Annotated in this window: 47 protein-coding genes; 26 read left to right on the top strand and 21 right to left on the bottom strand. The window is 62.9% G+C overall.

The window, feature by feature from the left end; all coding sequences use genetic code 11:
- Positions 1-1,094 precede the first annotated feature (1,094 nt).
- Genes bioA through bioB form a run of 4 tightly spaced genes read left to right on the top strand, consistent with a single transcriptional unit; the run spans position 1,095 to position 5,470 of the window.
- Positions 1,095-2,444 (top strand): adenosylmethionine--8-amino-7-oxononanoate transaminase, encoded by a 1,350-nt coding sequence (gene bioA / locus GNZ12_RS06335; RefSeq protein WP_172309538.1) that lies wholly within the window; start codon positions 1,095-1,097, stop codon positions 2,442-2,444.
- Positions 2,444-3,628, top strand: coding sequence for an 8-amino-7-oxononanoate synthase (bioF, locus tag GNZ12_RS06340; protein ID WP_172309539.1), 1,185 nt, complete (start codon positions 2,444-2,446; stop codon positions 3,626-3,628). The genes bioA and bioF overlap by 1 nt, the downstream gene beginning before the upstream one ends.
- The gene (gene bioD, locus GNZ12_RS06345) at positions 3,625-4,356 is read left to right on the top strand and encodes a dethiobiotin synthase (RefSeq protein ID WP_172309540.1); all 732 of its coding nucleotides are present in this window, start codon (positions 3,625-3,627) and stop codon (positions 4,354-4,356) included. Before bioF ends, bioD begins: the two co-directional genes overlap by 4 nt.
- Positions 4,357-4,390: 34 nt before the next feature.
- Positions 4,391-5,470 carry a biotin synthase BioB gene (bioB, locus tag GNZ12_RS06350; protein WP_172309541.1) on the top strand — a complete coding sequence of 360 codons (1,080 nt, stop codon included), beginning with the start codon at positions 4,391-4,393 and terminating at the stop codon, positions 5,468-5,470.
- Positions 5,471-5,617: 147 nt separating this feature from the next.
- Here the strand turns inward: bioB and GNZ12_RS06355 are convergent, their stop codons facing one another.
- Both GNZ12_RS06355 and GNZ12_RS06360 read right to left on the bottom strand, forming a co-directional pair.
- Positions 5,618-6,643: a sulfate ABC transporter substrate-binding protein gene (locus tag GNZ12_RS06355; protein ID WP_172309542.1), complete on the bottom strand. Its 1,026-nt coding sequence runs from the start codon at positions 6,641-6,643 to the stop codon at positions 5,618-5,620.
- Positions 6,644-6,815: 172 nt separating this feature from the next.
- On the bottom strand, positions 6,816-7,418 hold the full coding sequence (locus GNZ12_RS06360; RefSeq protein ID WP_172309543.1) for an RBBP9/YdeN family alpha/beta hydrolase: 603 nt from the start codon (positions 7,416-7,418) through the stop codon (positions 6,816-6,818).
- A gap of 316 nt (positions 7,419-7,734) precedes the next feature.
- Between GNZ12_RS06360 and GNZ12_RS06365 the strand changes: the two genes are divergently transcribed.
- From GNZ12_RS06365 to GNZ12_RS06390, 6 genes are all read left to right on the top strand, one after another.
- Positions 7,735-8,676, top strand: a complete 942-nt coding sequence (locus tag GNZ12_RS06365) for a 2-hydroxyacid dehydrogenase (RefSeq protein ID WP_172309544.1) — start codon at positions 7,735-7,737, stop codon at positions 8,674-8,676.
- Between the two features lie 204 nt (positions 8,677-8,880).
- Entirely contained in the window at positions 8,881-9,807 is a 927-nt protein-coding gene (locus GNZ12_RS06370) for a hydroxymethylglutaryl-CoA lyase (RefSeq protein WP_172309545.1), read from the top strand.
- A gap of 41 nt (positions 9,808-9,848) precedes the next feature.
- Complete coding sequence (locus GNZ12_RS06375; protein ID WP_172309546.1) at positions 9,849-10,370, top strand: YbaK/EbsC family protein; 522 nt, start codon at positions 9,849-9,851, stop codon at positions 10,368-10,370.
- Positions 10,371-10,374: 4 nt separating this feature from the next.
- Positions 10,375-10,611, top strand: a complete 237-nt coding sequence (locus tag GNZ12_RS06380) for a DUF1289 domain-containing protein (protein ID WP_172309547.1) — start codon at positions 10,375-10,377, stop codon at positions 10,609-10,611.
- The gene (locus GNZ12_RS06385) at positions 10,608-11,093 is read left to right on the top strand and encodes a MaoC family dehydratase (RefSeq protein WP_172309548.1); all 486 of its coding nucleotides are present in this window, start codon (positions 10,608-10,610) and stop codon (positions 11,091-11,093) included. The genes GNZ12_RS06380 and GNZ12_RS06385 overlap by 4 nt, the downstream gene beginning before the upstream one ends.
- Positions 11,090-12,010: an MBL fold metallo-hydrolase gene (locus GNZ12_RS06390; RefSeq protein ID WP_172309549.1), complete on the top strand. Its 921-nt coding sequence runs from the start codon at positions 11,090-11,092 to the stop codon at positions 12,008-12,010. The genes GNZ12_RS06385 and GNZ12_RS06390 overlap by 4 nt, the downstream gene beginning before the upstream one ends.
- Positions 12,011-12,351: 341 nt before the next feature.
- On the opposite strand, the gene GNZ12_RS06395 is transcribed toward GNZ12_RS06390, so the two are convergent.
- Positions 12,352-13,251 carry a DMT family transporter gene (locus GNZ12_RS06395; RefSeq protein WP_172309550.1) on the bottom strand — a complete coding sequence of 300 codons (900 nt, stop codon included), beginning with the start codon at positions 13,249-13,251 and terminating at the stop codon, positions 12,352-12,354.
- A 114-nt stretch (positions 13,252-13,365) separates the two neighbouring features.
- On the opposite strand from GNZ12_RS06395, the gene GNZ12_RS06400 reads away from it, so the two are divergent.
- Positions 13,366-13,836, top strand: coding sequence for an Lrp/AsnC family transcriptional regulator (locus GNZ12_RS06400; protein WP_074285646.1), 471 nt, complete (start codon positions 13,366-13,368; stop codon positions 13,834-13,836).
- A gap of 72 nt (positions 13,837-13,908) precedes the next feature.
- Here GNZ12_RS06400 and GNZ12_RS06405 read toward each other — a convergent pair whose 3' ends face one another.
- Positions 13,909-14,799, bottom strand: coding sequence for an alpha/beta fold hydrolase (locus tag GNZ12_RS06405; RefSeq protein WP_172309551.1), 891 nt, complete (start codon positions 14,797-14,799; stop codon positions 13,909-13,911).
- Between the two features lie 330 nt (positions 14,800-15,129).
- Between GNZ12_RS06405 and GNZ12_RS06410 the strand changes: the two genes are divergently transcribed.
- Complete coding sequence (locus GNZ12_RS06410; RefSeq protein ID WP_172309552.1) at positions 15,130-16,089, top strand: NAD(P)H-dependent flavin oxidoreductase; 960 nt, start codon at positions 15,130-15,132, stop codon at positions 16,087-16,089.
- Between the two features lie 135 nt (positions 16,090-16,224).
- On the opposite strand, the gene GNZ12_RS06415 is transcribed toward GNZ12_RS06410, so the two are convergent.
- The 4 genes from GNZ12_RS06415 to GNZ12_RS06430 form a co-directional block, all read right to left on the bottom strand.
- On the bottom strand, positions 16,225-19,863 hold the full coding sequence (locus GNZ12_RS06415; protein ID WP_172309553.1) for a methylmalonyl-CoA mutase family protein: 3,639 nt from the start codon (positions 19,861-19,863) through the stop codon (positions 16,225-16,227).
- A 64-nt stretch (positions 19,864-19,927) separates the two neighbouring features.
- Positions 19,928-20,866, bottom strand: a complete 939-nt coding sequence (locus tag GNZ12_RS06420) for a LysR family transcriptional regulator (RefSeq protein WP_172309554.1) — start codon at positions 20,864-20,866, stop codon at positions 19,928-19,930.
- A gap of 203 nt (positions 20,867-21,069) precedes the next feature.
- Positions 21,070-22,158, bottom strand: coding sequence for a porin (locus GNZ12_RS06425; protein ID WP_172309555.1), 1,089 nt, complete (start codon positions 22,156-22,158; stop codon positions 21,070-21,072).
- Between the two features lie 525 nt (positions 22,159-22,683).
- Positions 22,684-23,223 (bottom strand): hypothetical protein, encoded by a 540-nt coding sequence (locus tag GNZ12_RS06430; RefSeq protein WP_328805960.1) that lies wholly within the window; start codon positions 23,221-23,223, stop codon positions 22,684-22,686.
- Between the two features lie 558 nt (positions 23,224-23,781).
- On the opposite strand from GNZ12_RS06430, the gene GNZ12_RS06435 reads away from it, so the two are divergent.
- The 8 genes from GNZ12_RS06435 to GNZ12_RS06470 all read left to right on the top strand — a co-directional run bounded on the left by GNZ12_RS06435 (position 23,782) and on the right by GNZ12_RS06470 (position 32,233).
- Positions 23,782-24,810 carry a bile acid:sodium symporter family protein gene (locus GNZ12_RS06435; protein ID WP_172309557.1) on the top strand — a complete coding sequence of 343 codons (1,029 nt, stop codon included), beginning with the start codon at positions 23,782-23,784 and terminating at the stop codon, positions 24,808-24,810.
- Positions 24,811-25,088: 278 nt separating this feature from the next.
- Positions 25,089-26,942: an EAL domain-containing protein gene (locus GNZ12_RS06440; protein ID WP_172309558.1), complete on the top strand. Its 1,854-nt coding sequence runs from the start codon at positions 25,089-25,091 to the stop codon at positions 26,940-26,942.
- A 198-nt stretch (positions 26,943-27,140) separates the two neighbouring features.
- Positions 27,141-28,127 (top strand): LacI family DNA-binding transcriptional regulator, encoded by a 987-nt coding sequence (locus tag GNZ12_RS06445; protein ID WP_172309559.1) that lies wholly within the window; start codon positions 27,141-27,143, stop codon positions 28,125-28,127.
- A complete protein-coding gene (locus tag GNZ12_RS06450) occupies positions 28,124-29,398 on the top strand; it encodes an AGE family epimerase/isomerase (RefSeq protein WP_172309560.1) in 1,275 nt (424 codons plus the stop codon). The genes GNZ12_RS06445 and GNZ12_RS06450 overlap by 4 nt, the downstream gene beginning before the upstream one ends.
- Positions 29,399-29,403: 5 nt before the next feature.
- Positions 29,404-30,312: a carbohydrate kinase family protein gene (locus GNZ12_RS06455; protein WP_172309561.1), complete on the top strand. Its 909-nt coding sequence runs from the start codon at positions 29,404-29,406 to the stop codon at positions 30,310-30,312.
- Positions 30,313-30,458: 146 nt separating this feature from the next.
- Positions 30,459-30,689: a hypothetical protein gene (locus tag GNZ12_RS06460; RefSeq protein ID WP_172309562.1), complete on the top strand. Its 231-nt coding sequence runs from the start codon at positions 30,459-30,461 to the stop codon at positions 30,687-30,689.
- A gap of 61 nt (positions 30,690-30,750) precedes the next feature.
- A complete protein-coding gene (locus GNZ12_RS06465) occupies positions 30,751-30,996 on the top strand; it encodes a hypothetical protein (RefSeq protein ID WP_074285658.1) in 246 nt (81 codons plus the stop codon).
- A gap of 265 nt (positions 30,997-31,261) precedes the next feature.
- Entirely contained in the window at positions 31,262-32,233 is a 972-nt protein-coding gene (locus GNZ12_RS06470) for an ion channel (protein ID WP_172309563.1), read from the top strand.
- Between the two features lie 20 nt (positions 32,234-32,253).
- On the opposite strand, the gene GNZ12_RS06475 is transcribed toward GNZ12_RS06470, so the two are convergent.
- Positions 32,254-33,369 carry a porin gene (locus GNZ12_RS06475; protein ID WP_172309564.1) on the bottom strand — a complete coding sequence of 372 codons (1,116 nt, stop codon included), beginning with the start codon at positions 33,367-33,369 and terminating at the stop codon, positions 32,254-32,256.
- A 400-nt stretch (positions 33,370-33,769) separates the two neighbouring features.
- Here GNZ12_RS06475 and GNZ12_RS06480 point away from each other — a divergent pair, with 400 nt between their 5' ends.
- The 3 genes from GNZ12_RS06480 to GNZ12_RS06490 are packed head-to-tail and all read left to right on the top strand — an operon-like array spanning position 33,770 to position 36,954.
- Complete coding sequence (locus GNZ12_RS06480) at positions 33,770-34,663, top strand: N-formylglutamate amidohydrolase (RefSeq protein ID WP_172309565.1); 894 nt, start codon at positions 33,770-33,772, stop codon at positions 34,661-34,663.
- Positions 34,664-34,688: 25 nt separating this feature from the next.
- Positions 34,689-35,459, top strand: a complete 771-nt coding sequence (locus GNZ12_RS06485) for an IclR family transcriptional regulator (protein WP_172309566.1) — start codon at positions 34,689-34,691, stop codon at positions 35,457-35,459.
- Positions 35,460-35,472: 13 nt separating this feature from the next.
- Positions 35,473-36,954 (top strand): YfcC family protein, encoded by a 1,482-nt coding sequence (locus GNZ12_RS06490; protein ID WP_172309567.1) that lies wholly within the window; start codon positions 35,473-35,475, stop codon positions 36,952-36,954.
- Here the strand turns inward: GNZ12_RS06490 and GNZ12_RS06495 are convergent.
- The gene (locus tag GNZ12_RS06495; protein WP_172309568.1) at positions 36,951-37,193 is read right to left on the bottom strand and encodes a hypothetical protein; all 243 of its coding nucleotides are present in this window, start codon (positions 37,191-37,193) and stop codon (positions 36,951-36,953) included. The two genes, GNZ12_RS06490 and GNZ12_RS06495, sit on opposite strands and share 4 nt — an antisense overlap.
- On the opposite strand from GNZ12_RS06495, the gene GNZ12_RS06500 reads away from it, so the two are divergent.
- Positions 37,192-40,779 carry an indolepyruvate ferredoxin oxidoreductase family protein gene (locus GNZ12_RS06500; RefSeq protein ID WP_172309569.1) on the top strand — a complete coding sequence of 1,196 codons (3,588 nt, stop codon included), beginning with the start codon at positions 37,192-37,194 and terminating at the stop codon, positions 40,777-40,779. The two genes, GNZ12_RS06495 and GNZ12_RS06500, sit on opposite strands and share 2 nt — an antisense overlap.
- Before the next feature lie 162 nt (positions 40,780-40,941).
- On the opposite strand, the gene GNZ12_RS06505 is transcribed toward GNZ12_RS06500, so the two are convergent.
- On the bottom strand, positions 40,942-41,643 hold the full coding sequence (locus tag GNZ12_RS06505) for a copper homeostasis protein CutC (RefSeq protein WP_172309570.1): 702 nt from the start codon (positions 41,641-41,643) through the stop codon (positions 40,942-40,944).
- 145 nt (positions 41,644-41,788) lie between these two features.
- On the bottom strand, positions 41,789-43,057 hold the full coding sequence (locus GNZ12_RS06510) for a sensor domain-containing phosphodiesterase (protein ID WP_172309571.1): 1,269 nt from the start codon (positions 43,055-43,057) through the stop codon (positions 41,789-41,791).
- Between the two features lie 384 nt (positions 43,058-43,441).
- Here GNZ12_RS06510 and GNZ12_RS06515 point away from each other — a divergent pair, with 384 nt between their 5' ends.
- Positions 43,442-45,097 carry a Na+/H+ antiporter gene (locus GNZ12_RS06515; RefSeq protein ID WP_172309572.1) on the top strand — a complete coding sequence of 552 codons (1,656 nt, stop codon included), beginning with the start codon at positions 43,442-43,444 and terminating at the stop codon, positions 45,095-45,097.
- Between the two features lie 1,004 nt (positions 45,098-46,101).
- Here the strand turns inward: GNZ12_RS06515 and GNZ12_RS06520 are convergent.
- From GNZ12_RS06520 to GNZ12_RS06535, 4 genes are all read right to left on the bottom strand, one after another.
- Positions 46,102-47,055, bottom strand: coding sequence for a patatin-like phospholipase family protein (locus tag GNZ12_RS06520; protein WP_172309573.1), 954 nt, complete (start codon positions 47,053-47,055; stop codon positions 46,102-46,104).
- Between the two features lie 22 nt (positions 47,056-47,077).
- Positions 47,078-47,629, bottom strand: coding sequence for a hypothetical protein (locus GNZ12_RS06525; RefSeq protein ID WP_172309574.1), 552 nt, complete (start codon positions 47,627-47,629; stop codon positions 47,078-47,080).
- Positions 47,630-48,415: 786 nt separating this feature from the next.
- Complete coding sequence (locus tag GNZ12_RS06530; protein WP_172309575.1) at positions 48,416-49,603, bottom strand: acyl-CoA dehydrogenase family protein; 1,188 nt, start codon at positions 49,601-49,603, stop codon at positions 48,416-48,418.
- 22 nt (positions 49,604-49,625) lie between these two features.
- Positions 49,626-50,537: an ABC transporter substrate-binding protein gene (locus tag GNZ12_RS06535; protein WP_235993623.1), complete on the bottom strand. Its 912-nt coding sequence runs from the start codon at positions 50,535-50,537 to the stop codon at positions 49,626-49,628.
- 272 nt (positions 50,538-50,809) lie between these two features.
- On the opposite strand from GNZ12_RS06535, the gene GNZ12_RS06540 reads away from it, so the two are divergent.
- On the top strand, positions 50,810-51,721 hold the full coding sequence (locus GNZ12_RS06540; protein WP_172309602.1) for a LysR family transcriptional regulator: 912 nt from the start codon (positions 50,810-50,812) through the stop codon (positions 51,719-51,721).
- Positions 51,722-51,788: 67 nt separating this feature from the next.
- On the opposite strand, the gene GNZ12_RS06545 is transcribed toward GNZ12_RS06540, so the two are convergent.
- From GNZ12_RS06545 to GNZ12_RS06565, 5 genes are read right to left on the bottom strand one after another with little or no spacing between them, the layout of a single operon-like run.
- Positions 51,789-53,390 (bottom strand): rhodanese-related sulfurtransferase, encoded by a 1,602-nt coding sequence (locus GNZ12_RS06545; protein WP_172309577.1) that lies wholly within the window; start codon positions 53,388-53,390, stop codon positions 51,789-51,791.
- Positions 53,387-53,995 carry a cysteine dioxygenase family protein gene (locus tag GNZ12_RS06550; protein ID WP_172309578.1) on the bottom strand — a complete coding sequence of 203 codons (609 nt, stop codon included), beginning with the start codon at positions 53,993-53,995 and terminating at the stop codon, positions 53,387-53,389. The genes GNZ12_RS06545 and GNZ12_RS06550 overlap by 4 nt, the downstream gene beginning before the upstream one ends.
- A 33-nt stretch (positions 53,996-54,028) precedes the next feature.
- Positions 54,029-55,078: an ABC transporter substrate-binding protein gene (locus GNZ12_RS06555; protein ID WP_172309579.1), complete on the bottom strand. Its 1,050-nt coding sequence runs from the start codon at positions 55,076-55,078 to the stop codon at positions 54,029-54,031.
- 12 nt (positions 55,079-55,090) lie between these two features.
- Positions 55,091-56,098: a class II aldolase/adducin family protein gene (locus GNZ12_RS06560; RefSeq protein WP_235993620.1), complete on the bottom strand. Its 1,008-nt coding sequence runs from the start codon at positions 56,096-56,098 to the stop codon at positions 55,091-55,093.
- A gap of 11 nt (positions 56,099-56,109) precedes the next feature.
- The gene (locus GNZ12_RS06565; RefSeq protein WP_172309580.1) at positions 56,110-57,189 is read right to left on the bottom strand and encodes an LLM class flavin-dependent oxidoreductase; all 1,080 of its coding nucleotides are present in this window, start codon (positions 57,187-57,189) and stop codon (positions 56,110-56,112) included.
- Positions 57,190-57,671: the final 482 nt, after the last annotated feature.

Raw genomic sequence — 57,671 nt, forward strand, 5'->3', positions numbered from 1 at the left:
CGTGCACTCGCACATTCAGCCCTGGTGACAAAGCCATCATTCTTCCGGCGGCGCTGCGCGCGCCGAAAGGTACTTCACAGAACCGTCTGCTCGTTTCGCGCGTGTGCCTCACTCGGCGCCGCGGCTCGCCGTTGCCTCACCAACGATTCTGCAAAGCGCCTGCGCTTCATTCGAAGTGCGAAGTCACTCCTGTACACGCTGTCGCGACTTGTCGGTCGCTAGAAGCGCCAAGTGGCACTTCCCGAAGCAGATAACTTTTGGCACTTCGCCGCGGCACAGCCGACGGCTTCCAACGCCCTCAAACGAAGCCCTTGGCTTCTCAGGCAGACTCGTCCGAGGCGAAGCCGATGGCTCCCACCGCGCACGAACGAGGCCCCTGGTTTCGCATGCATACCCGTCCGCGACGCACGCGGTGCGGAGTGGGAGCTGATGAGCCCTTTGTCACTGACGCTGAAGGTGCGAGGGCACGGATTCCAGATGCACCACTACCGCAACTGTGCGGGGGACCCACTTAAGAATTAGCGGTTTGAGCCGCTTTCTCTTGCTTACTTCTCTTTGCGGCCGGTGTATAGACCGGAGACATAGCTGCCGGCAAAGAGAAGTAAGTGCCCGCCCCGCACAGGGGCGACGCTAATAAACCAATAACAAATCAAGGAAAGGCCAACACCGTAAGGGCACAACCAAAAAGCGCCGCGAAGGCAGACAAACCAGACAAAGCCCAACGCCGCAGGCATACAGAAGAACAACCGCCGAGCAGGCAAAAAAACAAGCACCCCCACCGCCGGAGGCAAATCCGCACCTTAAACCCCAAATTCCCGCCCATAAGGTCCAACTACTTTGTCGTCGTCAACTCCGTCGATCAGCGACCTTCCGAACAAAACTGAAACGACCTGCATCGAACAGCTGCAAACCCCAGCGCCGCAGGCAAAAACCACCACCCCAACCCCTAGTGCACAGCGCGAAATAAACCGCTAATCTCGATCCCTCACGCCTCCCCAAGGCCGCGCGCAGCGCAAAGAAAAACCCGCAGCGCGAATGAAATGGCCCTAAAAAAGCCAGCCGTGCAACGGCAAAAAGCACCTCGGAGTACCCCTTTGGAAAAGTCAGCATCTCCTGAAGACTGGATCACCCGCAGCCTGCGTGCCGTCTGGCACCCCTGCACCCAGATGAAACACCACGAGCGCCTGCCGCTGATCCCGGTCGCACGAGGCCAGGGCGCGTGGCTCTACGATCGCGCGAACAACCGGTATCTGGACGCGATCAGCTCCTGGTGGGTCAACCTGTTTGGTCATGCCAATCCTCGTATCAATGCAGCGTTGAAAGACCAGCTCGACACGCTCGAACACGCCATGCTCGCCGGCTGCACACACGAGCCAGCCATCGAACTCGCGGAGCGTCTTGGCGCACTCACGAACAACACGCTCGGCCACGCGTTCTTCGCGTCCGATGGCGCATCCGCCGTCGAAATCGCGTTGAAGATGAGCTTCCACTCGTGGCGCAATCGCGGCTTCGCCGACAAGCAGGAATTCGTCTGCGTCGCCAACAGCTATCACGGCGAAACCATCGGCGCGCTCGGCGTCACCGATGTCGCGCTCTTCAAAGACGCCTACGATCCGCTGATCCGCAACGCACATGTCGTTGCATCGCCCGATGCGCGCCTCGCGCAACCAGGTGAAAGCGCAGTCGATGTGTCGCGCCGCGCACTCGATCAAGTTCGCTCGTTGTTCGAAGCACGCGCCTCGAAAATCTCCGCGCTGATCGTCGAGCCGCTCGTGCAATGCGCGGCCGGCATGGCGATGCACGATCCGTCGTATATCGCCGGATTGCGCGCGCTCTGCGATCAGTACGGCGTGCATCTGATCGCCGATGAAATCGCCGTAGGTTGCGGTCGCACGGGTACGTTCTTCGCGTGCGAACAAGCCGGCATCTGGCCGGACTTCCTGTGTCTGTCGAAAGGCATCAGCGGCGGCTATCTGCCGCTCTCGATCGTGCTGTCGCGCGATGAAATTTTCGAAGCCTTCTATCACGACGATACCGCGCGTGGCTTCCTGCACTCGCATTCGTACACGGGCAATCCGCTCGCGTGCCGCGCAGCGCTCGCCACGCTCGATCTCTTCGCAAGCGACAACGTGCTCGCCGTCAACATGCAGAAATCCGCGAAGCTGAAGGCCGCGCTCGCGCCGCTCGCCGAACATAAGCAGGTGCGCAATCTGCGTCAGTGCGGCACGATCTTCGCGTTCGATGCAGTGATCGACGACGCTCAGCAAGCCAAAACATTCTCGCGCCGCTTCTTCGAAAACGCGTTGCAGCGCGAACTGCTGCTGCGTCCGATTTCGACGACGGTCTATCTGATGCCCCCCTACATCCTGGACGACGAAGAAATCGCGCTGCTCGCCTCGCGCACTCGCGACACCTTCGAAGCAACGCTCGCGGAGACCCGCTAATGCACCTGCTCGACACACTCACAGAAGGCCTCAAGGAAATCGACGCGCGCGGTCTGCGCCGCCGTCGCCGTATCGCCGACACGCCGTGCGCCGCGCACATGACGGTCGACGGCCGCGCGATCATCGGCTTCGCAAGTAACGACTATCTGGGCCTTGCCGCGCATCCGCAACTGATCGCCGCCATCGCCGAAGGTGCGCAGCGCTACGGCGCCGGCAGCGGCGGTTCGCATCTGCTAGGCGGCCACTCGCGCGCGCATGCGCAGCTCGAGGACGATCTGGCTGAATTCGCTGGCGGCTTCGTCGACAATGCGCGCGCGCTCTACTTCAGCACCGGCTACATGGCGAATCTCGCGACGCTCACCGCGCTCGCAGGCCGCGGCACGACGCTCTTCTCCGATGCGCTGAATCACGCGTCGCTGATCGACGGCGCGCGTTTGTCTCGCGCTGAAGTGCAGATCTATCCGCACTGCGATACGGAAGCGTTGAGCGCGATGCTCGAGGCCTCGGACGCCGAAGTCAAAGTGATCGTCTCCGATACGGTATTCAGTATGGACGGCGATATCGCGCCCCTGCCGCGTCTGCTCGAACTCGCGGAACAGCATGGCGCATGGCTGATCGTCGACGACGCGCACGGTTTCGGCGTGCTCGGCCCGCAAGGCCGCGGCGCAATCGCCCAGGCCGCATTGCGCTCGCCGAATCTGATTTCGATCGGCACGCTCGGTAAAGCGGCAGGCGTATCGGGCGCATTCGTCGTCGCGCATGAGACCGTGATCGAATGGCTCGTGCAGCGCGCGCGACCGTACATTTTCACGACCGCGTCGGTGCCGGCGGCGGCGCATGCGGTGTCGGCGAGTCTGCGCATCATCGGCGGCGACGAAGGTGACGCGCGGCGCGCCCATCTCCAGCAACTGATCGAACGCACGCGCGCAATGCTAAAAGCGACGCCATGGCTGCCGGTCGATTCGCACACCGCCGTGCAACCGCTGATCATCGGCGCGAACGAAGCCACACTCGACATCGCCGCCACGCTCGACCGTGCGGGTCTCTGGGTACCGGCGATCCGTCCGCCGACCGTCCCCACTGGTACGTCGCGGCTGCGCATTTCGCTTTCTGCCGCGCATTCGCAAGCGGATCTGGACCGGCTCGAAGCGGGCTTGCAACAACTCGGGGCGAAGGCGGCATGAGTAGCTCGAGTCAAAGCGCGCTGTCTCTATTCGTCACCGGCACCGATACGGAAATCGGCAAGACCTTTGTATCCTCGGCGCTTTTGCGCGGTTTCGTCCGCGAAGGCCTGCAAGCCGCCGCGATGAAGCCGATCGCCGCGGGCGCGTTCGAGATGAACGGCGTGTTGCATAACGAAGACGCCGATCAACTCGATGCCGCGTCGAGCGTGTTGCTGCCGCCGGCAATTCGCACGCCGTATCTGCTGAAAGAACCAGCCGCGCCGCACATCGCCGCCGCGCTGGAAAACGTCACGTTCGATCTCGACCATATCGTCGATTGCCACACGCAAGCTCTGAAGCAAGCCGACATCGTTGTGGTTGAAGGCGTCGGCGGCTTTCGCGTGCCGCTGACCGCCACGCAGGACACCGCCGATCTCGCCGTCGCGCTGAAGCTGCCAGTCGTGCTGGTGGTCGGCATGCGCCTCGGTTGCATCAGCCACGCGCTGCTCACCGCCGAAGCCATCGCCGCGCGTGGGCTGACGCTTGCGGGTTGGGTGGCCAACCGCGTCGATCCGGACATGACGTTCCCCGACGAAAACATCGCCTCGATTCGCGAGCATCTTGCGCGCGAACACGACGCCCCCTTGCTCGGCATCGTGCCGCATTTGAAACCGGCTTCGCCCGAACTCGCGGCGGATCAACTCGACATCAACCGACTCCTGCAGACGCTGCGTCACACGCAGCGCTGAACACCCATTACATCCATCCATGAGGATTGACGACATGACGCAACTGAACATCGCTCCGACGCCAGCCGACACGGCCGCCGCCAACAACAACGCAGCAGCAGGTACCAAGCCGATGGCCAAGTGGCGCGTCGCAGACATCGTCGCGTTGTACGAACTGCCGTTCAACGACCTGATGTTCCGCGCGCAGCAAACTCATCGCGAACATTTCGACGCCAACACCGTGCAACTGTCGACGCTTCTGTCGATCAAGACCGGCGGTTGTGAAGAAGATTGCGCGTACTGTCCGCAGTCGGTGCATCACGACACCGGCCTGCAAGCCGACAAGCTGATGCCGGTCGATGAAGTATTGGCTGCCGCTAAGGTCGCCAAGGAAAACGGCGCGACGCGTTTCTGCATGGGCGCGGCGTGGCGCAATCCGAAGGACCGTCACCTCGAACCGATCAAGGACATGATCCGCGGCGTGAAGGCGATGGGCCTCGAGACCTGCGTGACGCTCGGCATGCTGGAAACACATCAGGCACAAGGTCTGCGCGAAGCGGGCCTCGACTACTACAACCACAACCTCGATACGTCGCCGGAGTTCTACGGCCAGATCATTTCGACGCGCACGTATCAGGACCGTCTCGACACGCTGGAACGCGTGCGCGATGCGGGCATCAACGTGTGCTGCGGCGGTATTGTCGGTCTGGGCGAATCGCGCCGTGAGCGCGCCGGCCTGATCGCGCAACTGGCGAACATGGAGCCGTATCCGGAATCAGTGCCCATCAACAACCTGGTCCAAGTGGAAGGCACGCCGCTAACCGGCACCGAAGCGATCGATCCGTTCGAATTCGTCCGTACGATTGCAGTTGCACGCATCACCATGCCGCGCGCGATGGTGCGTCTGTCGGCAGGTCGCGAACAGATGGACGAAGCGTTGCAGGCCTTGTGCTTCCTCGCCGGCGCGAACTCGATTTTCTACGGCGATCAGTTGCTGACTACCAGCAACCCGCAAGCGGAAGCAGACCGCAAGCTGCTCGAACGCCTCGGTATTCGCGCGGAAGCGGCGCAGCAGATGCCGCTGGATCAAAGCGGTTGCGAGCATAGCTGCGATAAGCACGCTGCGCCGAACTAAAGAACCGGACGTTCAGCAGCGTAGCAAGTACGCGCAATAAAAAAGGCCGCCTCGGAAATGCGCTGCACCCGAATCGTTGGACGAATGTCCAACTTTTTAGAGTGCCGTTCAGAAACGAGGCGGCCTTTCTACTTCTAAGGCAGCGCTTTACTTCTTATCCACGATGATCTGATCGAACGTCCCACCGTCGGAGAAATGCGTTTGCTGCGCTTTCTGCCAGTTGCCGAACATCTCTTCGACGGTGAAGGTCTTGATCGGCTTGAACTCAGCCGCGTGCTTCGCGAGCACGTTCTTATCGCGCGGACGCAGATGATGCTGCGCAATGATTTCCTGCGCGGCCGGCGACCATAGATAGTCGAGATACGCCTGCGCTTCCTTGCGCGTGCCGCGCTTGTCGACCACCTTGTCGACGAGCGACACCGGCGGTGCGGCCAGCAAGCTCACCGACGGATATACCGCTTCGAAATTGCCCGCGCCCACACCCGTGTCGATCAACGACACTTCGTTTTCGAACGTCACCAGCACGTCACCGATACCGCGTTGCGTGAAAGTCGTCGTCGCACCGCGGCCGCCCGTATCGAGCACCGGCACGTTCTTAAAGATCGCCTTTTCGAAGTCGAGCGCCTGGGCATCGGTGCCGCCGTGTTGCTTGCGATAACCCCATGCAGCCAGATACGTGTAGCGGCCGTTACCCGAGGTCTTCGGATTGGCGATCACCACTTGCACGCCGGGTTTGGCGAGGTCGTCCCAGTCCTTGATGTGCTTCGGATTGCCCTTGCGCACGAGGAACACCATCGTCGTGGTGTACGGAGCGCTGTCGTCCGGCAGACGCGCGCGCCAGTTGGCGGGTACCAGTTGGCCCTTTTCGGCGAGCAGGTCGATGTCGTTCGGCTGGTTCATCGTCACGACGTCAGCCTGCAGCCCTTGCAACACCGACAGCGCCTGCGCGCTCGACGCGCCATGCGACTGGCGAATCGACACGGTCTCGCCGCTCTTCTGCTTGTATGCCGTGGCGAAGCCGGCGTTGATGTCCTTGTACAGTTCGCGCGTCACGTCGTACGACACATTGAGCAGCGACGTGTCTGCGTGTGCCGTCGAGATGCCGCCGAGCGCGAGCGTCATTGCCGTCATGCCGGCTGCCAGCCAGCGCGATGTCCCCGCCTTGCCTGCCATCCTGTCCCCGCCTATCGATGATGAAAATCTGTGGCCGCACAAACGAGCGGCGTGAAGCGGGATTCTAACGGATTGCTTACTTGTTCACTCACATTCGATTACGCGCTCAGCTATGTGTCTGGTTACTTGATCGCCCGCACTGCGATTGATGCCCAAACGCCGGGTGAAACACTCAAACGAACGCGTGCTGCGCGACCTCGAACGCCTCCTCGCGAAAGCGCAGCGGCGCCGCGCAATGCACCAGCGTGTCGACGAAATATTTGGCACGCGGCCACGGGCCGAATCCCGCCGCGGTGTTGATGTGTCCCGCGTCGCCGAGATTCACGAACGCGCTGCCGAAACGCTGCGCGAGATCGCGTGAACCGGCGAGCGGCATCCACGGGTCGGTTTCACTGCCGATCAGAATCGACGGCACGCCGAGACGCCGCGCGTCGAACGGTCCGGCGAAAGCGAATTTCTCCGGGCTCGCGGGCGCGACGAACAGCACGCCGACGACATCGTTCGCATACGACGCCTGCTGCAGTGCATGCGCGGTCGCAAGGCAACCGAAGCTATGGGCGGCCAGCACGAACGGCCCACGTTCGCGCGCGAGCAGATCGCGCAGCGACCTCGCCCAGACAGCGACGTCCGGGGCATCCCAGTCGGCCTGTTCGACGCGCAACGAGCGTGCGAATTGCCGTTCGAGCCATGTTTGCCAGTGCGCGCCCTCGCTGCCGTGCAGGCCGGGAACGGTAACGAGCCGCGGCGGCCATGTCGATTTGGTGCATGAAAGCATGTCAGTCCCTCGCTGCCGGAATCCGGACAGTGATTGTCCCGCCGGGCGCCGCAAGGGCGAACCAAGTTTTTGTGCTTTGTTTATGGGGCAAATGCACGGCCGATCGCTTCGCCCGGCCGAGCCAGAGGCTCAGGCCTAAACCGCACGCCCGTGCGCAAACGCGCGCGATTCGCGTCGAAAAAGTAGAATGAAGCCTATCCATAAAAGGAGGAGGCCCCATGCCGCAAACGTCGTCTGAAGCGCCACGGGCGTTGCAGCCGTTCTATCGGGCCTCTCCCGTCATCCGACTCGACAACGCGCGCGCCTTCCGGACCGTATGAAAATCCTCTTCTACATGCCGCATGCCGACGCCACCGCGTGGCTTCACGACTTCGCCCGCGTGCTGCCGGAAGCCGAACTGCGCGAATGGCAGACGGGCGACACCGAACCAGCCGATTTCGCGGTCGTGTGGCGCCCGCCGCGCGAGATGCTGGCCAGCCGCGACGGCCTGCGTGCGATCTTCAATCTCGGCGCGGGCGTCGATGCAATCCTCGCGCTCGAACACGAGCAACCCGGCACGTTGCCGCGCAGCGCCCAGTTGATCCGGCTCGAAGACACCGGCATGGCCCTGCAAATGGCCGAGTACGTGACGCATGCCGTGCTGCGCTACCTGCGCCGTTTCGACGAATACCAGACGCTGCAAAGCGAACGCCGCTGGGAAGTGCTCGATCCGCACCCACGCGAGACCTTCACCGTCGGCGTGCTCGGGCTTGGTGTGCTCGGCGCGCATGTCGCGCAAGCGGTCGCGGCGTTTGGAATGCCGGTGCGCGGATATAGCCGCAGTGCGCGGCAAATCGATGGCATCACGACATTTGCTGGCGTTGCACAGTTCGACGCGTTTCTCGACGGCGTGAAAGTGCTGGTGAATCTGCTGCCGCATACGCCGGATACGGGCGACGTGCTGAACCAGCACACCTTCTCGAAGCTCGCGAAGGGTGCGTATCTGATCAACGTCGCACGCGGCGGCCATCTGGTCGAACAGGATCTGCTCGAAGCGCTCGCTAGCGGCCAGCTCGCCGCCGCGACGCTCGACGTATTCCGTGAAGAACCGCTGCCGCCCGATCATCTGTTCTGGCAGGAGCCGCGCATCACGATCACGCCGCACATGTCCGCGCTCACGTTGCGCGAAGAGAGCGTCGCGCAGGTCGCACAGAAAATGTCGGCGCTGATGCGCGGCGAAGCGGTAAGCGGCGTGGTCGATATTGAACGTGGATACTGAGCGCGGATACTGAACACAGACATCGAGCACGGGTTTTGAACACCGCCACCGAATCAAACTGAGCAACTGAAGGAGCGCCGCCACGCGCGGGCTCATTGCGTGGGACCGGAGTAACGCGCTAAAGCGCAAACTCCGATGGACAGCTTTGCATGGGACCGGAGTAAGCGCTAAAGCGCAAACTCCGGTCGACACAGGAGAGACATCATGGCCTTGCCCCAAAGCGTCAAAATCGTCGAAGTCGGTCCGCGTGACGGACTGCAGAACGAGAAGGAATTCGTCCCCACCGCCGTCAAGATCGACTTGATCAACCGCTTGTCGGCAGCGGGGTTCCGTAACGTCGAAGCGGCGTCGTTTGTGTCGCCGAAATGGGTGCCGCAGATGGCCGACGGCGCCGACGTCATGGCCGGCATCGAGCGCCGCGCCGGCACGATCTACTCGGTGCTGACGCCGAATCTGCGCGGTTTCGAGGGCGCGCTCGCGGCGCGCGCGGACGAGATCGTGATCTTCGGCGCGGCCAGCGAAGCGTTCTCGCAGAAGAACATCAATTGCAGCATCGCGGAAAGCATCGATCGATTCGCGCCCGTCGCGCAGGCTGCGAAGGAACATGGCTTGCGAATTCGCGGCAGCGTGTCGTGTGCGCTTGGTTGTCCGTATCAAGGCGAGGTGCCGGTGGCCTCGGTGGTCGATGTGGTGGAGCGTTTCGCGGCCCTGGGCTGCGATGAGATCGATATTGCGGACACGATCGGCGTCGGCACGCCGAAGCGCACGCGCGAAGTCTTCGAGGCGGTCACCCGGGTGTTTCCGCGCGAACGTCTGTCGGGGCACTTTCACGACACCTACGGTCAGGCGCTCGCGAATATCTACGCCGCGTTGCAGGAAGGCATCGAGATTTACCACGCCTCCGTGTCAGGGCTCGGCGGCTGTCCGTATGCGAAGGGCGCGACCGGCAACGTAGCGACCGAGGATGTGCTGTATCTGATGAATGGCCTCGGCATCGAGACCGGCATCGATCTCGCGCAAGTCGTGGCGATCGGCGATTTCATTTCGACATCGATCGGCAAGCCTAACGTCTCGCGCGCCGGCAAGGCACTGCTCGCCAAAGCACGCAGCGAACAAGGCGACTGCGTCTGACGGTCGCCGCTCATCCTGCCAATATTTGAGGACCTGAAACGATGACGGACCACGCTTCTCTCGATTCCGACGATCTCGCCGCCTTGCCTGACTCCGCGCGCCGCGTCGCCCAGTTGTTGCGTGAACGCGGCCACGCGGGACGAATCGTAATGCTGCCGGAAACCGGCAAGACTTCCGCGGAAGCGGCAGCTGGTCTCGGCTGCTCGGTTGCGCAGATCGCCAAATCGATCCTGTTTCGCCGCCGCAAAGACGATGTCCCGGTACTGGTGGTCGCGAGCGGCGCGAATCGCGTCGACGAAAAGAAGGTCGCGGCGCAAGTCGGCGAGATCGGCCGCGCGGATGCGAAGTTCGTGCGCGAGAAAACCGGTTATGCGATCGGCGGCGTGTGCCCGATCGGTCACGCCACGAAACCGATCACGCTGATCGATGCCGATCTGCTGGAACTCGACAGCCTGTGGGCCGCCGCGGGCCATCCGCATGCGGTGTTCAATCTGACGGCGCAGGAACTGATTGCGTTGACGGGTGCACCGGTGGTCGACGTGGCGCTGCGCGAGACGGCGTGAAGCTATGACAGCGGGCATCGATAACGAAGACGACGAGGCTGCCGTGCCGTCACCCTGCATCAGCGTGTGCAAGATGGACGCCTCGACCGGCTGGTGCGAAGGCTGCTTGCGCACGATCGACGAGATCGCCGGCTGGTCGTCGTTCGACGACGACGCGAAGCGCGCCGTCTGGGATGCAATCGAGGAACGCCACGCTGAGTTCATGGCAAAACAGGCGAACCCGGCGAAGGCGCAGCGATGAACGCCGCGCCGCGCATCGTGACGATCGGCGAGACGTTCAGCTCGACATTGGCGCTATCGGCGGAATCGGTGAAATCGTTCGCCACGCTCGTCAACGACTTCAACCCGCTGCATCACGACGACACCTATGCCGCGCAAAGCCGCTTCGGGGGTTTGATCGCATCCGGCACGCAACCGACCGCGTATTTCATGTCGCTCCTGGCGACGCATTTTTCGACCTACGCGCAGCCGCTCGGACTCGAGTTCGATATCAAGCTGAAGAAAGCGGTCCATGCGAACGATACGCTGACGATCACCTGGCGTGTGCGCAACGCGTACTGGAAGCCAAGTCTGAACGGCGATCTGACGCATCTGGAGGGAAGCGTGGTAAATCAGCGCGGCGAGACGATGTTGACCGGCACCTCGACAATCCTGGTGATGCCGAAACCCGAAGCATCGGCGAATTCAAACGCGGACACTAACGCGGACACAAGCGCACCATGATCACGCTACCAGAATCGATCCGAGTCTTCGAACGCGGCTGGCTGTCGTCGAACAACGTGCTGCTGGTCGACGACACGTGTGCCGCCCTCGTCGATACCGGTTACGCGACGCATGCGCCACAAACCGTCGCGCTGGTGCTGCAATCGCTCGGCGCGCGACCGCTAGATCTGATCGTCAACACACATCTGCATTCGGATCACTGCGGCGGCAACGCGCTATTGCAGTCGGCGTGGCCGTGCCGTACCGCGATTCCCGCATCCGAGGCCGACGCGGTACGCCATTGGGACGAAACGCGTCTGACGTTTCGCGCCACCGGCCAGCGCTGCGAGCGTTTCACCTTCACTGAGACGATCTCGCCCGGCGCGCAGCTGCGGCTCGGCGCGCTCGATTGGCAAGTGCTCGGCGCTCCGGGTCACGATCCGCATTCGTTGATGCTGTATTGCGAGGACGAACGCATCCTGATCAGCGCGGACGCGCTGTGGGAAAACGGTTTCGGTGTGATCTTTCCCGAGTTGGAAGGTGAAAGCGGTTTCGCCGAGGAGCAGGCGGTGCTCGAAGCCATTGCGAAGCTCGACGTCCGGCTCGTGATTCCCGGCCATGGCTCGCCCTTCACGAATGTCGAGCAGGCGCTTGAGCGGGCGTTTTCACGCGTCGCGTGGCTACGCGCCGATCCGGCGCGTAATGCGAAGAATGCGCTGAAGGTGTTGATTGTATTCAAGCTGCTCGAAGTCCGCGCGATGAGCTTCAACACGTTGCTTCAGATGCTCGACGATGCCGCCGCGATGCACGCCGCCGCCGCGATGCTCAAGCCGCGAGGCGAATGGTCCACCTTGGTGCACACGATCGTGGAGGAGTTGGCGGCCAAAACCGGGCCATTGGAGATCGATGGCGAGCGCGTCGTCGCACGCCAGGCTTGACGCGCGCCGCGCAGGCGGTCGGGTGGCAAGCGGCGTACGACACGCACAACACCTAAAGCGTCGCCACAAAAAGAAAACCGCTCGACCATCAAGGCGAGCGGCGGAAATTCTGTCGGACGTGATCAGCGTCGGGGTGAATGATACGCGCACCGGTTTTTTGACCGCATCAGTGGTTTCCCTACAAAAGCTTGACGCTGCCTTTTAAACCTGTATACAGGCCACGCTACGAAGCCTCGTAGTCGTGCGGGCTGACCATCATTGCTCATTGACACAAACAAGGCAGCGCGCCGGTTGCTCCGGAATCCATACTATTGCCGGCCGGTTGACCGGCACTTCAATCACTAGGTCGAGGACAGACGTTTCTGCGGCACGATCCGCCAGCCGAGATTCACGCCTGCGGCCGCGAGCAGGATCAGCACCGCACCGAGCACCTGAATCCACGCAAGCTTCTGCCCGAACGCGGCCCGGTCAACGATGATCGCCACCACCGGATAGATGAACGACAACGCACCGGTCATCGAGGTCGGCAGTTTCTGGATCGCGCCGTAGAGCAGCACATACATGAGCCCCGTGTTGACAATACCGAGCACGATCAACTCAAGCCAGTGCACGCCGCTAGTCGGTAGCGCATCGAAGCGCACGAACGGCGCCAGCATCACGACACCGAGCAATACCTGGATCAGCGCAATCAGATGCGGCGGCGTGCCCTTCAGGCGCTTCGTGATGATCGACGAGACCGCGTACATCGCCGCCGCGCCCACGGCATAGGCGACACCGGTCAGATATTGACCCGGCACGGCCAGCACCGCGGGCTCGACCTTCACCACGAACACGAGGCCAATAAACGCGATCACCAGCCAGGCCACCGTCGACGCGCTGATGCGCTCACGAAACACCAGCGCGCCGAGCGCGACCAGCATGAACGGCTGCGTGTTGTAGACGGCGGTTGCCATCGAGATCGAGGCGCGCGAATAAGCCGCGAACAGCAACACCCAGTTGATGACGATCGCCGCGCCGCCGAGCAGCGCGAGGCCGAGCATCTTCCACGAAAAGAGCTTGCGCCTGAACAGGCCGAGCACGGCGCACACAAGCGCCAGCGTCGCGCCGCCGAAGATGCACCGAAAGAACACCACATTGAACGGGCTCTGCTGCGACGACACCACCAGCCAGCCGATGGTGCCGGACATTAGCATGGCCATGGTCATTTCCGCCGCGCCGCGGCGAATCTCATTTGACGCCATGATTCGATCCTCGAATTGATTGCTGCATGAGGAGCAGTGTAATTAATTCGACCGATCGAATACATGGCTAAACTTAAGTCTTCCCACGAGGAAACCTAATAATCGAAGGCCACCATGACCAAACGCCTTGCTCCCGTCACGCCCGCCACACTCGACGAAACCGACCGCGCACTGCTCGCCGCGCTGGCGGCGGACGCCCGCCAGCCGGTCAGTGAACTGGCGCGCCTGGTTGGCCTGTCGGCGCCGAGTACCGCCGAACGCGTCCGAAGGCTCGAAGCCCAAGGCGTGATCGAGCGCTTCACCGTGCAGATCGATCCGCGCGCGCTCGGCTTCACGCTACAGGCAATCGTGCGCGTGAAGCCCTTGCCAGGGCAGTTGCATCTGGTGGAAGACGTGATCCGGCGGATTCCGGAGTTTGTTGAATGCGACAAGGTAACGGGCGACGACTGCTTCATCTGCCGCCTGTATCTGCATTCGATCGACCAGCTCGACGAGATTCTGGCGAAGATCACCGAGCGCGCGGAGACCAGCACGGCAATCGTCAAGTCGACGCCGATTGCGCGCCGCTTGCCACCGCTAGGCTAAGCAAAAAAACGCGCGGCCGCACCGCCTCGCGCCGGAACGAGCGGCGGCCGCATTGCGGATGAACGAAACCCCTTACTGCTCTACCGCTTCGAAGAACGACAGCATTTCCGCGACCAGTTCGTCTGGCGCCTCTTCAGGAATGTAATGCCCGCACGACAATGAACGCCCGCTCACGTCCCGCGCGACGTGGCGCCATTCCTCCAGCGCGTCGAAGCACTTCTCGATCACCCCCTTGTCTCCCCACAGCACACGCAGCGGACAGCCGACCTTGTGGCCGCGCTCGATGTCGACACGGTCGTGCTCGAGGTCGATGCTCGCCGACGCCCGGTAGTCCTCGCACATCGCATGCACGGCGCCGGGTTGCGCCAGCGCGCTGCGATACGCGTCAAGCGCTTCGGGCGCGAACGGCGCCAGGCCCGCGTGACGGCTGCCCATCACCGCATCGACATACGCAGCCGGGTTCGCGCCAACCAGCGTCTCCGGCAGCGGCTCCGGCTGGATCAGGAAAAACCAGTGGAAGTAATACGTCGCGAAGGCGCGGTCGGTGGCTTCGTACATCGCGAGCGTCGGTGCGATGTCGAGCAGCATCAACCGCTCGACGGCATCGGCATGATCGAGCGCCATCCGGTGCGCGACCCGGGCGCCGCGATCATGCGCGCACACCAGGAATCGTTCGAAGCCGAAGTGGCGCATCACGGCGACCTGATCGGCCGCCATCGCGCGTTTGGAATAAGGAGTGTGATCGGCGTCGCTTGGTGGTTTGCCCGAGGCGCCATAGCCGCGCAAGTCGGTGGCGATGACCGTGAAATGTTCGGCCAGTTGCGCGGCACACCGCTCCCAGATCAGATGCGACTGCGGGTGACCGTGCAGCAACAGGAGGGGCGGCCCTGCCCCACCCTTCACTCCGAAAATATCGACGTCGCCCACGGCGACGCGAAAGGGCGTGAAATCCTCGAAGGCCATAGCGGGTCTCTTGTCGTTTGGGAGTCAAAGCATTGTAGGAGCCCGATGTGTCGATGCGGGGTGGGATAGCCCACGCAAGCATAGAAACTGAACACTCCTTCCAACTGTTCTAAACGGGCCTAACGAACGCGACCGTCGCGATTCGCCTATAATCGAACGACCGTTCTTAAATTTCGCGTGGTCATGGCAAATGTATGACGAATGCGGGGTGAGATCGTGGCGGCAGCATGACGCTAGTCTGTCTCGACGCACCACCGGCCATGTGCCGCTAAACTCATTATTGCCGGGCGCTCAAGGCCGCACCGGTCCGCTCATCAGGAGACTCGCACCATGGCATTGCCCGCCGTCCTGCAAAAACTCGCGCTGCCCGTCGTCGCTTCGCCGATGTTCATCGTCAGCTATCCCGATCTCGTGTTGGCTCAATGTAAGGCTGGCATCGTCGGCTCGTTCCCCGCGCTGAATGCTCGCCCGGCCGAACTGCTCGACGAATGGCTCACGCAGATTCAGGCAAAGCTCGCCGAACATAAGGCGGCTAACCCCGATGCGATCATCGGACCGATCGCCGTCAACCAGATCGTCCATCAGTCGAATACGCGGCTCGAGCACGACGTGCGTGTGTGCGTCGAACACAAGGTGCCGATTTTCATCACCAGCCTGCGCGCACCGGCGCGTGAGATCGTCGACGCGGTGCATAGCTACGGCGGTATCGTGCTGCACGACGTGATCAACCTGCGGCATGCGCAGAAGGCGCTGGAAGCGGGCGTCGACGGGCTGATCCTGGTGGCGTCGGGTGCCGGCGGCCATGCGGGCACGACCTCGCCGTTCGCGCTGGTCGGCGAAGTGCGGCGCATCTTCGACGGCCCGATCGTGCTGTCCGGCTCGATCGCCAACGGCGGCTCGATTCTCGCCGCGCAGGCCATGGGCGCGGACCTCGCCTACATGGGCACGCGCTTCATCGCGACCCAGGAAGCGCACGCGGTCGACAGCTATAAGCAGGCAATCGTCAATTCCACGGCGTCGGACATCATCTACACGAACCTGTTCACCGGCGTGCACGGCAACTACATCCGCGAAAGTATCCTGAACGCGGGGCTGGACCCGGACGCGCTGCCGGAATCAGACAAGACCGCGATGAACTTCGGCAGCGACAAGGCGAAGGCGTGGAAGGACATCTGGGGCGCAGGTCAGGGCGTCGGCCTGATGGACGACGTGCCGAGCGTCGGCGAGCTGGTTCGGCGTTTGACGAATGAATATAACGACGCGAAAGCGCGGCTCGGCATCGCGCGGTAAATGCCTGGTTAAGACGTTTTGCTGCGGCTCGATTCTGACGCCGCAGCATGTCCAGTACTCACACTCGGGCGTTGTACGCGGCCTCTTAAGCCTGCCTCGCATGCAGGTCTCGCATACGGGCAACACGCCTGAACTTCACATATTGCGGCGGTACTGCCCGCCCACTTCAAACAACGCGTGCGTGATTTGCCCGAGTGAGCAGACACGCACGACGTCCATCAGCACCGCGAACACGTTGTCATCGTCGATCACCGCGCGCTTCAAGCGCTCAAGCGCCGCGGGCGCTGCGTCACGGTGCTGCGCCTGAACATCGCGTAGACGCTTCAACTGACTCTGCTTCTCTTCGTCGGTGGAGCGGGCCAGCGCGATCGGCTGCGGCGCTTCATGCGGATGCGTGCTCAAAAACGTGTTCACGCCGACGATCGGATACGAGCCGTCGTGCTTGCGATGCTCGTACAGCATCGACTCGTCCTGAATGCGCCCGCGCTGATAGCCGGTTTCCATCGCGCCCAGCACACCACCGCGCTCGGTGAGTCGATCGAATTCCGCCAGCACCGCCTCCTCCACCAGATCGGTCAGCTCCTCGATCACGAAGCTGCCCTGATTCGGATTCTGATTCTTCGCGAGACCCCATTCACGGTTGATGATCAACTGGATTGCCACCGCACGGCGTACCGAATCCTCGGTGGGCGTGGTGATCGCTTCGTCGAATGCATTGGTGTGCAGCGAATTGCAGTTGTCGTAGATCGCGATCAGCGCTTGCAGCGTGGTGCGGATATCGTTGAAGTCGATCTCCTGCGCATGCAGGCTGCGGCCCGAGGTTTGCACGTGGTACTTGAGTTTCTGGCTGCGTTCGTTCGCGCCGTAGCGTTCGCGCATGGCGATGGCCCAGATGCGTCGCGCGACACGGCCGAGCACCGTGTACTCCGGGTCCATGCCGTTCGAAAAGAAGAACGACAGATTCGGCGCGAAGTCGTCGATCGACATGCCGCGCGCGAGATAGGCTTCGACATACGTCAAGCCGTTCGCAAGCGTGTAGGCCAGCTGCGAGATCGGATTCGCGCCCGCCTCGGCGATGTGATAGCCGGAGATCGACACCGAATAAAAATTACGCACGCCGTGATCGACAAAGTACGCCTGAATATCACCCATGACTTTCAGGCTGAACTCGGTCGAGAAGATGCACGTGTTCTGGCCTTGGTCTTCCTTCAGGATGTCGGCTTGTACCGTGCCGCGCACGTTCTCCAGCGCGGTGCGGCGAGCAGCGGCGAGTTCGTCTTCCGTGAGCGGATGGTCTTGTTGCTGCGCCATGCGCGCGATCTGCTGATCGATCGCGACGTTGAAGAACATCGCGAGAATCGTCGGCGCCGGGCCGTTAATCGTCATCGATACCGACGTCTCAGGCGCGCACAGATCGAAGCCGTCGTAGAGCGTTTTCATGTCCTCGAGCGTGGCGACGGAGACGCCCGAGTTGCCCACTTTGCCGTAGATGTCGGGCCGCTCGTGCGGCTCTTCGCCGTACAGCGTGACCGAATCGAACGCCGTCGAAAGACGTTTGGCCGGCATGCCCTCGGAGAGCAGTTTGAAACGACGGTTGGTGCGGAACGGGTCGCCTTCGCCGGCGAACATCCGTGTCGGATCTTCGTTTTCGCGGCGGAATGGAAACACGCCGGCCGTGAACGGAAAGTAGCCGGGGAGATTGTCGAGCATCAACCAACGCAGGATTTCGCCATGGTCAACGAACTTCGGCAGCGCGACTTTGCGGATCTCGGAACCGGATAGTGTCGTCACGGTGAGTGCGGTATGAATTTCGCGGTCGCGAATACGGACGATGTGTTCGTCGCCGGAATAGGCGGCAACGGTTTGCGGCCACGCTTCGAGCAGCTTGCGTTCGCGTTCGCCGAGGGCGGCGGTGCGTTGGGCGATGAGTGTGTCGAGTTGGGTGAGGAGGTGAGTCGCTGTAGCTGCACTTGGAATCGCTGCGGCGTTCGCGGTCGGACCTCCCGTGCCTGTGCCTGTGCCTGTGCCTGTGCCTGTGCCTGTGCCTGTGCCTGTGCCTGTGCCTGTGCCTGTGCCTGTGCCCGCATCAGCTTCGCCGAGCATCCGGCGCGCTTCGGTGAGTTGCCAGCGCTCACGCGCCACGCGTGCTTGCGCGTCGGCACGCTCGCGGTACGTGTGAACGGTCTGCGCGACATCCGCCAGATAGCGCACGCGCGCAGGCGGCACGATGGCGTTGCGGCCGCTCGAAAAACGCAGGTGGTCGAGCACCGGCAGACGGCCTCCGCCTGAACGCAAGCCGTGCGTGCGCAGCGCCTCGGCAACGTGCTGATACAGCGCGGTCACGCCGTCGTCGTTAAAGCGCGAGGCGATCGTGCCGAACACCGGCATCGCGCCGGGCGCCTTCGCGAAGTCGCCGCGATTGCGCTGCACCTGCTTGGCGACATCGCGCAATGCATCCTGCGCGCCCTTGCGATCGAACTTGTTGATCGCGACGAAGCTGGCGAAGTCGAGCATGTCGATCTTCTCCAACTGGCTGGCCGCGCCGAATTCCGGCGTCATCACGTAAAGCGATTCGTCGACGAACGGCACGATCGCCGCATTGCCCTGCCCGATCCCGGACGTCTCGACGATGATCAGATCGAAGCCCGCCGCCTTGCATAGCGTAAGCACGTCAGACAACGAGTCGGTGATTTCACTCGACGCTTCTCGCGTCGCCATCGAACGCATGTAAACGCGCGCGCCGCCGCCCCAATTGCCGATTGCGTTCATGCGGATGCGGTCGCCGAGCAGCGCGCCGCCGGATTTGCGGCGCGACGGATCGATAGCCAGTACGGCGATGGTGAGGGCGTCGCCATAGTCGAGGCGAAAGCGGCGGATCAGTTCGTCGGTGAGTGAGGATTTGCCGGCGCCGCCGGTGCCGGTGATGCCAAGCACGGGGGTCCCAGCCGCTTCAGCGAGGGCAGATAATATTTCCTGCTCTGCTGATTTGACGCGGCCCGCTTCGTATGCGCTGATCAGTTGCGCAAGGCGGCGGAAAGTGAAGCCCGCAGGGTCTGGCTGTTCGGCGGTACTGGCGGTACGGGGGGAGCTGACTGTGTCGGTAGTACTGACGGTGTCCGCGATCTGGCGGACGTAGAGGTTCTCGCCTGCCCGGCGCGCCGTGCCGGAAAGATAGTGCGCGTTGACGTGATCGTCGGCACGCGTCTCGACGTGCGACGCTGCGCGCGGCTCGAAACGCGGCAGCCCACACGCAGACAAATCGGCCACCCACTCGCCGATCGGACTCTCCCGTGCGCCAGCAGCGGCACGCGCGACTTCAACGCAGCGCGCAATCATGTCGTCGATCATGCCTTGCAGGCCGAGCCGCTGACCGTCATGCGGCGAATAGATCTTCTCGACGCCGTACCGTTCGAGTTCGGCAATTTCGTCGGGGACGATCACGCCCCCGCCGCCGCCGAACACCTTGATGCGCTCGCCGCCCCGCGCACGCAGCAGATCGACGAGATAACGGAAGTATTCGTTGTGGCCGCCCTGGTAGCTGGACACGGCGACGCCGTCGGCGTCTTCGTGCAAGGCAGCGGTGGCGACTTCATCGACCGAGCGGTTGTGGCCGAGGTGGATCACCTCAACGCCGCTCGCTTGCAGGATGCGCCGCATGATGTTGATCGACGCGTCGTGGCCGTCGAACAAGGCAGCAGCAGTGACGAAACGCAGACGCCTGCCCGCGGGTAGCTTGTGGCCACCGGCGCGCTGCGGCGTGGACAGATCGGTCATGTCTCCCCCAGATCGTTACGCGTATGGGTGCTGGCAACCAGTATAGCTAAATGGGGCCTGGCGCCTATCGCACCGCCAGCGCCTTGATCTGTTCGAGCGAAGGCCAAAGCGATTCGTTCGCAAACCGCTCGGCCAGGAAGTCGACAAACGAGCGCACCTTGGCCGACAGATGCCGACGGCTCGCGTAGACCACATGGATCGGTAACTCGCGCGGCGGCACATCGTCCACCAGCAGCGGCACAAGGCGCCCCGCGGCCAGATCGTCGCCGATCACCTCGGTGCCGAGCATTGCGATACCCGCGCCTTGCAGCACGATCACGCGCTGCGCCTCAAGGTGGTTGACGATCAGATTGCCGGTGAGGCGCACGCGCGGCGTACCGTTGCCGGTCGCGGTCGCGATTTCCAGAGGCGCTACGCCCGCGTATTGCAGATAGTTATGGCGCGCCAGATCGGCGACGGTCTTCGGCGTGCCGTGCCGGCGCAGATAGGCCGGCGACGCGCACAGCACCAGATGGGCAGTCGCAATCTGCCGCGCGATCAGCGAAGACGACTTCAGCCCGCTCGGCGAAGCCCGGATCGCGACGTCGAAGCCTTCATCGATCAGTTCGACCACGCGGTCCGAGAGGGTCATGTCGACGGTGACCTGTGGATACTGCGCGGCGTAGTCGGCCACGGCGGCCATCACGTGGCTCAAACCGAACGCCGACAGCGACGACACCCGCAAGCGCCCTTGCGGCACGACGCTCGCCGCACCGACCACCTGCTCGGCTTCTTCGAGTTCGGTGAGCACCTGGCTCAAACGCTCGTAGTATTCGCGGCCCGCCTCGGTCGGCGCGACACGCCGCGTGGTGCGGTTCAGCAAACGCGCGCCGAGCTGCTGTTCGAGGTGCATGACGTGCTTGCTCGCCATCGCCGCCGACATCTCCATGCGTTCGGCCGCGCCGACGAAGCTGCCGACCTCGACCACATGGCGGAACACTTTCATGCTGACGAGGGTATCCATCTCAATCGCTCGCTTCAGGAATCAATCGACGTCATTTTGCCGGGTTTATCAAAAATTGGGCGGCAAATCAGGTAGGAACGCGCGCCAGAAGCGACAAAGCCCACCTTCCGGAGAAGGTGGGCTTTGCAGGTGTTGCCGGGTGCGGCAGGGTTGGCGTCACGCGACACCTGCTCGCAGGTGTCGCTCGCCTTGACCCCAGACGCTTAGAACTTCGCGCGCAGACCGACGCCGTAAGTGTCGCCGCTCGACTGGCTGCTGATCTTGTCGTACATATACGCGGCGTAGATATCCGTGCGCTTGGACAGCGGATAGTCGTAGCCGATCGAAGCCGTCTGACGGGTCTGGTTGAGGCCGCCACCATCGCGCGAATAGGCGTACGACGCCATCACCGAGCCCGGGCCGGCCGGTACCGTCACGCCGCCCTGCCCCGTATTCACGTGCCAGCTCGAAATGGTTTGCTGGTTATACGTGTACATGTACTGGCCATAGAACTTCACGAATTTCATGTCGTACGAGACGCCGGCTTGCGCCACGCTCTGGCTCTTCAGGCCCGGAACGCCCGACGTATCGAAGCTACCGAGGTCGCCCGGCACGCTGTTGAAGTTCACGTACTGGTACACCGCGGTCGCCGCGAACGGGCCGTGGAAGTACAGCACCTGGCCGCTCCACTTCTTCGCGCCGTTCTCACCCGCCGTGTTGCCGAGGGCATACATCGCTTGCGCGGTCAGGCCATTGAAGTTCGGCGATGAGTACGACACCGCGTTGCTCCAGCCCGAGTCGCCGGTCACGCCCATATCGGTCGAGTAAGTCGGGAACGTGCCGAGGCCGAGATAGGTATGCCATACCATCGGCGAGAACTGGTACGAGTCGACGAACGGGTTGAACAGAATCGTCGACACGAACAGCGGCGTGGTCAAACGGCCTGCCGTTACCGTGCCGTAGGGCGATTCGATACCGACGTAGGCGTTACGCGAGAACATCGTGTCGCCCGTGAAGCGGCCATACTGGCCGTTCTGCGCGAGGAAGAAGCCTTCAATCGTGAAGATCGCCTTGTAGCCGTTGCCCAGATCCTCAGCCCCCTTCATGCCCCAGTACGACGTCGACATGCCGCCGCCGGACACCTCAGCCGCCGACTTGCCGTCCGGGAATTTCTGCGCGCCGACCCATTCGTCGACCTGACCGTAGAGTTGCACGCTCGATTGCGCAAAAGCAGACGATGCACTGGCCAGCAGGGCGGCACACGCGGTTGCCTTGAGGGTGGTCTTCAGCGCACTGCTGATGCTTGTTTTCATGGGTTCTCCTGTCTTTGTCAAAAGGGGTGTGGCTGTTCGAAAGGGGGAGCTCGCGAACCGTTGTTGTTGTCTGTGCGATCAGCGAGTCAATCTGGGCAGGATCATCTTTGCGGACCATTTTGATGGACAAAAATATCGTGGCTTATTGCGGGTATAGCGGTCTGATTAGTTTTGTCGCATATCGGCGCTGATAAAGCCCTGGCCGCGCCGTCATCGCCGCATCACCGCGGACCTCGTGGTTCGGCGCAAAGCGTTACTGACATTGCACCCGACTGGGTGATAACGGCTCAGATGACAGGCGGATGACGCGCTGCGGCAGGTGCGACCAAATTTGACGACGGGAGGGGGTTTGCTGCCGAGTGTTTTCAAAAAAGTGTGGCGTCAAAACGTCACATTGACGCGGGCTCTTTGAACGGCAGTGACGCGGAATACCGCAGCAAACCGGTTTGAAAGCCGGAAAGGCGCATTCTGCGAAGCGTGGGAGGGAAATCTGGCGAGACGAGGGGTGAGACGAGGACCGCGTATTTAGTTACGGTACGGCACTTCCTGCTGACGCGAATCGTCAGGCTGGCGCTGCATTGCACGGGAGGAGCCGCGCTCTTCGTTATAGCGGGCGACGTCGGCGCGAATCGAGCCGGTGCGAACCGGCGCGTTGGGCGGCGGCCGCGGCACCGCGCGCGATTCCGCGCTGACAGGGGTGATAGCGCCGGCGTACTGCATGCCACTGCGGCCGTTGTCAGGATACCCGGCCGGTCCGGCGACACGATGCATGCCCGGGTTGTAGCCGCCAAAGCCGTTAACGTAATTGCCGGCGGCGAAGTTCGCGCCGCCATGCGGCACGCGCGCGTAGTTGTTGGCCACGTTGTTACGGGCCGGCCTGACATTGGCGCCGCCAAAGTAATGGCCGCCGTTGCGCGCATCACCTCGCATTGCGTGGCCCGCGGCGGCACGCGAATACCCGCCGCCGCCGTGCGGCATGTCCGGCACTTTTGCGTAGGCGAACGAGCACAGCGCAGCGATAACCGCGCCCAACGCCCAGTGCTTCGTTCTCGACAACCCGTCCACCAAGTGACTCACACGCCCGAAGACTTGCCTGAAGCCCACCGTTCGAGCTGCGATGGACTTGTACTGGGACCGGCACGAGCGCTGCGTATCTGCCGCGGCGCGGGGCATCCCGATGGCCTCTGAGCAGTAATTTATGGGCGCCGGCAAAGGGTGTCGAGCCAAAAAGTGTTAGGCCTCGACCGCTGTTGTAACACCTTGTTACTGCGACGTTTTTCCGCGACAGAGCCCTTGCGCGAAAGCCCCGTAACGGCTTGATTAAACGGCTATATCGAGATTCGCCGAACGCGCCACCGTATGACGAATCCCAGCCGGATTATTCGCCGGATTGTCAAAACGGCAGTAGACCAAACAGATCCCGTCGCCAATACTGGAACTGGCCTCAGGCATTGCCCGAAGGTTGCCGACACAACGACTTGATGCGCAAAGTTCATTAATCGATTCGGCAAATGAATTTGCATATTTAATCAGTTTTCAACAACAATAGCCGTTTTCCATAGCCTGAGGCGGTGCATTCGCGCGCGCCCTCTGCTTTCCGCGTCACCGAATCGAGATTCCGCCATGGCTCGCCCGAAACTGCTTCCCGACAACTTCACCTTGTGCCTCGTGGGCACCGTGATCTTTGCCAGCTTCCTGCCAGTTCACGGGCAGGCCGCCGTCGGGTTCAACTGGGTGACGAACGTCGCGGTCGGCCTGCTGTTTTTCCTGCACGGCGCCAAACTCTCACGCGAAGCGATCGTTGCGGGCGCGACGCACTGGCGTTTGCATCTGGTCGTGCTGCTCAGCACGTTCGCGCTGTTTCCGCTGCTCGGCCTCGCGCTTAAGCCGCTCCTTTCGCCACTTGTCACGCCGGCGCTCTATGCGGGGGTCCTCTTCCTCTGCACGCTGCCGTCGACGGTTCAATCGTCTATCGCGTTCACGTCCATTGCCAAAGGCAACGTGCCGGCCGCGGTGTGCAGCGCGTCGGCCTCGAGCCTGCTGGGTATCTTCATCACCCCCGCACTCGTCAGCCTCGTCGTCACCAATCAGGCTGCGAGCGGCGGCGCTTCGCCATGGCATACGGTGGGCAACATCGTTCTGCAACTGCTGGTGCCGTTCGTGGCCGGGCAATTGCTGCGCCCACTGATCGGCAAGTGGATCGAGCGCAACCGCGGTGTGCTGAAGTTCGTCGACCAGGGCTCGATCCTGCTGGTGGTGTACGGCGCGTTCAGCGAGGCCGTCAACGAGGGCCTGTGGCACCAGATCCCGCTGTCCGCACTCGGCGGCCTGCTGTTGATCAGCGTTGTGCTGCTCGCGCTCGCGCTGGCCGTGACGATGTTCGTCAGCAAGCGGCTCGGTTTTAGCCGCGCCGATCAGATCACGATCATCTTCTGCGGCTCGAAGAAAAGCCTCGCGGCCGGCGTGCCGATGGCCAAGGTGATTTTCGCCTCGCATGCGGTGGGTGCCGTGGTCTTGCCTCTGATGCTGTTCCACCAGATCCAGTTGATGGTGTGCGCCGCGCTCGCGCAACGCTGGGGGGCTCGCGACACCAGCGGCGAAACCCACGCGGCCGCGCGCGAGCGGCCCGCCGCCGCTGTCGCGCGCCGGTGAATACGCGCGCAATGCAAACAGGACATTCATAAGCGCCCTCCCTGAGCGTCATTTGAAGAAAGCCGCCTCGTGCGGCTTTTTTGTTATTTCACGCTCAAACGCCGCCGCTGTCGCCTCAGCCGGATGGCATAGGCAAACTCCTGGCCGTGGCAGAACCCGCCAGCAGCACACCCCAAGGCCGCGACGCACCATCGCAGTGCAACGTTTCACTAAAAGTTCACTTAATTCCAGACAGGATGGGTCGATAAGCCGAAGGTCGATCGCTCCGCCTAACTGCCATGCAACCTCGTTCGCCCTCCCGATCCGCTACGCCGCGCATCGATGAGTTGATCGCCCGGCGTGAGTTGTCCGCCGTATTCCAGCCGATCATCGATTTCGACGACGGCGCGATCCTCGGCTACGAAGGTTTGATCCGCGGCCCGGCGGGCACCTCGCTCGAAGCGCCGTTCGCCTTGTTCTCGCAGGCGCTCGCCGAAGGCTGCACGCTTGATCTCGAGCAAGCCGCCGCGCGCACCTGCATCGACGCGTTCGCGAGGCTCGATTTCGACGGCAAGCTGTTTCTCAATTTCAGCGCGGGCGCGATCCGTCAGTTGGCCGAAGCACGCGACGACACGCTCGCGCTGCTGCGTCATCGCGGTGTGGATCCGCAACGGATCGTGATCGAGCTGACCGAGCAAAGCACGATTCCGGATGTCGCCAGCTTTCTGCCGGTGATTTCGGCGCTGCGCACAGTCGGCGCGCAATTCGCGCTGGACGACTACGGCACCGCGAACGCCAGCATGAATCTTTGGGTGCGCCTGCAACCGGACGTCGTGAAGATCGACCGATTCTTCATCCACGGCATCTCCAGCGATTCGCTCAAGTTCGAAGCCGTGCGTGCGATGCAGCACTTCGCCAACGCAAGCGGTGCGCGGCTGGTGGCCGAAGGCATCGAGGACGAAGCCGATCTGATCGTGGTGCGCGACATGGGGATCGGCTGCGGGCAGGGCTATTTCTTCGGCCGGCCGCATGCGCAGCCGGCCCGCCGCGTCACCGACGACGCCCATGACGCCCTGCGCGCGGGCCACATTGCGGTGTTCCCGGAGACCACACGCACGGTGAGCAGCGCGTCGCCGTCGGGCGGCACGGCGTCGGCGAAGATGATGGTGCACGCGCCCGCTCTGCCACGCCACGCGACCAACAACGACGTATTCGAACTGTTCAACCGTCTGCCCGATCTGCATGCGGTGGCGGTGGTCGAGCACGACGAACCGGTTGCGCTCATCAACCGTCGCGGCTTCATGGACCGCTACGCGCTGCCGTATCACCGCGAGCTGTTCGGCAAGCGTCCATGCTTGCAGTTTGCGAACGCATCGCCGGTGATCATCGAGCAATCGATGACCGTCGAGCAGATGGCCAAGCTGCTCGCAAGCGACGACCAGCGTTATCTCGCCGACGGCTTCGTCATCACCGACAACGACGGCAAATACGCCGGTCTCGGCACGGGCGAGAATCTGGTGCGCGCGGTGACCGAGGTGCGCATCGAAGCCGCGCGCTACGCGAACCCGCTGACCTTCCTGCCGGGCAACATCCCGATCAGTTCGCACATCGCCCGCCTGCTCGGCAACGACGCCGGCTTCTACGCGAGCTACGTCGATCTGAATCACTTCAAGCCCTTCAACGATCAGTACGGCTACTGGCAGGGCGACGAAGTGCTGAAATTCGCGGCCGCCGTGCTCGCGGACGTCTGCGACCCGACCCGCGATTTCCTCGGCCACGTCGGCGGTGACGACTTCCTGATCCTGTTCCAGAGCGAGGACTGGCAGGACCGCGTCCTGCGCGCGATCCATCTGTTCAACGAAGGCGCGCAGCGTTTCTACGCGCCCGCCGACCGGCTGGCCGGCGGCATCCATGGTGAAGACCGGCGCGGCAACCCGACCTTCTTCGGCTTCGTGACGATGGCGATCGGCTGCGTGCGCGTCGAGTCGGACGGCGGCCCGTCGTTTTACAGCAGCGAGGAAATCGCGTCCGTCGCGGCGCTGGCGAAGCGGCGCGCGAAGCACGAGACGAGCGGCTTCGTGCTGATCGATGCGGATGAGAGCGTAGCGCTGTTACGTGGACAGGCCGACGTGGTGGCGATGCCTTTCGACTGAGCGAGCGAGCGTGACGACACCAATATCAAGCTTGTTTAGCAATTTTTACTAAACAACAAAAATCAGGCCAGCGCCACTGTCTACGGGTATCTCCGGGTATGGATCGCGCGATAGCGAAGCGGCTTTAGCCAAGTTTTACTATACAATCGCCCGAACCCAAACACCGTGCGGCCCGCCCTCTTGCGGCCGCTTCATTCGATGGCCACAACCATCCGCGACGTCGCCCGCGCGGCCAGCGTGTCGATCGGCACCGTCTCACGCGCCTTGAAGAATCAGCCCGGCCTGTCCGAGGCCACCCGCGAACGCGTGGTCGAAGCGGCGCGGCAGCTCGGCTATGACGCCGCCCAACTGCGCCCGCGCATCCGCCGCCTCACCTTTCTGTTGCACCGCCAGCACAACAACTTCGCCGTCAGCCCGTTCTTTTCGCACGTGCTGCATGGCGTGGAAGACGCGTGCCGCGAACGCGGCATCGTCCCTTCCGTGCTGACCGCCGGTCCGACCGAAGACGTGATCCAGCAGATGCGCCTGCATGCGCCGGACGCGGTGGCGATCGCCGGCTTCGTCGAGCCCGAAACGCTGACCACGCTGGTCGCGATGCAACGCCCGCTCGTGCTGATCGACCTGTGGGCGCCGGGCCTGCGCTCGGTGAATCTCGACAACGCCGCGGGCGCCACGCTCGCCATGCGCCATCTGTTCGCGCAGCAGCGCAAGCGCGTCGCGTTCATCGGCGGCTCGCTCGCGCACTTCAGCATCGCCCAGCGCGCGCTCGGTTACCGGCGCGCGTTTTTCGAAGCGGGATTGTTGTTCGACCCCTCGCTGGAAGTCACGATCGACGCCGGCCTCGATCCCGACAGCGGCGCCGCGCGCGCGATGCACAAGTTGCTCGACGCGCCCGGCCCGCGGCCCGACGCCGTATTCGCGTACAACGACGCCGCCGCGCTCGCCGCGCTGCGCGCGTGCCTCGCGCGCGGCATCCGCGTGCCCGAGGACATCGCGATCATCGGCTTCGACGACATTCCCGCCGCCGCGCATGCCACGCCGCCCCTATCGACCATTTCAGTCGACAAGGAAGCGCTCGGCCGGCGCGGTGTCGAGCTGCTGCTTGAAGACGCCCCCGCCGAACTCGAAGTCCGCTTGCCCGTCCATCTCATTGCCCGTGCCAGTACTTTGGTAAAAACGCCATGACGCAATCCGATCCGCTTCACCCCGCCAACGGCGCCGCTGCCGCGCCGCCCGTCGACAGCTTCCGCAAGCGCGACTTTCTGCTCGCTCATGTGCAGGACACGCTGCGCTTTTACGCGCCGAACGTGCTCGATCCGAGCGGCGGCTTCTTCCATTTCTTCCGCGACGACGGCTCGGTCTACGACAAGACCACGCGGCATCTGGTGAGCACGTGCCGCTACATCTTCAACTACGCGATGGCGTATCGCCAGTTCGGCGACCCGCAGCATCTCGAGTACACGCGCCACGGTTTGCGCTTCCTGCGCGAAACGCATTGGGACGCTGAGCAGCAAGGCTACGACTGGGAGCTCGAATGGCGTGACGGCAAGAAACACACGCTCGACGCCACGCGCCACTGCTACGGCCTCGCGTTCGTCCTGCTCGCGTATTCGCATGCGGCGATGGCCGGCATCGAGGAAGCGAAGCCGATGATCGGCACGACCTTCGAGTTGATGGAACACCGCTTCTGGGACGCCGCCGCCGGCCTCTATGCCGACGAAGCAACGCCCGACTGGCGCGTCAGTTCGTACCGCGGCCAGAACGCGAACATGCACACCACCGAGGCCCTGCTCACCGCGCACGAAGCGACCGGACACCTGGTCTATCTGGATCGTGCGGAACGGGTAGCGTCGAACATCACGCTGCGGCAGGCGAAGCTGTCGCAAGGACTCGTGTGGGAGCACTTTCACGCGGACTGGTCGGTCGACTGGCATTACAACGAGGAAGACAGCTCGAACATCTTCCGCCCGTGGGGTTTCCAGCCGGGGCATCAGACCGAGTGGGCCAAGCTGCTGCTGATTCTGGAGCGCTATCGTCCGTTGCCGTGGTTGCTGCCGCGCGCTATCGAGCTATTCGACGCCGCGATGACGCACGCCTGGGACGAAGACCACGGCGGCCTCTATTACGGCTTCGGGCCGGACGGCACCGTGTGCGACCACGACAAGTATTTCTGGGTTCAGGCGGAGACGTTCGCGACCGCGGCGCTGCTCGGCAAGCGCACCGGCAACGAACGCTTCTGGGACTGGTACGACGAGATCTGGCGCTACAGCTGGGCGCATTTCGTCGATCACAAGTATGGCGCGTGGTACCGCATCCTCACGTGCGACAACCGTAAATACAGCGACGAAAAGAGCCCTGCCGGCAAGACCGACTATCACACGATGGGCGCGTGCTATGAGGTGCTGGCGCACGCACTGCCTGACGGCGTGGCCACTGCGTCCGAATCCGCGGAGTAAGCAAAATGAGCGCTAACACCGAATTCCCCTTCTTCGTTTCAGCCGGCGACATCCTCACCGACCTCGTGCGAACCGGCGCCTCCCAATGGCTCTCGCGTCCTGGCGGCGCCGGCTGGAACGTCGCGCGCTGCGTGGCGCGGCTCGGTTTGCCGACGGCCTGTGCCGGGTCGCTGGGCGTCGACAACTTCTCCGACGAACTGTGGAACGCAAGCGTTGCCGCTGGGCTCGACATGCGCTTCATGCAGCGCGTGGAGCGCCCGCCCCTGCTGGCGATCGTCCATCAGACGCATCCGCCTGCGTACTTTTTCATGGGTGAGAACGGCGCCGATCTGGCGTTCGATCCGGCGCGCCTGCCAGCTGGCTGGATCGAGCAGGTGAAGTGGGCGCACTTTGGCTGCATCAGCCTGGTGCGTCAGCCGCTTGGGGCTACGCTTGCCGCGTTGGCGGCCGAGTTGCGCGCGCGCGGCGTGAAGATCAGTTTCGATCCGAACTACCGGAACCTGATGGAGCAGGGGTACGAGCCCACGTTGCGGAAGATGGCCGCGCTAGCCGATCTGATCAAGGTGTCAGACGAGGATTTGCGCATGCTGTTCAAGACGGACGATGAGGCCGGCGCGCTTGCACAGTTGCGCGCCATGAATCCTGCCGCCACCGTGCTGGTGACACGCGGGCCGGAGACGTCCATGTTGATCGACGGCGCCATGGTTGTGGAGGCTCGGCCGCCTCGGGTCGAAGTGGTCGATACGGTTGGCGCGGGGGATGCTTCTATCGGTGGTTTGCTGTTCAGTTTGATGACCGCGCCTCAGCGAACGTGGCCGGAACACCTCGCCTTTTCGTTGGCCGCCGGCGCCGCGGCTTGCCGCCATGCTGGTGCGCATGCACCTTCTTTGGACGAAGTTGTCGCGCTGCTGTAGTTTTTTTGCCTTGTGCGGCGCGTATTGTTGTAGACATCGGTTGCCCACATCGGTCCTTGCCATCGGGCGCCGCGCAGGCGAACAGCCGAATCTCAATCATCGTGCTAGGATGAAAAATCCAACCCTTTGGAACAAGGAGCGTCGCCATGGATGACATCACCTACACCAAAGGCATCTATACGGCCACCGCGTCGGTAAGAGAAGTACAAAGCGACACGTGGCAGGGCTTGGTCACCCTTTCCCGCGACGAAGGCGAAGCATCCGAAGACCAGGAAACCACGGTCTACGAAGTCGAATCCTCCTCGTCCACGCCCGAGGAAGCCCTCGAGGAAGCCAAGGCCCTCGCCCATCGCATCCTTGGGGAAATCGAACTCTAGGCAACCCGGCGCCGCGCCCAGCGCACCGCGCCACTTCTGAATCAACCGGCTGGAGGCGACCATGGCTGAACAGCTCTTCCTCTACGGCGTGTACTCGATTCACGTCCGTCCGCTCGAACTCAACGGTGCACGCTGGGACGCGGAATACGAAATCCGGCATCGCGAGAAAGCCGTCAAGCCGTGGACCACCGTCGGCGGCGACAACGGCTACGCGGATGAAGCCGAAGCTATCGCCGCAGCGCACCAGCAAGGCGTCGACGACATCGAACACGGCGCCGGCATTCCGAAGCCGCGGGCCTTTCCGTAGCCCTACGGCGGGCGCATTGATGGAGGCGTGGGCGTCAAGCGAGCGGAATCGGCGCATCTCCTGCACACTCGCCCAAAGTACCGCAGGCGGGTGTTGGAAGCGCCACCTCGGCGCCCGTGCAACACGCCGTTTGCGCCACCTCGACGTCTGTGCAACCCGCCGTTGAGGCACGCTCTCCAACGTCCCTTCAGCGCGCCGACAATCCCCCTCCGCGCGCTAACCGGCGTGCTACGCTTTACGCGTTCTTCCTCTCTACGGGCACGCGATGGCGACCGAATCACCAGACCATCTTTCCAGCATCGGCGACGACGAAACGCGTACGCAAAAACGTCGCACGCGCGGCAGCCGGGAATTGCGCCTGGATGATCGCGTCGTTATCGCGCACGGCATGCCGACGCCGCTCTGGCAGGATCTCTATCACCGCGCACTCATGGTCCGCTGGCCGACTTTTTTCGTCTCGCTCGGGGTCTTGTTCCTGCTGCTCAACACCGTGTTTGCCGCGCTCTACATGCTCGGCAACGCACCGATCGCCAATCAGTTTCCGCCAGGCTTCGGCGGCGCGTTTTTCTTCAGCGTCGAAACGCTCGCGACGGTCGGCTATGGCGACATGCACCCGCAAACGGTCTACGCCCACTGGATCGCGACACTGGAGATCTTTGTCGGCATGTCCAGCATCGCGTTGGCGACCGGGCTGATCTTCGCGCGCTTCTCACGCCCGCACGCCAAGATCATGTTCGCCCGCTACGCGGTCGTGCGGCCGCTCGAGGGCCGCATGACGTTGATGGTGCGCGCCGCCAACGCACGTCAGAACGTGATCGCCGAAGCGCGTGCGAAGCTGCGCATCATGCGGCTGGAGACCACCGTCGAAGGTTTTACGCTGCGCAAGCTCTACGATCTGACGCTGGTGCGCGACCAGCATCCCGTGTTCAAGCTAGGCTGGGTCCTGATGCACGTCATCGACGAAAGCAGCCCGCTGTTCGGCGAAACCGCCGAAACGCTCAAGGGCCGCGACATGTCGCTGCTGCTCACGCTCGAGGGGGTCGACGAATCGACCTCGCAAACCATGCAGGCGCGCTACACGTGGCCCTGCGAGCAGATCCGCTGGCAACACCGGTTCGTCGACATCATGCGCGAGGAAAACGGCGTGAGTCACATCGATTACTCGCATTTCAACGAGGTCGTGCCGCTCGACTCGGCGCCGGTCGCCGCGTCCGCGGCGAAAGCGCCCGCGCCGTAGAGCGCGCGGGCGGTGCCCGCTCAGAACTTGTGGCGAATCCCAACCACGCCCACCACCTGCGTGCTCGAACTCGACGGATTGCTGATCCCTTCAACGTCCGCCACCGTATTCGACGACGAGCGCTGATAGATCGCGTTCACATACAGATCGGTGCGCTTGGACAGGTAGTACTGGACACCCGCGCTGGTTTGCAGATAGTGCACGCTCGGCTTCGTGCTTTGCGTCGTAAGAACCTGCGTGTACGTTTCGCCGATTGCGAACATCACGGCCGGCGTGAAGCGATAACGGAAGCTGCCTTCGTAGTTGTTGAAGCGCTGCGATGCGCCCGTCTGCAAGTTGAACAGCGAGCTCGTGTACAGCATGCCGAACGTCGCATTGCCGAAGTCGTACGTGCCGGCCGCGCCCCATATCTGCTGCTTCGTGATGCCCTTCAGGAACGTGTAGTAGTTGTCCGACGGAATCGCGCCGGTCGTGTCGAGCGCCGGATTGTCGAGCACCACGTAGGCAATGCCGAGATGCAACGGACCCTGCGCATACGTGCCCCCGACGCTCCAGCTGCGGTTCGCCGCGAAGTTGGTCGCGTTGGAGAAACCGTACATCGCGTTGCCCTGGAAGCCCGCGAACGTCGGCGTGACGTATTTCACCGAGTTGTCGGTGCGAAACGAGTTGTTCAGGTCGTCGGTATCGAACGGATGCAGCGCGTACTGCGTCAGCGACGTGCTCGCGCCAATCTGCAACGGCGCCAGCGAATCCTGCGCGGCGTTGTACTGGCGCCCCATCGTGAAGGACCCCCAGCGCTGGTTCGCCAGACCCACCCACGCCTGACGGCCGAACATGCGGCTATTCGCGCTCGCCGTGCCGGTCTCGATGTTGAAGCCGTTCTCCAGTTTGAAGATCGCCGTGGTGCCGCCGCCCAGATCCTCGGTGCCCACCATGCCCCAGCGCGTGCCCTGTTCGTTTCCGCCGGTCGCCTGCCAGGTCGTGCTGCCTTTCTGGTTGCTCGTGTAGGTGATACCTGAGTCGACGATGCCGTACAACGTCACGCTCGACTGCGCCGCGGCGTTGCCACTGGACACCGCGAGCACCGCGCCGATCCCCGCGCCCGCAAGCGCCATCGCCAAACCTGTCCTGTTCATCTGCGTTTCCTTGTTGTGAGTGTGTGAACCTGGTCCGTCGAAGCCGCCCGGCTGCTGCGTGGGCGCCCCGATCTCTTTGTTTTATTGAATAAAACAATGTATCGTTTATTATTCGAAACGCAAAATTACTTGGTCAAGCTGACGCAGAGATACTGGTTTGCCCGCATTGACGACACAACCCGGCGCTGGGGGTTTTACTGGCCAACACAGCGTAAATCCTTGACCAGCAAGGATTTCAAAATGAACGACCCGGATAGCAAGGCTTTCAACGAGTCACTTGACCATTCATAAGGTTCGTCGTTAAATATTGATACGCTGTTTTATTTAATAAAACACACGAGCCATTGACTCTGGCCACGACGACCTTTAAAGCGCGTCGGCCACCAGAAAGGAATTTGTTTTGACGCCCGATAACAACACTTTTGCCGCGCCCGCCGACGCGCCGTTCTTTATCGCGCAACCCACCGCGGCGGCGCTGCCGATCCTGTTCGATTCACCGCACAGCGGCATCGCGCTGCCGGCCGATTTCGGTACGTCCGCGCCGGCCGCCGCGATTCGCACCTCGTGGGATGCGTTCGTCGACGAACTGTGGGCCGGTGTGCCGGCGCAAGGTGGGGTACTGATCGGCGCGCATTTCCCGCGCGCCTACATCGACCCGAATCGCGCGATCACGGATATCGATGCGCAATTGCTCGCCGAGCCGTGGCCCGAACCGCTTGCCCCACAGAAGTACACGCTGCGCGGCATGGGTCTGATCCGGCGCGACGCGCTGCCGAACGTGCCGATGTACGACCGCAAGCTGTCGGTCGCCGAAGTCCAGCACCGCATCGACGCGTACTACCGCCCCTACCGGGCGGCGCTCAGTGCCGCAGCCGAGCGCGCTTATGCGCAGCACGGCGCGCTGTGGCACGTCGACTGTCATTCGATGAAATCGCGCGGCAACGAGATGAACGTCGATGCCGGCGAGGCGCGACCCGACTTCGTCGTCAGCGACCGCCGCGGCACCACTGCGGATCCTGCCTTCACACAATGGGTGGCGGACTATTTCAGCGGCGCGGGCTATCGCGTGCAGGTGAACGAGCCCTATCAGGGTGGCGATCTGCTCGCGGCCGTCAGCGATCCTGCGCAGCGTAGGCACAGCATCCAGATCGAACTGAAGCGCGGGCTGTATATGGATGAGGCCGAGTTCGTCAAACACGCCGGCTTCCACACGCTCAAGCGCGACCTCGACGCCTTCGTCGCCGCGCTCGCCGACTACGTCCGCGCTCAACTTGCCGCGCCCCGCCCGGCTTAATGACGCAACCTAGGAAGGAACAACCGTGAACTACATCGTCGATTCCGTCGACAGCGCGCTCAAGCTGCTGAGCCATGTCGCCGAACATCCGGGTCTCGGCGTCACCGAGCTCGCCAATCAACTCGGCATCAACAAGTCGCGCGCTTACCGCATGTTGTGCACGCTCGAATTGCATCGCTTCGTCGTGCAGGACACACGCGCCTCGACCTACGCGCTCGGTCCGCAGGCGTTCGTGATCGGCGTCGCGGCCGCGCAGCAGAACACACTGGTGCGCTCGGCGCAAAAGCACATGCTCGCGCTCAATCAGGCGATCAACGAAAACGTCGTGCTGCGCGTGCGCGAAGGGCTGGAAACGGTGTGTGTCGCGCGTTGCGAAAGCACGCACGAGATGCGTATGATCGGCGCGGTGGGCAACCGGCGCTCGCTCAACAGCGGCGCGTCCGGCAAGATCCTGCTCGCGTTCGCACCGGACGCCGTCAGGACCGAATACTTCGCGCACCTGAAGAAACTGCCGCAGCCGCCGGACCTGATGAAGCTCGTCGACGAACTCGATGTGATCGTGCGCAGAGGCTATGCGGTGAGCGTGGGTGAAGTCACGGCGGGTGCGGTGGCCATCTCGGTGCCGGTACGCGATATGAGCGGCCAGGCAGTGGCCGCGATCAGCGTCTCGGGGCCAGAGATGCGCATCAGCCGGATTGAGATTCCCGATTACCTCGAACGTCTGCAAGCGTGCAGCCGCACGATCTCCGCCGAACTCGGGTACACCGCGCCGCAGATGAATCCGCAGCCGGCATGACAGGAACCCGCCCATGACCACGCTCGCCCCACCCACGGCGCCCACCGCCGACGACGACCATCCTCCAGGCAGCCATCCCGGCAGCGGCAGCGATGAAAAGAAGCCCCACGGCAAGATGCTGCATCCGGTGGTGATGATGATCTGGGTCGTGCTCGCCGCCGTGGCGATGACCTATCTGATCGACGCCGGGCACTTCGAGCGTCACGACAAGCTGGTCGTGCCGGGCACCTATCAGGTGGTGCCGAAGAGCCACAGCCTTGCCACGCTGATCGCACCGAGCGTCACCCAAAGCACGCCCGAGCAGGCCGCGCCCGCGAGCCTCGTGTCGGCCTTCGTCGCGGTCCCCAATGGCCTCATCAAGAACGCGCCGCTGATTTTCATGGTGATGTTCGTCGGCGGCATGTTCGGCGTGATGCGCAAGACGGGCGTGGTGGATGCAGGGATCGACCGGCTCCTGCAACTCACCGCGGGCAACGTCTATGTGCTGGCGCCGCTGCTCATGGTCCTGATCGGCCTCGGCAGCACGCTGCTCGGCTTCATCTCCGAATACCTCGTGATCATTCCGATGGTGATGGTACTGGCACGGCGGCTCGGTTTATCGAACCTGTTCGCGGTGGGGCTCGTCGCGATTGCCGCGAAGGTCGGGTATATCGCCTCGGTGACCAATCCGTTGTCGCTCGCCGTCGCGCAGCCGATCGTCGGTGTGCCGCTCTTTAGCGGTATCGCGATGCGCATCGGTGTGTTCGTCGTGTTCCTGACGCTGGGCATTCTGTATCTGCTGGCTCACGTGCGTTTGAGCGGCTATCGGTTGGCCGTCGCACGCGCGAGTCTGGACGAACACCCGCAAGCTAAGCTCTCGGGCCGCCACAAGGCGACGTTAATCGTGCTGACGATCGCCGCTGCGATGCTGGTGATCGGCACGCGTGAATTGCATTGGGGCAACGTCGAGTTGTCCGCGTTCTACGTGTTCATCAGCATCGTGACGGCGGCCGTGGGCAGGCTCGATTCGCGCAGCGCGGCCGACGCTTTCGTCGACGGCATGAAGGGGATGATTCTGGCGGGTTTGCTGATCGGTCTCGCGGCATCGGTCGAACTGATTCTGCAGAACAGCCTGGTGCTCGACACGCTGATCGACCATTTCACGCGGCTCGCGCGCGGCCAATCGGCGGTGTGGGTGGCGAACGGCCTGATGGCCGTGCAGATGGTGCTCGACGTGTTCATTCCGTCCGTGTCCGGCAAGGCCGCGGTCAGCATGCCGATCATTGGGCCGATTGCGCAGTTGTCCGGTGTTAGCGGGCAAACCTCGGTGCTCGCCTTCGTGTTGGGCGGCGGCTTGACGAACATGGTGACGCCGACCTCCGGAATGCTGCTCGCGTATCTCGCCACCGCGCGGGTCGGCTTCGGTCAGTGGATCAGGTTCATCCTGCCGCTGTTCGTGGTGCTGCTGGTGCTGTCGGGTGGCGCGCTGGCGTTGGCCGTCTGGACGGGGTATTAAAAGGCGGATTTCACCCTTGCGCGGCGCACCAGGGCATACCCGAATCCGCCCGCCGCGTGGCAGATCCATCTCAAAACTTCATTAAAACGCGCGGCCCGTCGCGCTGTTTCGTTGAACGCCTGACCAAGTAGAAAAAATTCACTCCAATCGGCGCTAAAAAATAGAGTCTCTTTCGCCGCGTCACCTTTTGTGGTCCCCACCCACGGCGCGCGGATGCAAAACAATGGAGACTCACCCATGACCGCTCGCCTGCCCATCGACGGCACGCCCGCTCTCGCCGACTACAAGCTGTCCGACAACCTCACCGCCACGCGCGGCCGAATCTTCCTGACCGGTACACAGGCGCTGGTGCGCCTTGCGCTGATGCAGCGCGCAGCCGACCGCGCGCACGGCATGAACACGGCCGGCTTCATTAGCGGCTATCGCGGCTCGCCGCTCGGCATGGTCGACCAGCAGTTGTGGAAAGCGCAGAAACTGCTCACGGCGAGTGATATTCGCTTTTTGCCGGCGATCAACGAAGAACTCGGCGGCACCGCCGTGCTCGGTACGCAGCGGGTGGAATCGGACCCGGAGCGCACCGTCGAAGGCGTGTTCGCCATGTGGTACGGCAAAGGCCCCGGCGTGGATCGCGCGGGCGATGCGCTGAAGCACGGCAACGCGTACGGCTCGTCGCCGCACGGCGGCGTGCTGGTGGTGGCGGGCGACGACCACGGCTGCGTGTCGTCGTCGATGCCGCACCAGAGCGACTTCGCGTTGATGGCGTGGCATATGCCGGTGGTGAATCCGTCGAACATTGCCGACATGCTCGAGTTCGGCCTGTATGGCTGGGCGCTGTCGCGCTTCTCGGGTGCGTGGGTCGGGTATAAGGCGATTTCGGAAACCGTCGAATCCGGCTCCACTGTCGATCTGGATGCGCTGCAAACCGAATGGGCGACCCCGCAGGATTTCGAAGCACCCGCAGGCGGCCTGCATAACCGTTGGCCCGATCTGCCGAGCCTGACGATCGAAGCGCGGATGCACGCGAAGCTCGACGCGGTGCGTCACTTCGCACGCACCAACAGCATCGACAAATGGATCGCGCCGAGTCCGCATGCGAACGTCGGTATCGTCACGTGCGGCAAGGCGCATCTCGACTTGATGGAAACGCTGCGCCGGCTCGATCTGACAGTCGCGGATCTGGAAGCGGCCGGCGTGCGCATCTACAAGGTTGGCCTGTCTTTCCCGTTGGAGATGACGCGCATCGACGCGTTCGTTTCCGGTTTGTCAGAAGTGCTGGTGATCGAGGAAAAGGGCCCGGTCATCGAGCAGCAGATCAAAGACTATCTGTACAACCGCACGCAAGGCACGCGGCCGATCGTGGTCGGCAAGAACGCCGAAGACGGCACGCTGCTGCTGTCGTCGCTCGGTGAATTGCGGCCGTCGCGCATTCTGCCGGTGTTCGCGAACTGGCTCGCGAAGCACAAACCCGCGTTGGATCGCCGCGAACGTGTGGTCGATCTGGTTGCGCCGCAAATCCTCTCGAATGCGGCGGATAGCGTGAAGCGGACGCCGTATTTCTGCTCGGGCTGCCCGCACAACACATCGACCAAAGTGCCTGAAGGTTCTATCGCGCATGCGGGGATCGGCTGTCACTTCATGGCGTCGTGGATGGAGCGCGACACCACCGGTCTGATTCAGATGGGCGGCGAAGGCGTCGATTGGGCCTCGCATTCGATGTTCACGAAAACGCGCCACGTATTCCAGAATCTCGGCGACGGCACCTACTTTCACTCGGGTATTCTCGCGATCCGCCAGGCGGTGGCCGCGAACACCACCATCACCTACAAGATCCTCTATAACGATGCCGTCGCGATGACGGGCGGCCAGCCGGTCGACGGCAGCATCTCGGTGCCGCAGATCGCGCGTCAGGTGGAAGCCGAAGGCGTGTCGCGTTTCGTCGTGGTCAGCGACGAGCCGGAGAAATACGACGGCCATCACGACCTCTTCCCGAAAGGCACGACGTTCCACCATCGCAGCGAAATGGACACGGTGCAGCGCGCGTTGCGCGATATCGACGGCGTGACCGTGCTGATCTATGACCAGACCTGTGCGGCGGAAAAACGGCGTCGCCGGAAAAAAGGCGAGTTTCCCGATCCGGACAAGCGTCTGTTCATCAACGAGGAAGTTTGCGAAGGCTGCGGCGATTGCGGCGTGCAATCGAACTGTCTGTCGGTCGAGCCGCTTGAAACCGCGTTGGGCCGCAAGCGCCGCATCGATCAATCGTCCTGCAATAAAGACTATTCCTGCGTGAACGGTTTCTGCCCGAGCTTCGTCACGGTGGAAGGCGGCAAGCTGAAGAAAGCCGCAGGCGCCGCGTTCGATCCGGCAGCGCTCGCTGCACGCGTCGACACGTTGCCGATTCCTGCGACACATCTCGATGCCGCGCCGTACGACATCCTGGTGACCGGCGTTGGCGGCACGGGGGTCGTGACCGTCGGCGCATTAATCAGCATGGCCGCGCATCTGGAAGGCAAGAGCGCCTCGGTGCTCGACTTCATGGGCTTCGCGCAAAAGGGCGGCTCGGTGTTGTCGTTCGTGCGCTTCGCCGCGCGCGACGAGTGGCTCAATCAGGTGCGCATCGACACGCAACAGGCCGACGTGCTGCTCGCCTGCGATATGGTGGTGGGCGCGAGCGCCGATGCCTTGCAAACGGTGCGTCATGGCCGCACGCGCATCGTCGTCAACACGCACGCCATTCCGAACGCGACCTTCGTGCAGAACCCGGATGCAACGCTGCATGCCGACGCGTTGATCGACAAGATGCGCCACGCCGCGGGTGAAGACCGCATGTCGACGTGCGACGCCCAGGCGCTCGCCACGCGCTTCCTTGGCGACACCATCGGCGCGAACATCCTGATGCTCGGTTATGCCTGGCAACTCGGTCTGGTGCCGGTGTCGTTCGCCGCGATGATGCGCGCGATTGAATTGAACAACGTCGCGGTGCAGATGAATCAACTGGCGTTTTCAATTGGGCGTGTGGCTGCGGAAGACCCGGCCGCGCTGGAATCGCTGTGGCAAGCACGGCATCTGGCGAAGCAGGCGGTGCGCGTCGATACGCTCGACGAACTGATCGCGCATCGCGAAGGCCGTCTCCAGACGTACGGTGGCGCGAGCTATGTGAAGCGTTATCGCGCGCTGGTCGATGCGGCGCGCCGTGCCGAAACCGCGGTCGATGCAAAGAGCGAGCGCATCACGCGCGCCGTGGCGACGACGTTCTATCGTCTGCTCGCGGTAAAAGACGAATACGAAGTCGCGCGGCTGCATACGGATGCGGCCTTCCGTGAAGCGCTGGAAGCGCAATTCGAAGGCGTGGCGGGCAAGGACTTCGGCATCAAGTTCAACCTCGCGCCGCCGACGCTCACGCGTCCTCAACCGGGCGTCAATCCGACCAAGAAGACGTTCGGTCAATGGATGTGGCCGGTGCTCGGCGTGATGGCGAAATTCAGCGGTCTGCGTGGCACGATGCTCGATCCGTTCGGCCGCACGCTCGAACGTAAGATGGAGCGCGAACTCGCCGACGACTATGAAACCACGCTGCAACGCGCGTTCTCGAAGCTCAACACGAGCAATCTGGAAGACGTCGCGAAGCTCGCCGATCTGCATGCTCGTGTCCGCGGTTATGGTCACGTGAAGCTGGCGAATCTGGCGGGTGTGAAACGCGGCGAGCGCGATCTCGCTGCGCGCTTGCAGATCGAAGCAGCGACGAGCCCATCGGTGAAGAAGTCGTTGGAAGAGGTGAAGGGCGCCGGGCAGTTGCGCGGTATTCCGGTGGTCGTCGCGAAGTAGTTCTTTCGCGGGTGAATGAAGAACGCCGCTTCGAGTTGAACCTCGAAGCGGCGTTTTTTTGCCTGATGGAATGGTGACGCGTTGCGTCTGGTAGCGTTGATTTTCCGCCGGATCGTTTTGCTACGCGCTGCGTCCAATAGCGCTGGTTATCTTCCTGACGAATCAGCTACGCTTTGCGTCCAGTAGCGCTCTCACCTGCGCGACTTTCGCCGCGTCAACGGGCGCAAGACCGTTGACGCCAACGCGCACCCCCGAACCGAAGTGAACCGCTTGAACTTGCGTCGCGCTCAGGAAGCCGGCAACCGCGTCGATGGTCAAACCCGCGCCCGCCAGCACCGTGCAACGTGAGCCGGACGCTTGCCGTACCAGGTCACGCATGATCGACTCTGCCTGCAGTACAGAAGGTTTGCCGCCCGAGGTCAGCACATTCGTCACGGCATCGAAACCGAGCAGCACGTCGAGCGCTTTTTGCAGATCACGCGTTTTGTCGAATGCACGATGGAAGGTGATCGCCAAGCCATCCGCCGCATCGATCGCACGCGCGAGGCCTTCGCGATCGATCTCACCGTCTGCCGTCAGCATGCCGATCACTACGCCGTTCGCGCCGGCCGCTTTGACGGCACGCACGTCGCGCAGCATCACGGCGTAGTCGTCGGCGTCGTACACGAACGAGCGGCTATGCGGCCGCACGATCACGTTGACGGGGATATCAACCGCGGCAACCACCGCTTCGATCAACCCAAGACTCGGCGTCAAACCGCCCTCGCCCATTGCCGTGACGAGTTCGAGACGGTTCGCACCGGCCTGCGCGGCAAGCCGGGCGTCGGCAACGGTGGTGGCGATGATTTCGAGTAGGACGGACATGAGCGCGGCTGTGTGTCGTTGAAAACGACATGATCTCAGAACCGCCACTCACCGTTCCGATCTATACCATCAGAGCCACTACTCGCCCTTCCAATCTGGACCACCAGGACCGCCGCTCACCCTCCCGAGCGACCCATCAGAACCGCTATTCTTCGACCCAATCAATATCGCCGCAGAGCACACATGTCTGCTCACCGACACGCGTCGCCACCGACAGCGTCACACACGGCAATGCCTCGTTGATTGACAGATACGGGCGCGTCACATGCACGCGTTCCGGCGCATTGATCGCCGCGCGGAAATACGGACGACGCAGCCAGTTCGCCCCTTGCGCATCAGCCAGCGGCAAAAAGCGCGTCTCATGTGCCGCGCGATCGGCGCGCAATACGACGTTGCGGCCCGCCTGCTTGCCCTTCGCGTCAAGCAGGAAACAGCGCGCGGCATGGTCGAGCGCGAGGAAATTCCAGCACACTTCCTCGAGCGGTTCGCCGGCGGCGAGCCGTTCCGCTGCGCGCTCGAACGCCCGCAGGTACGGTGTGAGACGGCTCCCATTGCGGCGCTCGCGCGCTTCGGACTGGTCGCGATAGCGGTCGGTGACTTCGCTGATGCACGTCGTGGCGTGCGCTGCGTCGGCCGCGCCGGGATTCGGTCGGCCGAAGAAAAATCCCTGCACGAAGTCCGCGTCGCAGCCGAGCGCCATCTGCGCTTCATGCTCCGTTTCGACACCTTCGATCAGCACCAGCTTGCCCGCTTCGTGCAGCAACGCCACCAGCCCCGGCAGAATCGTCGCCATATCGGCACGATGTGCGGCGTGCGACAGCATGATGCGGTCGAGCTTCACGATATCGGGATTCAATTGCCAGATCCGTTCGACGTTTGAGTGGCCCGCGCCAAAGTCGTCGAGTGCGATCAGGAAACCGCGCTCGCGAAACTGGCGCACCGCGTCGACGAGCCGTTCGAGATCTTCTGCGCCCTGTTCGAGTACCTCGAGCACGATCCGCCGCGGCGACAGATCGAGTCGCTTCAGGTTGGCCAGCAAGGCGGCGGCGAGATACGGATCGGTGAGCGCGCCGGGATGGACGTTCAGAAACAGCCATTCGCGCTCGGCGCCGAGTACCTTGAAGTTCTCCAGATGCAGGGTCTGGGCGAGCCGGTCGACTTGCAGCACATCACCCAGGCGCGCTGCTTCTCCAAATACGTCGAGCGGCGAAACGGGGCGGTCGAGCGCGTCGTGCGCGCGCAGCAGCCCCTCGTAGCCAACCGCCCGCATATGCGACAGGCTGAAAATCGGTTGAAACACGCTGGTCAACGTCAGCTCGCCATGCTGCGCCGAAAAACGTTCGAGCCCCGACGTCACCTCGACATCGAAGCCATGCGGCGCAATGGCCGTCCTTTCCTGTTGCGCAATCGTCATGCAATCCTCTCACGCGAGAGCCGGGCCGGTCCGAACGCGGAAGCGAACAACCTCGGCACCGTTTCCCAAAATGTGCGTCATCGATATTCCTTAAGCAAGCTCCATGCGCACGCTGGCGCACATTCGAATGAAATTTGCAGGTCCGGTTGCACCGGTGGAAGGGACGATGCGCCGCGCACGGGCGTGACGCGCACCATAAAGGTGCAACGTCTCGCCGCGACACTTCCTGGCCGTGCTCGCGGGCGTCTTGCCGGGGTGGCGATGGCGCGATGCGTCGTCGGGCTAAACTTCGGCCTTGTTCCTTACACACACCTCACGACCGATATGCGGCGACATCGTCGACGATCGAAGAGGAAGCACCGTTATAGCGCCATAAATAGATCGATGGATATTGTCTTTACCGTACTGATACTTCTGCTCGCCGTCGCCGCTTCCGGCGTCGTTACCCGGATACTGCCGATCGCCTTGCCGCTGCCGCTCGTCCAGATCGCGATTGGCGCATTGCTCGCGTGGCCGAGGCTCGGACTGCATGTCACCTTCGATCCGGAAATTTTCATGATGCTGTTCATTCCGCCGCTGCTGTTCGCGGATGGATGGCGCATTCCCAAGCGCGAATTGTTCATGGCGCGCCGCTCCATTCTGATGCTGGCGCTCGGCCTCGTTTTCATGACGGTGCTGGCAGTCGGCTACTTCGTGCATGCGCTGGTGCCGTCGATCTCGCTGCCGGTCGCGTTCGCGCTTGCCGCGGTGCTGTCGCCGACGGATGCGGTGGCGCTAACAGGTATCGTCGGCAAGGGCAGAATTCCTGGACGGCTAATGCACATCCTCGAAGGCGAGGCGTTGATGAACGACGCATCGGGCCTTGTCGCCTTGAAGTTCGCAATTGCGGCGGCGCTGACGGGTGTGTTTTCGCTGCGCGACGCATCGATCAGTTTCGTGATCATCGCGGTGGGCGGTCTCGCGACGGGCGCGGCGGTGAGCTGGCTGTTCAGCTTTGTATCGGCGCGCTTTCTGAGTCTTAACGAAGAGGGTGATCCGGCGCCCGGCGTGGTGATGACACTGCTGATTCCGTTCGCCGCGTATCTGATCGCCGAGCGTTTCGAGTTGTCGGGCATTCTGGCCGCCGTCTCGGCCGGCATGATGATGAACTACGCGAGCATTTGGAATGCCGGGCCGGTGTCATCGCGAGTGCGCGCGAACAGCACGTGGACGATGATCGAGTTCGTCTTCAACGGCATGGTGTTCATTCTGTTGGGGCTGCAGTTTCCGCACATTCTTGGCCGCGCGTTGTTTGACGCGCACGAGACCAGCAACGCGCAGGTGTGGTTGCTGATCGGCTACATCGCCGCGGTGGCGGTGGCGCTCTACGCGCTGCGTTTCGTGTGGGTGTGGCTGCTACGCTGGTTCGCGAGCCGCGGCGCGGCGAAGCACGGCGTAGCCAACGCGGTGCCCGGCCTGCGCACGGTCACGGTGACGACGGTGGCCGGCGTGCGTGGCGCGGTGACGCTGGCGGGTGTGTTGTCGCTGCCCGAGGTTTTGCCCGGCGGCGCACCGTTACCCGGGCGGGACCTCGCGATTTTCATTACCTCGGGGGTGATTCTTTTATCGCTGCTGGTGGCCGTGGTGGCGTTGCCACTGCTGCTGCGTGGCTGGCGGCGAGGAAAGGATCCGCATGCCGCAGAGGAAGTGCTGGCGCGCACGACGGCTGCGCAAGCAGCGATTCGTGCGGTGGACGAAGTGCATGATGTCGAGTGTGCGGATCTTGATGAGTCGGCATCGGCGTATGCCGCGGATGTCACGGCGAGGGTGATGGACATTTATCGGCGAAGGCTTGCCACGCTGGGCGACGAACAGGAGCCACGGGAGTTGGCGCGCCGTGCCGATGCGCTGGAGTTCCGGATGAAGTTAGCGGCAATGCGCGCCGAGAGGAAGGCGCTGCTCGCGCTGCGCAGTTCTCAGGAGATTAATGATGAGACTTTGAATAAGCTCATGCGGGAGGTGGATTTGTCGGAAACGGCGCTGACTGTTCGGAGGAAGTAAAAGGGGTGTTGTTTGCCTGCGGCGCGCTTTTTTCTGTTTGCCTGCGGGGTTGGACTTTGCTTGGTTTTTTTGCCTGCGCGGCGCTTTTTGGTTGTGCCCTTACGGCGTTGGCCTTTCCTTGATTTGATATTGGATTATTAGCGTCGCCCCTGTGCGGGGCGGGCACCTACTTTTCTTTGCCTGCCGCAAAGAAAAGTAGGCAAAAGAAAGCGGCTCAAACCGCAAATTTTTAAGCGGGTCCCCCGCGCAGCCACGGTAGTGGTGCATCTGGAATCTGTGTTCTCGCACCTTCAGCGTCAGTGACAAAGGGCTCATCAGCGCCCACTCCGCACTACGTGCGTCGCGGATGGGTCTGCCCGGGAAACCGTGAGGCTTCGATTGCGCGTGGTGGGAACCATCGGCTTCGCCTCGGCAAAGTGCCCAAGTATCCAAAAGACAATTTGCGCCAGCAAATGAAAGCCCGATAACTCAGGCCGAACGAAACGCCGGTGCGGCGCAGTTGCAGTTGCGGTGGCACTCGCACTCGCACTCGCAGTGGCAGTGGCAGTGGCAGTGGCAGTGGCAGTGGCAGTGGCAGTGGCAGTGGCAGTGGCAGTGCAATGATGAGCCAGGGGTCTGAGCAAAACGCAAGAGCTGAATCGCAGCGGACGGTTTTAAGAAGTACCGTTCGGCGCGCGCAGCGCCGCCGGAAGTATGACGCCCATGTCACTCACGCCGAATGTGCGGGAACACAGATTCCAGATGCACCACTGCCCCCTCCAAGCCAGGGGACCCGCTTAAAAATTAGCGGTTTGAGCCGCTTTCTTTTGCCTACTTTTCTTTGCGGCAGGCAAAGAAAAGTAGGTGCCCGCCCCGCACAGGGGCGACGCTAATAATCCAATATCAATTCAAGGAAAGGCCAACGCCGTAGGCATACAGAGAGAAAGCGCCAAGCAGGCAAAAAACCCAGGAAAAGCCCATCGCCATAGGCACACAGACAAAGCGCCGCGCAGGCAAAAAAAACCTTAATCAATCCCTAATCGAGCCCGAATCGCCGGCAACATAACCTCCACCGCCGCGCGCCCCTCCTCAATCGCCGGACCGGCACGGTGAAAATCAAAAATCCCCATCCCACCCAGCCGCGGCTGAATCAAAATATCGGCCGGCTCGCCAGCAAGGCGACTCCGCGAAATCCGCACCTGCATGATGTCAATACTCTGCGCGATCGAACTCAGCATCGACGGCACCCGCGCACTCGGCGCCGGCGCCACCCGCACATCATCGGAAGCGCGCCCTTCCGCCGGCGCAAGCCACCGCGGCCAAGGCTTCCCGTTCCGCCGCAGCGCGACCGGCGGCGGCGCATCCGGATCGAGCGCCGGCGTGTCGACCGCCGCGCCGCCAAAATCGCGCCCATTCAGAATGTCGTTGTTCAGATCGACCGCGATCACGCAGTCCGCACGCATGCCGCGCGCCACCGAGACCGGCACCGGATTGCTCAAGCCGCCGTCCACCAGCCACACGCCGTTGTAAAACACCGGCGTGAAAATCCCCGGAATCGCAATCGAGGCGCGCACCGCATCGACCACGCTGCCGTCCTGCAACCAGCTCTCGCGTCCCGAATCAAGTTCGGTGGCCACCGCCGCGAACGGCATGTTCAACTGCGCAATCGAGCGGCCGGCGAATTTGTCCGCGAATATCTGGATCACCTTGCGCCCACCGAGCAAGCCGCCTGAAAACCGCAGATCGAGTAGCCGCACCACCGTCTGCCAGGTGAGCCGCGAAACCCACTCCTCCAGCCAGTCGAGGTCGCCGTTCGCGTAGATCGCGCCCACCAGCGCGCCGATCGACGTGCCGCACACCACATCCGGCTTGATGCCCGCATCGTGCAACGCGCGAATCGCGCCAATATGCGCCCAGCCGCGTGCGGCCCCACCCCCCAACACCAGCCCGATACGGCTGTATCGACGTCGATGTATCATGTCTTCCCCACCTTTTTACCCGCTATCGCCCACGTATCACGTCCGAGCGCGATGTCGTGTACACCTTCTGAAATTGATCGAAGTGCACGTTGAAAATGCCTTCTTCAGTCACGCCGCCCTCGCGCCACTTCCAGCTCCAGACGGTTTCCGGTTTCAGCGGAAACACGGCGATCTGGCCAGGCTTGCCGAGCAGGTGGCGCACCTCGTCTTCAGTCATGCCGATGCGAATCTTCCCGAAGTTGTCGGCGGTTAGCACCTGCGTGATGGATTGCAATTTGCCGTCGCGGTCGATGTCGACCATGTACGTATTCAGCCCCTGCGGGCCACGCGGATATTCGAAGCGCTTCGAGCCGTCAGTAAACGTGCGCTCGGTTTCCGGCTTGCCCATCTGATCGCGGATCTCCGCCTCAGTCGTGACGCCCGGCGTCATATTCTTGAGCAATAACGCGTCCGGCTTGACGGCGTTGAAGAATTCCTTGAGTTTTTGCACGGCGCGGTCGCTCTGTTGGTCGTCGCAACCGGTCAGCGCAACGCACGCGGCCAGCATCGCGACAGTAAGCAGTTTCAGGCTCACAGCGAGTTTCCTGTACGGATGCGAAGCTGCAATCCGCCCGCATCCCGTTGTGTAGGGTGTACTACAGGATAACCGCGTACGGAAAAAACCGCGAGCGAGGGCGGCAATGCGGCGTGGCGCCTTTATGCAGAGTGGATTGCGGTGGGATGCGATTACGTGACGAAGCCGCGGAAAAACTGTGAAAAACCGCAGGAGACTGTATAGGCAAAGGCAAAGGCAAAGGCAAAGGCAACGGCGCAGCAAAACGCGCCGCAACAGGCACCGCAAAAGGGCGGCAAGTTCGCGCTGAACCCGCAAAAACCGTTGCCACAAGCAAAAAGGCGACGCTGTGCAAAGCGTCGCCAGAATCGGTCGATACGGTCAAACCGGAAAATAAACAGCGACTAGATAGCCGCCTGAAGCGACGCATTGCGGACGACGCGCAGCGGTCTGGTCCCGGGCAAAGCGGCGAGAGACCTTGGCCTCTGACCTTGCGCCATCGCCGGAATGGCAGACCGCTGCTTGTTTGGCCGCCCTGGTCCCTCGATAAGCCTTTCAAGTGCAGCTAATCTAAACGGATTGGCCGATTTAGACGAGTGCGCGTTTACACCGAATTGGCAGAAGATTTGCGGTAGGTGGCGCTGGCGTTGCATGTGGCTTGCGCGACGGTCGCGCTACCTTCTTGACGCGCGCGAAAATGCAGCGAAGATGCGTCGCCTTCATCTCAGGTACGTGCGGTCCATCGGGACCCGGTCCATCGTGACCGCTCCATCGTGACCCGGTCCATCGGGGCCCGGCGGATTCCGCTCAGGTTGCTCCCTTTGCGAAACCCGCGCGCCCCGCCCCCTGCAGCACCGAATCGTTCTGCGGCGTATGAATCCGCGCACACAGCACATCGCGATAGTGACGCTCGAGCGGATTGTCGCGGGTGAGGCCGGGATTGCCGCTCGCCTCGACCGCCAGTTGCACCGCTTCGATCGACTGATTCGTCACCGTATATTTGACGAACGGCGCTTCGTCGAGCGTCACGCGTTCGGCGTGCGCGCTGGTATCGAGCAACACGCGATTGCTGAACAGCAGCGCGTCAATACGGCCGAGCGTCTGCTGAAACGCAGGCAGGCTCGCGAGCGGCGCGCCGAGATTGCCGGGCCTGCGCCCAGCGGCCCATTGCCCGAACCAGTCACGCGCCGCCCGCGCGACGCCGTCATACACCGCCGACAACAGCACACTCATCCACGCGAAGCCGAGTGCATCGAGCCCGGCACCCGGCTCGCCGGGCAGATGGACATCAACGGCATGCGTGGCCGGCACGAACACGTTGTCGAACACAAGCTCATGACTGCCAGTGGCGCGCATGCCGAGATGATTCCACTCGCTGCCGACCCGCACGCCGGGCGTGTCCCGATGCACCAGCCACACGCCGACGCGCGGCGGCGTCTCGTCGCTGCGCGCCCACACCGCGAGCCAGGTGAGACCGGGGCTGCCGGTCGAGTACAGCTTGCTGCCGTCGATGATCCAGCCGTCCGCGCTGCGCTTCGCCATCGTCGATGGCAAACCGCCGCGCGCGGGCGTGCCCAACTCGGGTTCGACGCGCAGCGAGTTGATCAGCGCGCCATCGCGCACAGCTTCACGCGCCACCCGTTCACGCAGTTCGACAGGCCAATGCGGGTTGCCCTGCAAGCGATGATGAAACAGGTATTGCATGACGAGCACCAGTGCCGTGGACGGCTCGCCGCGCGCCACCGCGCGCACCACTTTCAGGGCCTGTGGCAAGCTCGCGCCCACGCCGCCGAGCGAGGACGGCACCGTCAACGAAAGCAGATCGAATTCGTGCAGACGCGCCAGATTGGCGTGCGGAAACTCCGCTGTGTGGTCGTAGTGAGCCGCGCTTGCAGCGAACTCGCTCGTGAGCCGCGCGAGTAGTGCGTCGAACGCATCGCTGTCGAGCGGTGGATGACGGCGCGTCACCGCGCTGTCGGCAATCGGGGCGTTCATGTGAGGGCTCCGGCAGGCCGCATCACGGCAGAGGGAAGCTGCGATCGAAGCTCGTGCGCACGTCAAGATGCGCACGGATCACGTTGGCGGCTTCGTAGGTATCGGCGGTGCGCTGCTGTGCGGCGACGACGCTGTCGTCGATGGCCACTGGATGCACCTGGCCGCGTTGATAGACGGTTTTCAGCACATCGGTCGGCAGGCCCGTGACTTTTGACTGCATCGCCGCCACTTCGTCGGGATGCGAAAGCGCCCAACGCTGGCCGATCGCCACGCGTCGGAGGAAGTCGGCAAGTTGCACGCGCTTGTCCGCGATCGCGCGTTCGGTCGCGACCTGATAGCTGAGTCCTTCGGACAGGCCGACGCCATTGGCGATGATGCGGTCGTGATCGCGCGCTTCGGCGAGCGCGGTGTACGGGTCCCACACCGACCATGCATCGACGCTGCCTGACGCTAGCGCCGCCTTCGCATCGGCGGGGGCAAGGAACACGAACGTGACATCGGTAACCGGCACGCTGGCCTTCTTCAATGCGGCGAGCGCGAGATAGTGGCCGATCGAGCCGCGCGTCGTGGCGATGCGCTTGCCCTTCAGGCTCGCCGCATCTTTCAACGGCGATTGCGTGCCGACGACGATCGCCAGATCCAGCGGATTCGACCGGGTCGCCGCGACCGCTCGCACCCGGGCGCCGGCAGCGAGCGCAAACACCAGTGGAGCATCGCCCAGGCCGCCGACATCCACGGCGCCGGCATTCAGCGCTTCGCCAAGCGGTTGCGCGGCGGGAAAATTGAACCACTCGATCTTGTACGGCAGGTCTTTCAGTTGACCGGATGCCTCGAGAATGCCGCGTGTTTGCAAGGCCTGATCGCCGACTTTGAGCACGGGTAAATCCACCGCATAGGACTGCGTCGCGCAAACCGTGCCGCACAGTGCGAGCATGACCACGCCGAGCGGCTTGAGCAACGCACGTTGCAACACGGATGAGGCGGAGAACAAAGAACTAGAAGTCGTCATGGCGGCGATTACGTCGTGGCATCCAGGTGATTGGCTATCGACGATAAGGCACGCATCTGTATAAGACAAACGCATTATTCTGCTAAGCAAATATGCGAATTTTCTTGAATGGCGCGGCGTGCGCGCACATCGATACAGGTATCATCGAACGCACGAATCTTGCGCCCCGTTGCGCACCCATCCAGTCACCGCTCATCATGAAGATCGACGAAATCGACGCATACGTCACCGTCATTCGCTGCCAATCGCTACAACAGGCAGCACTCTCTCTCGGCCTCACACAACCGGCCATCACGCGCCGCCTGCAGAATTTCGAAGAGGCGCTCGGCGTCGAACTGCTCGACCGCAATACGCGCCCGCTCAAAGCGACAGCAACGGGCCGCATCGTCTACGAACAATGCCGCGCGATCCAGCGCGAACTCGACGTGCTGCGCGAGATCGTCGCTACCGACACGCCGCCAGTCGGCACACTGCGCCTCGGCGTCGCGCAGACGATTGCCGATATCGCACTCACTGATGCGATGCGTGGTCTCAAGGCGGCCTACCCTGATCTGCAAGCGCGTGCGTCGACCGGCTGGGGCAGGCAGTTGCTACAGCGCGTCGAGCAGGGCGAACTCGACGCCGCCGCAGTCCTCCTGCCCAGCAACAAGACTTTCGACGAGGCGTTGTCGGCGCACTCGCTTGGCCGCATCAAACTGGTCGTTGTCGCGCAAAAGGGTATGTTAAAAAAGCGCGCGCATACGTTGGCGGAATGTCAGTCGATCGGGTGGGTGTTAAATCCGGATGGTTGCGGCTTTCGCGACGGCCTGCAACGCACGCTGACTGGCTTGGGGCTTGCGCTTAAGCTGAATCTCGAAACGCTCGGCACTGAACTGCAATTGCAGCTGGTTGCTGACGGTAACGGCCTTGGACTCGTGCCGTTGCCGCTGCTGCAAGCCAGCGCTCACGCGGACGCACTCGATATTGTCTCGATCAGCGACTTCAAGCCGCTCATCGATATCTGGCTCGTGCATCCGCGCGTGCTGGGCAAATTGCAACAGCCGGTCGAACGCTTCGGCGCGGCGATCGAGCGGCAATTCAAGGAAGCGCGTGCGCAGCACGCGGCTTGAGCCGCGCGCTGACTTTGTTTGCTTCGGCTGATTCGTCTGCTTCGTCTGCTTCGCTCAAGCTAGCAGCTCAGATCACGCGAAAACCGTGCGTACCATCGCGCCCAAGTTGAGCAACGAGCCCGTACTCCCATTCCAGGTACGCGTTCATCGCTTCGTGCGCGTTATCGGTTCCTTCATACGGGCGACGATAACGATCGATGCGCGGCGAGGCCAGATGCGTCTCGCCACTCTCGACAGTCAGGCCCGTCTCAATCCACGCGCTCGTGCCGCCGCTTAGCACCTGTACCGGCTTCCCCGTCAACGCCGCCAGTTCAGGCGCGGCGAAGCGCGCAAGAAGACTGCTGCCGCAGATCACCACATAGCGTTGCGCATCCGGCAGCTTGCACAACGCTTCATCGAGTTGCCCGCGAATCGCGAACCACGCGCCCGGAATATGGCGCTTCACATAGTTCGCGCTGGTCGTGAAGTCCACCACGACGGTACCGGGCGATTGCAGGAGCGCAACCAGTCCGGCCGGCGTGATCTCATCGACAGCAGGCGGCGAGGGTGCATAGCGTGCGGCGGGCGCTGCGCCCTTTTCGCTGAAGTCCGCGTTGCCCAGGCCGTCCACCACATACACGTCGACGTTCATCTGCGCGAGCCACGACGCGGTCATGCTCGCGCGCACGCCATCGTTGTCGGCGAGGATCACGCGCGCGCCGCGCACCGGCGCGAACATGTCGGTCTCCTGCACAAGCTGACCACCCGGCGCATTGCGAAAACCGGGCACGTGCCCCGCTTCGTATTCTTCCGGTGTGCGCACGTCGAAACGATAGACGGTGCGTACCGATTCGTCGGCCCAGCGGCGCGCTTCGTCGCGCGACGTGCGGCCCACCTTGGCGCGATCCGCCACCCCGCGCGCGGAATCAGCGGCGGCGAGGCGCACTGTGTCATCGACAACCGGATCGAAACGGCGCGAGCTGCCGTGCGCGAGCGCCTGACCGGCAAGCGTCCAGCCAATGGTGCCATTGCGCAGCGCCGCAACCGGATTCGGCACGCCCGCATTGATCAGCGACTGCGCACCGATGATGCTGCGCGTGCGCCCCGCGCAATTGACGATGATCCGCGTCGACGGGTTCGGCGCAAGCTGCCGTGCGCGCAGCACCAGTTCCGCGCCAGGCACGCTAATGCTGCCGGGAATATTCATGGTCCGATATTCGTCGAAACGGCGTGCGTCGAGCACCACCACATCGGCTTCGTGATCGAGCAGCGCCAGCACCTGCGGCGCTCCGAGGGACGGCGTATGGCGCACGCTTTCGACCAGTTCGCCGAATGCCTTGCTCGGCACGTTGACGTCCTGGAACAATTCACCGCCTGCCTCACGCCAGCCTTGCAGGCCACCCTCGAGCAGCGCGACATCGGTATAGCCCAGCTCGCTCAGACGGCGCGCGGCGCGTTCAGCAAGCCCTTCGCCGTCGTCGAACACGACGACCGGCACATTGCGGCGCGGCAGCCGCACGGGCGCTTCCAGTTCGAGACGCGACAGCGACAGATTGGCCGCGAACAGCGGATGACTGCGCGCGTGCGGATCCTCTTCGCGCACGTCGACGAGCGCGATTTCCTCGCGCTCGAGCAGTGCACTGCGCACATCCTTGAATGATCGGATACGGAACTCTTTAGCGAAACTCATGAGATCGGGGACTCCTTCGAAACATTCCAGATATTCGGCAACACGTCGTTCGAGTAACCGGAGATAAAGGTTTTGCGGCCGCCTTCGGCCGGATAGACAGAACGCGTTACCGCGCCGATATTTCCACCGTACACGTGAATGCTGATCGACGCACGATCACGAAAAGCATTACTCACGCGATGGATATCGCCGATGCGCGGCGACACGGCATCCACTGCACCGGCATCGAGGCGCTTTGCGGCGCCCTCCTCCTCCAGCGCGCCGTCTCGCGTGATGCGATAGCCCCGAGCAATTTCCGCACCACGCAACACGCCGATCAAACCCCATACGGTGTGATCGTGCACCGGCGTCGACTGGCCCGGTCCCCATACAAAACTGACGATTGAAAAACGCTGCCGCGAATCGGCGTGCAACAGGAATTGCTGATAGCGCTCGGGGTCGGGCTGCGCAAAGGCGTCGGGCAACCAGTCGTCGTGAGCGATCAGCTCGCGCAGCGCGGCACCACCCGCTTCGAGCAGCGGTGCTTCAGGCACATGCTCGTCGACGAGCGCCGCAATCCGGCCAACGAACGCGCGCAGCCGGTCCGGTCTCAAAGCTTGAGTCATCGAATGCTCAGAATGTGGGTTGGATGGAATCAGTCACGCACCGTGGGCGAGCGCGGCGTTGAAGGTGTCGGTCCACAATGGTGCGACGTCGACGTGCCGGTCGATGACCGCTGCACGCGCGAACGTATCGGCAACCTGCTGCTCGCTCGCGATGTCCGCCGCCGTGATGCCGGTGACGCGGCGCGCCTGGCTCTGGTTGCGATACAACGAGCGGATTGCCTCCTCGGGCACGCGCAATTCCGCGGACAACACCTTCGCGTAGACATCCTGATGCTGGCCGAACCACGTGCAGGCGCGTTGCAGCCGCACCAGCAGATCCGCCGACGCAGCGCGCCGTTGCGGGTCGGCGAGCACCGACGGATGGCCGTAGTACAGGTAATTGCCGGACAGATAGCCGTTGGCGTTTTTCAGCACGCGCGCACCCGCCTGCGAGATCGCGAGCGGCACGTTGTAGCCGTAGATCGCCCAGGCATCGAGCGAACCGGCGTTGAACGCGGCGAAGCCGTCGCGCGGCGCGAGCGAGGTGGCCTGAATATCGTTGAACGATAGCCCCGCCTCTTCGAGCATGCGCAGCAGGTAGTAGTGCGTCGTGGTGGCGCGCAGATAGCCGACGCGTTTGCCCTTCAGATCGGCGATCGAGCGGATCGTCGAGCCATTCGGTACCAGCACGACCTGATTGTTGACGTCGTCTTTGTAGACGGCAATCACGCGCACCTGAGCATTCTGCAGGCGCGCGAAGATCGGTGGAATCTCGCTGCCCGAGGCGATATCGAGCGAGCCGCCGTTCATCGCCTCGACCATCGCGTTGCCCGACTGGAACTCGGACCAGTCGATCGTGTACGGCGTATCCGCGAGTCCTGCAGTTTTCAGGAGCGTGGCGTCGCCGCCCTTGTAGGTCGCGACGCGCAAACGGACTTTGCTGAGATCGACATGCGGATCGGTTTTCTCGCTCGCTGCCGGGGTGGCTGCAACGGCTGTCGAAATCAGGAGTGTGCCTGTTACGCCGAGCAACGCGGCTGCCGGCAGCGCGGACATGAGCCGGCGGCGCCGGGGCGAAGCCGGCGAATCGAAACGTTGGGTCATCTTATGGGACGCTCAGGTAAGAACGTCAGGCTCGGCTTCGACCAGCCCTTCCAGCAGGCTTTGGAACGCAAACAGCGCGCCGCCGGGACGGCCGACCTGCTCGTGTGTGAGCGCGGCGACGTCGTGCGGAATGGCTTGTGGCGTGCCGGCGGCTTCGGCAAGCAATTGCGCATGGCAGGCGTTATCGAGCGCGATATACCACCACGCCGCCGCCTCGACGCTCGGACCCGCCGTGAGGATGCCGTGATTCTTCAGGATCACCGCCTTTCGTTCGCCCAGCGCCGCGGCGATGCGCGCGCCTTCGTCCGTATCGAGCACGACGCCGCGGAAGTCGTCGAACAACGCGTGGTCCTGATAGAACGCGCACGAGTCCTGCGTCAGCGGATCGAGCGTGCGGCCGAGCGTCGACCAGGCTTTGCCGTAGAGCGAATGCGTGTGCGCGGCGGCGACCACATCGGGGCGCGCCTCGTGAATTGCCGCGTGAATCGCGAAGGCCGCCTGATTCACCGGTCCCTCGCCGACCACAATGTCCCCATGCGCATTTACGAGCAGCAGATCGGACACGCGAATGCGGCTGAAATGCTTGCCGAACGGATTGACCCAGAAGTGATCGGGCCACTCCGGATCGCGCGCGGTGATATGCCCGGCGAGACCCTGATCGAAACCATAGCGCGCGAACAGACGAAATGCCACGGCGAGCCGTTCCTGCCGATAACGCCGTTCAGCCGCGATGCTTTCACGTGGCGGGACGTCGTCGAACCAGAATTTACGGAGTGGCGCATGACGCTGGAGCGGCGACGCATCTGGGGTGTTTGGCAGCGTGGGGGCGCTTTGCGGCGTCGGGGTATTTTGCAGCGCAGCGGTACTTTGCGGCGTGGCGGTACTTTGCAACGCAGCGGTACTTTGCAACGCAGCGGTACTTTGCAACGCAGCGGTACTTTGCAACGCGGCGGTACTTTGCAACGGGTGAGCACTTTGCGGCGTCGGGGCGTCTTGCAACGCGGCGGACAGATCGGTCATCGCGGCTCCGTTCAGGCGGCCACGCGCTCGACGCGCGCGATCCGTTCGCGGGTGGCCGGAATCAGTTCACGGCCGTAGTCGATGGCGTCTTCGAGCGGATCGAAGCCACGCACGAGGAAGGTCGAGACGCCGAGCGCGTAATACTCCGCGAGCGTTTCGGCGACCTGTTCCGGCGTGCCGACCAACGCGGTCGAATTCGAGCGCCCGCCGATTTCCTTGGCGACCCCGGTCCACAGTCTTTCGTCGACGCGGTCCGATTCACCGGATGCCGCGAGCAACCGCCGCGCGCCTTCGCTTTGCGCCGGACCGCCGACGCCGAGCCCTTGCGCCGCGCGCAGCCGCCGTGTTTCTTCGAGGATGTATTCCGCGCGTTCCCAGGCGGCCGCTTCGGTCGCCGCAAGAATGGGCCGGAACGACACCGAGAAGCGCACGGTGCGGCCGTGTTTTGCGGCTTCGGCTCGCACACGGGTGACCTGTTCGCGCACTTGCGCCTTCGATTCGCCCCATAGCGCGTAGACATCTGCATGACATCCGGCGATTTCGAGCGCGGGCGCCGACGCGCCGCCGAAGTACACGGGGATATGGGGTTGCTGCACCGGCTTCACTTCAGAGAAGCCTTGTTCGAAGCGGTAGTACTGACCGTGGTGATCGAAGGGTTTCGCTTCGGTCCAGATGCGGCGCAGGATGTGCAGGTATTCGTCGGTGCGGGCATAGCGCTCGTCATGCGAGAGGTAATCGCCGTCGCGGCGTTGTTCGGCGTTGTCGCCACCCGAGATGATGTGAACGGCGAGACGTCCGCCGGAATAGTGATCGAGTGTTGCCAACTGGCGCGCGGCGAGCGTGGGGGCGACAAAGCCCGGACGATGGGCGAGCATGAAGTGCACTTTGCTCGTGACGCTGGCCGCGTGGGCGACGGTGAGGAGCGCGTCGGGGCTCGTCGAATGATGCGGTACGAGGATGCGGTCGAAGCCGGCGGCTTCGTGTGCGCGGGCGAATTGCTCGACGTAGTCGATGTCGATGATGGCACCTTGCGGTGCGTGGGTTTCAGACACCTTGCGGGTCTGGATCATGCCGATGAATTCGATGGACACGGGGTGTGTCTCCCAGGATGGTGTTTTTTGCCCGGCGGGGCGGTGGCTTTCTTGGCTGGATGCATTGCTCGGTTCGAGGGGTTTAAGGTAGCAGCGCTACATGCGGTTGTTAAATATTGATCGGACATATCTATATCGGGTTTGCATGTAACGGTTTTGGTTTTGCCTGCCCAGGCTGGGGCCTCCGCGGCGCTTTTTGTCTGTGCCCTCACGGTGTTGGCCTTTCCTTGATTACTTATTGGTTTATTAGCGTTGCCCCTGTGTCTGTTTGCCTACGGCGTTGGCCTTTCCTTGATTTGATATTGGATTATTAGCGTTGCCCCTGTGCGGGGCGGCACTTACTTTCTTTGCCGCCGCAAAGAAAGATAAGCAAAGAAAGCGGCTCAAACCGCTAATTCTTAAGCGGGTCCCCCGCACAGTCGCGGTAGTGGTCTATCTGGAATCCGTGTCCTCGCACATTCGGCGTTGGCGACAAAGCGCTC

This window comes from Paraburkholderia solitsugae, assembly GCF_013177695.1.
In the GTDB taxonomy this organism is placed as follows: domain Bacteria; phylum Pseudomonadota; class Gammaproteobacteria; order Burkholderiales; family Burkholderiaceae; genus Paraburkholderia; species Paraburkholderia solitsugae.

Coding starts and splice junctions, on each gene's coding strand:
- bioF (WP_172309539.1), top strand. CDS start 2,444: ATGCACCTGCTCGACACACTCACAGAAGGCCTCAAGGAAATCGACGCG.
- bioD (WP_172309540.1), top strand. CDS start 3,625: ATGAGTAGCTCGAGTCAAAGCGCGCTGTCTCTATTCGTCACCGGCACC.
- bioB (WP_172309541.1), top strand. CDS start 4,391: ATGACGCAACTGAACATCGCTCCGACGCCAGCCGACACGGCCGCCGCC.
- GNZ12_RS06355 (WP_172309542.1), bottom strand. CDS start 6,643: ATGGCAGGCAAGGCGGGGACATCGCGCTGGCTGGCAGCCGGCATGACG.
- GNZ12_RS06360 (WP_172309543.1), bottom strand. CDS start 7,418: ATGCTTTCATGCACCAAATCGACATGGCCGCCGCGGCTCGTTACCGTT.
- GNZ12_RS06365 (WP_172309544.1), top strand. CDS start 7,735: ATGAAAATCCTCTTCTACATGCCGCATGCCGACGCCACCGCGTGGCTT.
- GNZ12_RS06370 (WP_172309545.1), top strand. CDS start 8,881: ATGGCCTTGCCCCAAAGCGTCAAAATCGTCGAAGTCGGTCCGCGTGAC.
- GNZ12_RS06375 (WP_172309546.1), top strand. CDS start 9,849: ATGACGGACCACGCTTCTCTCGATTCCGACGATCTCGCCGCCTTGCCT.
- GNZ12_RS06380 (WP_172309547.1), top strand. CDS start 10,375: ATGACAGCGGGCATCGATAACGAAGACGACGAGGCTGCCGTGCCGTCA.
- GNZ12_RS06385 (WP_172309548.1), top strand. CDS start 10,608: ATGAACGCCGCGCCGCGCATCGTGACGATCGGCGAGACGTTCAGCTCG.
- GNZ12_RS06390 (WP_172309549.1), top strand. CDS start 11,090: ATGATCACGCTACCAGAATCGATCCGAGTCTTCGAACGCGGCTGGCTG.
- GNZ12_RS06395 (WP_172309550.1), bottom strand. CDS start 13,251: ATGGCGTCAAATGAGATTCGCCGCGGCGCGGCGGAAATGACCATGGCC.
- GNZ12_RS06400 (WP_074285646.1), top strand. CDS start 13,366: ATGACCAAACGCCTTGCTCCCGTCACGCCCGCCACACTCGACGAAACC.
- GNZ12_RS06405 (WP_172309551.1), bottom strand. CDS start 14,799: ATGGCCTTCGAGGATTTCACGCCCTTTCGCGTCGCCGTGGGCGACGTC.
- GNZ12_RS06410 (WP_172309552.1), top strand. CDS start 15,130: ATGGCATTGCCCGCCGTCCTGCAAAAACTCGCGCTGCCCGTCGTCGCT.
- GNZ12_RS06415 (WP_172309553.1), bottom strand. CDS start 19,863: ATGACCGATCTGTCCACGCCGCAGCGCGCCGGTGGCCACAAGCTACCC.
- GNZ12_RS06420 (WP_172309554.1), bottom strand. CDS start 20,866: ATGGATACCCTCGTCAGCATGAAAGTGTTCCGCCATGTGGTCGAGGTC.
- GNZ12_RS06425 (WP_172309555.1), bottom strand. CDS start 22,158: ATGAAAACAAGCATCAGCAGTGCGCTGAAGACCACCCTCAAGGCAACC.
- GNZ12_RS06435 (WP_172309557.1), top strand. CDS start 23,782: ATGGCTCGCCCGAAACTGCTTCCCGACAACTTCACCTTGTGCCTCGTG.
- GNZ12_RS06440 (WP_172309558.1), top strand. CDS start 25,089: ATGCAACCTCGTTCGCCCTCCCGATCCGCTACGCCGCGCATCGATGAG.
- GNZ12_RS06445 (WP_172309559.1), top strand. CDS start 27,141: ATGGCCACAACCATCCGCGACGTCGCCCGCGCGGCCAGCGTGTCGATC.
- GNZ12_RS06450 (WP_172309560.1), top strand. CDS start 28,124: ATGACGCAATCCGATCCGCTTCACCCCGCCAACGGCGCCGCTGCCGCG.
- GNZ12_RS06455 (WP_172309561.1), top strand. CDS start 29,404: ATGAGCGCTAACACCGAATTCCCCTTCTTCGTTTCAGCCGGCGACATC.
- GNZ12_RS06460 (WP_172309562.1), top strand. CDS start 30,459: ATGGATGACATCACCTACACCAAAGGCATCTATACGGCCACCGCGTCG.
- GNZ12_RS06465 (WP_074285658.1), top strand. CDS start 30,751: ATGGCTGAACAGCTCTTCCTCTACGGCGTGTACTCGATTCACGTCCGT.
- GNZ12_RS06470 (WP_172309563.1), top strand. CDS start 31,262: ATGGCGACCGAATCACCAGACCATCTTTCCAGCATCGGCGACGACGAA.
- GNZ12_RS06475 (WP_172309564.1), bottom strand. CDS start 33,369: ATGAACAGGACAGGTTTGGCGATGGCGCTTGCGGGCGCGGGGATCGGC.
- GNZ12_RS06490 (WP_172309567.1), top strand. CDS start 35,473: ATGACCACGCTCGCCCCACCCACGGCGCCCACCGCCGACGACGACCAT.
- GNZ12_RS06500 (WP_172309569.1), top strand. CDS start 37,192: ATGACCGCTCGCCTGCCCATCGACGGCACGCCCGCTCTCGCCGACTAC.
- GNZ12_RS06495 (WP_172309568.1), bottom strand. CDS start 37,193: ATGGGTGAGTCTCCATTGTTTTGCATCCGCGCGCCGTGGGTGGGGACC.
- GNZ12_RS06505 (WP_172309570.1), bottom strand. CDS start 41,643: ATGTCCGTCCTACTCGAAATCATCGCCACCACCGTTGCCGACGCCCGG.
- GNZ12_RS06510 (WP_172309571.1), bottom strand. CDS start 43,057: ATGACGATTGCGCAACAGGAAAGGACGGCCATTGCGCCGCATGGCTTC.
- GNZ12_RS06515 (WP_172309572.1), top strand. CDS start 43,442: ATGGATATTGTCTTTACCGTACTGATACTTCTGCTCGCCGTCGCCGCT.
- GNZ12_RS06520 (WP_172309573.1), bottom strand. CDS start 47,055: ATGATACATCGACGTCGATACAGCCGTATCGGGCTGGTGTTGGGGGGT.
- GNZ12_RS06530 (WP_172309575.1), bottom strand. CDS start 49,603: ATGAACGCCCCGATTGCCGACAGCGCGGTGACGCGCCGTCATCCACCG.
- GNZ12_RS06535 (WP_235993623.1), bottom strand. CDS start 50,537: ATGCTCGCACTGTGCGGCACGGTTTGCGCGACGCAGTCCTATGCGGTG.
- GNZ12_RS06540 (WP_172309602.1), top strand. CDS start 50,810: ATGAAGATCGACGAAATCGACGCATACGTCACCGTCATTCGCTGCCAA.
- GNZ12_RS06545 (WP_172309577.1), bottom strand. CDS start 53,390: ATGAGTTTCGCTAAAGAGTTCCGTATCCGATCATTCAAGGATGTGCGC.
- GNZ12_RS06550 (WP_172309578.1), bottom strand. CDS start 53,995: ATGACTCAAGCTTTGAGACCGGACCGGCTGCGCGCGTTCGTTGGCCGG.
- GNZ12_RS06555 (WP_172309579.1), bottom strand. CDS start 55,078: ATGACCCAACGTTTCGATTCGCCGGCTTCGCCCCGGCGCCGCCGGCTC.
- GNZ12_RS06560 (WP_235993620.1), bottom strand. CDS start 56,098: ATGACCGATCTGTCCGCCGCGTTGCAAGACGCCCCGACGCCGCAAAGT.